The 56,676-nt window shown below is 69.6% G+C and carries 50 protein-coding genes (2 of these 50 only partly in view); 19 read left to right on the top strand and 31 right to left on the bottom strand.

The window, feature by feature from the left end; translation table 11 throughout:
* Nucleotides 1–850, top strand: the 3' portion of a protein-coding gene (locus EV147_RS22735; RefSeq protein ID WP_130393475.1) for a polysaccharide deacetylase family protein. It extends 41 nt beyond the left edge of the window; only the last 850 of its 891 coding nucleotides appear in the window; its start codon lies beyond the left edge, outside the window; it ends in the stop codon at nt 848–850.
* A gap of 40 nt (nt 851–890) precedes the next feature.
* On the opposite strand, the gene EV147_RS22730 is transcribed toward EV147_RS22735, so the two are convergent.
* From EV147_RS22730 to EV147_RS22720, 3 genes are all read right to left on the bottom strand, one after another.
* The gene (locus EV147_RS22730; RefSeq protein ID WP_130393474.1) at nt 891–3,194 is read right to left on the bottom strand and encodes a heavy metal translocating P-type ATPase; all 2,304 of its coding nucleotides are present in this window, start codon (nt 3,192–3,194) and stop codon (nt 891–893) included.
* Nucleotides 3,195–3,270: 76 nt separating this feature from the next.
* Nucleotides 3,271–4,725 carry a heavy metal sensor histidine kinase gene (locus EV147_RS22725; RefSeq protein WP_235844930.1) on the bottom strand — a complete coding sequence of 485 codons (1,455 nt, stop codon included), beginning with the start codon at nt 4,723–4,725 and terminating at the stop codon, nt 3,271–3,273.
* Between the two features lie 10 nt (nt 4,726–4,735).
* Nucleotides 4,736–5,413, bottom strand: a complete 678-nt coding sequence (locus tag EV147_RS22720; protein ID WP_130393473.1) for a heavy metal response regulator transcription factor — start codon at nt 5,411–5,413, stop codon at nt 4,736–4,738.
* Nucleotides 5,414–5,638: 225 nt separating this feature from the next.
* Here EV147_RS22720 and EV147_RS22715 point away from each other — a divergent pair, with 225 nt between their 5' ends.
* The 4 genes from EV147_RS22715 (at nt 5,639) to EV147_RS22700 (ending at nt 9,326) form a co-directional block, all read left to right on the top strand.
* The gene (locus EV147_RS22715; protein WP_130393472.1) at nt 5,639–6,094 is read left to right on the top strand and encodes a hypothetical protein; all 456 of its coding nucleotides are present in this window, start codon (nt 5,639–5,641) and stop codon (nt 6,092–6,094) included.
* Between the two features lie 153 nt (nt 6,095–6,247).
* A complete protein-coding gene (locus EV147_RS22710; RefSeq protein ID WP_130393471.1) occupies nt 6,248–6,598 on the top strand; it encodes a hypothetical protein in 351 nt (116 codons plus the stop codon).
* Nucleotides 6,599–6,606: 8 nt separating this feature from the next.
* Nucleotides 6,607–8,010 carry a TolC family protein gene (locus EV147_RS22705; RefSeq protein ID WP_130393470.1) on the top strand — a complete coding sequence of 468 codons (1,404 nt, stop codon included), beginning with the start codon at nt 6,607–6,609 and terminating at the stop codon, nt 8,008–8,010.
* A complete protein-coding gene (locus EV147_RS22700) occupies nt 8,007–9,326 on the top strand; it encodes a multicopper oxidase family protein (protein ID WP_198680333.1) in 1,320 nt (439 codons plus the stop codon). The genes EV147_RS22705 and EV147_RS22700 overlap by 4 nt, the downstream gene beginning before the upstream one ends.
* Before the next feature lie 6 nt (nt 9,327–9,332).
* Here the strand turns inward: EV147_RS22700 and EV147_RS22695 are convergent, their stop codons facing one another.
* Nucleotides 9,333–9,632 carry an H-NS family nucleoid-associated regulatory protein gene (locus EV147_RS22695; protein ID WP_130393468.1) on the bottom strand — a complete coding sequence of 100 codons (300 nt, stop codon included), beginning with the start codon at nt 9,630–9,632 and terminating at the stop codon, nt 9,333–9,335.
* Nucleotides 9,633–9,882: 250 nt separating this feature from the next.
* Between EV147_RS22695 and EV147_RS22690 the strand changes: the two genes are divergently transcribed.
* The gene (locus EV147_RS22690; RefSeq protein WP_130393467.1) at nt 9,883–10,146 is read left to right on the top strand and encodes a copper resistance protein CopQ; all 264 of its coding nucleotides are present in this window, start codon (nt 9,883–9,885) and stop codon (nt 10,144–10,146) included.
* 14 nt (nt 10,147–10,160) lie between these two features.
* Here the strand turns inward: EV147_RS22690 and EV147_RS22685 are convergent, their stop codons facing one another.
* Nucleotides 10,161–12,239 carry a putative bifunctional diguanylate cyclase/phosphodiesterase gene (locus EV147_RS22685; RefSeq protein ID WP_130393466.1) on the bottom strand — a complete coding sequence of 693 codons (2,079 nt, stop codon included), beginning with the start codon at nt 12,237–12,239 and terminating at the stop codon, nt 10,161–10,163.
* Nucleotides 12,240–12,577: 338 nt separating this feature from the next.
* On the opposite strand from EV147_RS22685, the gene EV147_RS22680 reads away from it, so the two are divergent.
* Nucleotides 12,578–12,760 (top strand): glycine zipper 2TM domain-containing protein, encoded by a 183-nt coding sequence (locus EV147_RS22680; RefSeq protein WP_130393465.1) that lies wholly within the window; start codon nt 12,578–12,580, stop codon nt 12,758–12,760.
* Between the two features lie 324 nt (nt 12,761–13,084).
* On the opposite strand, the gene EV147_RS22675 is transcribed toward EV147_RS22680, so the two are convergent.
* The 6 genes from EV147_RS22675 to clsB all read right to left on the bottom strand — a co-directional run bounded on the left by EV147_RS22675 (nt 13,085) and on the right by clsB (nt 23,375).
* Nucleotides 13,085–18,286 carry a trifunctional serine/threonine-protein kinase/ATP-binding protein/sensor histidine kinase gene (locus tag EV147_RS22675; RefSeq protein ID WP_130393464.1) on the bottom strand — a complete coding sequence of 1,734 codons (5,202 nt, stop codon included), beginning with the start codon at nt 18,284–18,286 and terminating at the stop codon, nt 13,085–13,087.
* A 126-nt stretch (nt 18,287–18,412) separates the two neighbouring features.
* On the bottom strand, nt 18,413–19,585 hold the full coding sequence (locus tag EV147_RS22670; protein ID WP_130393463.1) for an acyl-CoA dehydrogenase family protein: 1,173 nt from the start codon (nt 19,583–19,585) through the stop codon (nt 18,413–18,415).
* A 9-nt stretch (nt 19,586–19,594) separates the two neighbouring features.
* The gene (locus EV147_RS22665; protein ID WP_130393462.1) at nt 19,595–20,578 is read right to left on the bottom strand and encodes a Bug family tripartite tricarboxylate transporter substrate binding protein; all 984 of its coding nucleotides are present in this window, start codon (nt 20,576–20,578) and stop codon (nt 19,595–19,597) included.
* Nucleotides 20,579–20,623: 45 nt separating this feature from the next.
* Nucleotides 20,624–21,034, bottom strand: coding sequence for a cupin domain-containing protein (locus EV147_RS22660; RefSeq protein WP_130393461.1), 411 nt, complete (start codon nt 21,032–21,034; stop codon nt 20,624–20,626).
* 137 nt (nt 21,035–21,171) lie between these two features.
* Nucleotides 21,172–22,137, bottom strand: coding sequence for a lysylphosphatidylglycerol synthase transmembrane domain-containing protein (locus EV147_RS22655; RefSeq protein ID WP_130393460.1), 966 nt, complete (start codon nt 22,135–22,137; stop codon nt 21,172–21,174).
* Nucleotides 22,134–23,375: a cardiolipin synthase ClsB gene (gene clsB, locus EV147_RS22650; RefSeq protein WP_130393459.1), complete on the bottom strand. Its 1,242-nt coding sequence runs from the start codon at nt 23,373–23,375 to the stop codon at nt 22,134–22,136. Before clsB ends, EV147_RS22655 begins: the two co-directional genes overlap by 4 nt.
* A gap of 222 nt (nt 23,376–23,597) precedes the next feature.
* Between clsB and EV147_RS22645 the strand changes: the two genes are divergently transcribed.
* On the top strand, nt 23,598–24,845 hold the full coding sequence (locus EV147_RS22645; RefSeq protein WP_130393458.1) for an acyl-CoA dehydrogenase family protein: 1,248 nt from the start codon (nt 23,598–23,600) through the stop codon (nt 24,843–24,845).
* Nucleotides 24,846–24,882: 37 nt separating this feature from the next.
* Here EV147_RS22645 and EV147_RS22640 read toward each other — a convergent pair whose 3' ends face one another.
* The 5 genes from EV147_RS22640 to EV147_RS22620 form a co-directional block, all read right to left on the bottom strand.
* Complete coding sequence (locus tag EV147_RS22640) at nt 24,883–26,046, bottom strand: CaiB/BaiF CoA transferase family protein (RefSeq protein WP_157994718.1); 1,164 nt, start codon at nt 26,044–26,046, stop codon at nt 24,883–24,885.
* Between the two features lie 100 nt (nt 26,047–26,146).
* Entirely contained in the window at nt 26,147–27,235 is a 1,089-nt protein-coding gene (locus EV147_RS22635) for a VWA domain-containing protein (RefSeq protein ID WP_130393456.1), read from the bottom strand.
* Entirely contained in the window at nt 27,232–28,239 is a 1,008-nt protein-coding gene (locus EV147_RS22630) for a DUF58 domain-containing protein (protein WP_130393455.1), read from the bottom strand. The genes EV147_RS22635 and EV147_RS22630 overlap by 4 nt, the downstream gene beginning before the upstream one ends.
* The gene (locus EV147_RS22625) at nt 28,217–29,230 is read right to left on the bottom strand and encodes an AAA family ATPase (RefSeq protein WP_130393454.1); all 1,014 of its coding nucleotides are present in this window, start codon (nt 29,228–29,230) and stop codon (nt 28,217–28,219) included. The genes EV147_RS22630 and EV147_RS22625 overlap by 23 nt, the downstream gene beginning before the upstream one ends.
* A gap of 14 nt (nt 29,231–29,244) precedes the next feature.
* The gene (locus tag EV147_RS22620; protein WP_130393453.1) at nt 29,245–30,252 is read right to left on the bottom strand and encodes a S1C family serine protease; all 1,008 of its coding nucleotides are present in this window, start codon (nt 30,250–30,252) and stop codon (nt 29,245–29,247) included.
* 68 nt (nt 30,253–30,320) lie between these two features.
* On the opposite strand from EV147_RS22620, the gene EV147_RS22615 reads away from it, so the two are divergent.
* Entirely contained in the window at nt 30,321–31,385 is a 1,065-nt protein-coding gene (locus EV147_RS22615) for a VWA domain-containing protein (RefSeq protein WP_130393452.1), read from the top strand.
* 14 nt (nt 31,386–31,399) lie between these two features.
* Here EV147_RS22615 and EV147_RS22610 read toward each other — a convergent pair whose 3' ends face one another.
* Nucleotides 31,400–32,851 carry an HdeD family acid-resistance protein gene (locus EV147_RS22610; RefSeq protein ID WP_130393451.1) on the bottom strand — a complete coding sequence of 484 codons (1,452 nt, stop codon included), beginning with the start codon at nt 32,849–32,851 and terminating at the stop codon, nt 31,400–31,402.
* 118 nt (nt 32,852–32,969) lie between these two features.
* Between EV147_RS22610 and EV147_RS22605 the strand changes: the two genes are divergently transcribed.
* From EV147_RS22605 to EV147_RS22595, 3 genes are all read left to right on the top strand, one after another.
* The gene (locus EV147_RS22605) at nt 32,970–34,280 is read left to right on the top strand and encodes an MASE1 domain-containing protein (RefSeq protein WP_130393450.1); all 1,311 of its coding nucleotides are present in this window, start codon (nt 32,970–32,972) and stop codon (nt 34,278–34,280) included.
* A complete protein-coding gene (locus EV147_RS22600; protein WP_130393449.1) occupies nt 34,273–35,757 on the top strand; it encodes an acyl-CoA-binding protein in 1,485 nt (494 codons plus the stop codon). Before EV147_RS22605 ends, EV147_RS22600 begins: the two co-directional genes overlap by 8 nt.
* 119 nt (nt 35,758–35,876) lie before the next feature.
* Nucleotides 35,877–36,779, top strand: a complete 903-nt coding sequence (locus tag EV147_RS22595; RefSeq protein ID WP_130393448.1) for a DMT family transporter — start codon at nt 35,877–35,879, stop codon at nt 36,777–36,779.
* Nucleotides 36,780–36,804: 25 nt separating this feature from the next.
* Here the strand turns inward: EV147_RS22595 and EV147_RS22590 are convergent, their stop codons facing one another.
* Nucleotides 36,805–38,064, bottom strand: coding sequence for a glutamate carboxypeptidase (locus EV147_RS22590; RefSeq protein ID WP_130393447.1), 1,260 nt, complete (start codon nt 38,062–38,064; stop codon nt 36,805–36,807).
* A gap of 197 nt (nt 38,065–38,261) precedes the next feature.
* A complete protein-coding gene (locus tag EV147_RS22585) occupies nt 38,262–40,259 on the bottom strand; it encodes an arylsulfatase (RefSeq protein WP_130393446.1) in 1,998 nt (665 codons plus the stop codon).
* Nucleotides 40,260–40,486: 227 nt separating this feature from the next.
* Here EV147_RS22585 and EV147_RS22580 point away from each other — a divergent pair, with 227 nt between their 5' ends.
* Entirely contained in the window at nt 40,487–42,706 is a 2,220-nt protein-coding gene (locus EV147_RS22580) for a catalase (protein ID WP_130393445.1), read from the top strand.
* Between the two features lie 62 nt (nt 42,707–42,768).
* A complete protein-coding gene (locus EV147_RS22575; RefSeq protein ID WP_235844929.1) occupies nt 42,769–43,314 on the top strand; it encodes a CinA family protein in 546 nt (181 codons plus the stop codon).
* A gap of 6 nt (nt 43,315–43,320) precedes the next feature.
* Here EV147_RS22575 and EV147_RS22570 read toward each other — a convergent pair whose 3' ends face one another.
* Nucleotides 43,321–45,120, bottom strand: coding sequence for a thiamine pyrophosphate-requiring protein (locus tag EV147_RS22570; RefSeq protein ID WP_130393444.1), 1,800 nt, complete (start codon nt 45,118–45,120; stop codon nt 43,321–43,323).
* 195 nt (nt 45,121–45,315) lie between these two features.
* On the opposite strand from EV147_RS22570, the gene EV147_RS22565 reads away from it, so the two are divergent.
* Genes EV147_RS22565 through EV147_RS22555 form a run of 3 tightly spaced genes read left to right on the top strand, consistent with a single transcriptional unit; the run spans nt 45,316 to nt 47,596 of the window.
* Nucleotides 45,316–46,326, top strand: a complete 1,011-nt coding sequence (locus EV147_RS22565; RefSeq protein WP_130393443.1) for an acyl-CoA dehydrogenase family protein — start codon at nt 45,316–45,318, stop codon at nt 46,324–46,326.
* On the top strand, nt 46,323–46,916 hold the full coding sequence (locus EV147_RS22560; protein ID WP_130393442.1) for a class I SAM-dependent DNA methyltransferase: 594 nt from the start codon (nt 46,323–46,325) through the stop codon (nt 46,914–46,916). Before EV147_RS22565 ends, EV147_RS22560 begins: the two co-directional genes overlap by 4 nt.
* A complete protein-coding gene (locus EV147_RS22555) occupies nt 46,913–47,596 on the top strand; it encodes a glycosyltransferase (protein ID WP_130393441.1) in 684 nt (227 codons plus the stop codon). Before EV147_RS22560 ends, EV147_RS22555 begins: the two co-directional genes overlap by 4 nt.
* Here EV147_RS22555 and EV147_RS22550 read toward each other — a convergent pair.
* Nucleotides 47,565–48,125, bottom strand: coding sequence for a diguanylate cyclase (locus EV147_RS22550; protein WP_130393440.1), 561 nt, complete (start codon nt 48,123–48,125; stop codon nt 47,565–47,567). The two genes, EV147_RS22555 and EV147_RS22550, sit on opposite strands and share 32 nt — an antisense overlap.
* 202 nt (nt 48,126–48,327) lie before the next feature.
* Between EV147_RS22550 and EV147_RS22545 the strand changes: the two genes are divergently transcribed.
* The gene (locus EV147_RS22545; RefSeq protein ID WP_130393439.1) at nt 48,328–49,083 is read left to right on the top strand and encodes a PIG-L family deacetylase; all 756 of its coding nucleotides are present in this window, start codon (nt 48,328–48,330) and stop codon (nt 49,081–49,083) included.
* Between the two features lie 22 nt (nt 49,084–49,105).
* On the opposite strand, the gene EV147_RS22540 is transcribed toward EV147_RS22545, so the two are convergent.
* The 3 genes from EV147_RS22540 to EV147_RS22530 all read right to left on the bottom strand — a co-directional run bounded on the left by EV147_RS22540 (nt 49,106) and on the right by EV147_RS22530 (nt 51,665).
* Complete coding sequence (locus EV147_RS22540; RefSeq protein ID WP_130393438.1) at nt 49,106–49,720, bottom strand: BON domain-containing protein; 615 nt, start codon at nt 49,718–49,720, stop codon at nt 49,106–49,108.
* 63 nt (nt 49,721–49,783) lie between these two features.
* Entirely contained in the window at nt 49,784–50,887 is a 1,104-nt protein-coding gene (locus tag EV147_RS22535) for a flavodoxin family protein (protein WP_130393437.1), read from the bottom strand.
* Nucleotides 50,888–50,903: 16 nt separating this feature from the next.
* Complete coding sequence (locus tag EV147_RS22530) at nt 50,904–51,665, bottom strand: SDR family NAD(P)-dependent oxidoreductase (protein WP_130393436.1); 762 nt, start codon at nt 51,663–51,665, stop codon at nt 50,904–50,906.
* A gap of 121 nt (nt 51,666–51,786) precedes the next feature.
* Between EV147_RS22530 and EV147_RS22525 the strand changes: the two genes are divergently transcribed.
* Nucleotides 51,787–52,236: a PRC-barrel domain-containing protein gene (locus tag EV147_RS22525; protein WP_130393435.1), complete on the top strand. Its 450-nt coding sequence runs from the start codon at nt 51,787–51,789 to the stop codon at nt 52,234–52,236.
* A 61-nt stretch (nt 52,237–52,297) separates the two neighbouring features.
* Here EV147_RS22525 and pcaD read toward each other — a convergent pair whose 3' ends face one another.
* From pcaD to EV147_RS22490, 7 genes are all read right to left on the bottom strand, one after another.
* On the bottom strand, nt 52,298–53,089 hold the full coding sequence (gene pcaD, locus EV147_RS22520) for a 3-oxoadipate enol-lactonase (RefSeq protein ID WP_130393434.1): 792 nt from the start codon (nt 53,087–53,089) through the stop codon (nt 52,298–52,300).
* Nucleotides 53,090–53,103: 14 nt separating this feature from the next.
* A complete protein-coding gene (gene catC, locus EV147_RS22515) occupies nt 53,104–53,388 on the bottom strand; it encodes a muconolactone Delta-isomerase (protein ID WP_130393433.1) in 285 nt (94 codons plus the stop codon).
* 59 nt (nt 53,389–53,447) lie between these two features.
* Entirely contained in the window at nt 53,448–53,744 is a 297-nt protein-coding gene (locus EV147_RS22510) for a YciI family protein (protein ID WP_130393432.1), read from the bottom strand.
* A 33-nt stretch (nt 53,745–53,777) separates the two neighbouring features.
* The gene (locus tag EV147_RS22505) at nt 53,778–55,115 is read right to left on the bottom strand and encodes a short-chain fatty acid transporter (RefSeq protein ID WP_130393431.1); all 1,338 of its coding nucleotides are present in this window, start codon (nt 55,113–55,115) and stop codon (nt 53,778–53,780) included.
* Nucleotides 55,116–55,428: 313 nt separating this feature from the next.
* Nucleotides 55,429–56,034 carry a BON domain-containing protein gene (locus EV147_RS22500; protein ID WP_130393430.1) on the bottom strand — a complete coding sequence of 202 codons (606 nt, stop codon included), beginning with the start codon at nt 56,032–56,034 and terminating at the stop codon, nt 55,429–55,431.
* Nucleotides 56,035–56,189: 155 nt separating this feature from the next.
* Nucleotides 56,190–56,459: a Txe/YoeB family addiction module toxin gene (locus tag EV147_RS22495; RefSeq protein WP_130393429.1), complete on the bottom strand. Its 270-nt coding sequence runs from the start codon at nt 56,457–56,459 to the stop codon at nt 56,190–56,192.
* Nucleotides 56,456–56,676: the 3' portion of a type II toxin-antitoxin system Phd/YefM family antitoxin gene (locus tag EV147_RS22490; protein ID WP_130393428.1), read on the bottom strand. It continues 49 nt past the right edge of the window; the window shows 221 of its 270 coding nt (coding positions 50–270); the start codon falls outside the window, past its right edge; its stop codon occupies nt 56,456–56,458. Before EV147_RS22490 ends, EV147_RS22495 begins: the two co-directional genes overlap by 4 nt.

Here is a 56,676-nt window from a genome sequence, read left to right as displayed (position 1 = left end):
CGGCACGCGCGAGGGCGTGCCGGCGCTGCTCTCGATGCTGTCGGCCGTGCAGGCCGACGCCACGTTCCTGTTCAGCCTGGGCCCGGACCACACGGGCTGGGCGCTGCGCCGGGTGTTCCGGCCGGGCTTCCTGAAAAAGGTGTCGCGGACCTCGGTGGTTGCCAACTACGGGCTGCGCACGCTGATGAACGGCGTGCTGCTGCCGGGCCCCGACATCGGCCGCAAGGCTGCCGCCGAGATGCGCGCGGCGGCCGCGGCCGGGCACGAGTGCGGCATTCATACCTGGGACCACGTGTACTGGCAGGACAACGTGCGCGGCCGCGACGCCGCCTGGACGCGCCGCCAGATGCAACAGGCATTCGACCGCTACACCGAGATCTTCGGCGCCCCGCCGCCCACCCACGGCGCGGCCGGCTGGCAGATGAACGACGAGGCATTCCGCCAGATCGACGCCTGGGGCATGGCCTACGCCTCGGACGGGCGTGGCACGGGGCCTTACATCCCCACCGTGGACGGCCAGCCCTGCCGCCACGTGCAGATGCCCACCACGCTGCCGACGCTCGACGAACTGATCGGCGTGGACGACCTGACCGAGGAGAACGTCCACGCGCACGTCCTGCAGCTGACCGAAGGCAGCCGCGACCACGTGTTCACGCTGCACACCGAGATCGAGGGAGGCAAGCTGGCACCGGTGTTCCGGCGGCTGCTGGCCGGCTGGCGCGCCCAGGGGCATGAACTGGTGTCGATGGGGACGTTCTACCGGGCCATCGATGTCGGCACGCTGCCGCAGATGCCGGTGATGTGGGGAGAAATCGCCGGACGCAGCGGGGAGTTGATCCTGCAGCCGTGAGGAAGGTTTGCTCCCTCTCCCGCAAGCGGGAGAGGGGAATCTACCCCCGCCGCGTCAGCCGCAGCCCGTTGAACACCACCAGCAGGCTCGCCCCCATATCCGCGAACACGGCCATCCACATCGTGCCCATGCCCATCACGGTCAGCGCCAGGAACACCGCCTTGATGCCGAGCGCCAGGGCAATGTTCTGCCGCAGGATCGATGCGGTACGCCGCGACAGCCGCACGAACGTGGGAATCTTGCGCAGGTCGTCGTCCATCAGCGCCACGTCGGCGGTTTCGATGGCCGTGTCGGTGCCCGCGGCGCCCATGGCAAACCCGATATCGGCGCGGGCCAGCGCGGGGGCGTCGTTGATGCCGTCGCCCACCATCCCCACCTTGCCGCCCCGCGCGTGCGCCTGACCGGCCAGCGACGCCAGCGCATCGGCCTTGTCCTGCGGCAGTTGATTGCCACGCGCCTCGTCGATGCCCACGGCCTGCCCGATGGCCGCCGCCGTATGGCTGTTGTCGCCTGACAGCATCAGCGTCCTGACACCGAGCGCGTGGAGTTGCGCAATGGCTTGCCGGCTCGATTCGCGCACTGTGTCGGCCACGCCGAACAGCGCCAGCGCCCGGGCCGAGTGTCCGTCGCCGGGCAGCGCGGCAAGCAGCACGATCGTCTTGCCCTGCCGTTCGATGGCTTCGAGCCGCGCTTCAAGCGCCGGCGAGCACGCGCCCAACTCGTGGATCATGCGGTGATTGCCAAGGCTGTAGGCCACGCCGCCCACCGTGCCGCGCACGCCCTGCCCCGGTACCGCCTCGAAATCGCGCACGTCGAGCGCGGCCACGCCATCGGCCTGCGCCGCGGTGGCCACCGCACGCGACACCGGATGATCCGAGCGGGCCGCCAGGCTGGCGGCAATGGCGCGCGCCTGCGGTACGTCCTCGGCCAGCAGCGCCATGTCGGTCTGCGCGGGCTTGCCGTGGGTCAGCGTGCCGGTCTTGTCGAGCGCCAGCCAGGTCAGGCGGTGGCCCTGCTCCAGATAGACGCCGCCCTTGACCAGGATGCCCCGGCGCGCCGCCGCCGCCAGTCCGCTGACGATGGTCACCGGCGTCGAGATCACCAGCGCGCACGGGCAGGCGATCACCAGCAGCACCAGCGCCTTGTAGATCCAGGCCAGCCAGTCGCCGCCCATGGCCAGCGGCGGCACCACGGCCACCGCCACGGCGATCGCAAACACCGCCGGGGTGTAGATCCGGGCGAACTGGTCGACAAAGCGCTGCGTCGGCGCCCGGCTGCCCTGGGCGGCCTCCACGGCGTGGATGATGCGCGCCAGCGTGGAATCGTCGGCCGGCGCCGTGACCGTGTACTCAAGTTCGCCGGACTGGTTGATCGAGCCCGCGTAGAGCGGATCGCCGGGGCCCTTGTCGAGCGGCACGCTCTCGCCAGTGATCGGCGCCTGGTCGAGCGCCGACTGCCCGCGCGTGACGCGGCCATCGAGCGCCACGCGCTCGCCGGGGCGCAGCCGCACCGTGGCACCCACCGGCACCGTACGGGCCGCCACGGCTTGCCAGCCGCCGTCTGGCTGCAGCACCGTGGCCTGTTCGGGCGTCATCGCCATCAGGCCGCGCACCGCGTTGCGGGCGCGGTCCAGCGAGGCGGCCTCGATGCGTTCGGCCAGCGCGAACAGCGCCATCACCATGGCCGCCTCGGGCCACTGTCCGATCAGCATCGCGCCGGTCACGGCGATGCTCATCAGCGCGTTGATATTGAGATTGCCGTTGCGCAGCGCGATCCAGCCCTTGCGGTACACGCCCAGCCCGGCGATCAGCACCGTGGCCAGCGCCAGCGCCGCTGGCAGGTACGGCGTGCCCAGCGCGAACCATTCGGCCACTTCGGCGGCCACCGCCGCCGCCCCGGCCAGCGCCAACGGCCACCACGGCTTCGGCGGTTCCGCCACGGCCGCCGCGCCGTCGTCAGACAACGGCTCGGCTTTCATCCCGAGCGAGGCGATGGCCTCGATCACCGGTGCGGTGGAGGCCAGCGTATGGTGGACCGTCAGCACCCGCTGCATCAGGTTGAAATCTAGCGCCGCCACGCCGTCCATGCCGGCCAGCTTGCCCCGGATCAGCGTTTCCTCGGTCGGGCAGTCCATGGCGTCGATGCGGAAGCCGGACGCACGCGTGCCCGGCGGCGCGGCCACCGGGGGCGCCCCGGCCGGGGCGGCATGGGCGTGCGGATGCTCGTGGCCGTGCGAGTGGTCGTGGGAGTGGTCGGGGGAGGGATCGTGGCGGTGTTGCGAGTGCCCTTGGCAGCACGCGTCGACCGTGGGCGGCAGGGCGTGATCCGGGGTGGAGCGGGCCATAACGGAATCCTCGTAGCGTAATGCCTGCCATTGAAGACCCTGTAGCCGCTCCAGGGTCAAGCCGATGGCAGGTGCCTCACGCCGCCTCTGCGGTCCCCACCCAGTCCGGGAAGGCCAGTTCGAAGCGGGTGTCGTCTTCCACGCTCTGCACCGAAACGCTGCCGCCGTGCAGCCGCATGATGGTGTCGACGATCGCCAGGCCAAGCCCGGTGGAGCCCGCCGAATTGCGCCGCGACGGGTCTGCCCGGTAAAAACGTCCGAACAGGTGCGGCAGCGCGTCGGCGTCGATCGCCGGGCCGCCGTTGGAAACCGTGATCGCCGTCTGCCCCGCCTGGGGCCGCGACACCACCATCCGGACCGTGCTGCCGGCCGGCGCGTGGCGCATGGCATTGTCGAGCAGGTTGATCACGGCGCGCCGCAGCAGCGTCTGGTCGGCCGTCACCGTGGCGGTGCCCGACACCGCGACCGTCAGGTTGCGGTCGGCCGCCACGGCCTCGAAATACTCGGCCACCTTGTCCAGTTCGGCCCGCGCGTCGAGCGACCGCGCGCCGAGCGCCACCTGGGCGTTGTCCGCCCGGGCCAGGAACAGCATGTTCTCGATCATGCGCGACAGCCGCTCGTACTCCTCCAGGTTCGATTCGAGCACCGCCTCGTACTCGGCTGGCGTGCGGCGCTGGGCCAGCGTGACCTGGGTCTGGCCGACGAGGTTGCTGATCGGCGTGCGGAAATCGTGTGCCAGGTCGGCGGAAAACTGCGAGAGCCGCGTGAAGCTGTCCTGCAGGCGCGCCAGCATGGCGTTGAGCGCGCCGGCCAGTTCGCGCAGTTCCTCGGGGGCGCCGCCCACATCGAGCCGCGTCGCCAGCCGGCTGGTGGTCACCGCCGCCGCGTCGCTGGCCATCCGGCGCAGCATCCGCAGCCCGCGCCGCGCCAGCAGGTAGCCCAGCGCCGCCGCCACGATCGCGCCGCACAGCACGGCGCCCAGCAGCTCGCTCCGGTACTCGCGCATCAGCGCCACGCGGTAGCCGGCATCGCTGAGCACGATGATCTCCACGGTACGCCTGGAATCGCCCACCTGCCCCAGCGCCGCAATGCCGCGCGAGGGCACGCCGTTGCGCGGATGCCAGGTCTGCAGCGCGGCCTTGTCGGGCATCGTGCCGACCGGCAGCACGGATAGCGGCGGCAGGGTCTCGTTGTGGGGATTGAGCGTGATCAGCGGATCGCCGTCACGGGTGCGCACCACCAGGATCAGGCCCTCGTGGCCCATGGCGATGTCGGCGAAGCGGTGCGTGTCGGTGCGGATCTCGTTCTCGTCGGCCACCTCCCGCAGCAGGTGGCGCACCAGCAGCACCTCGCCCACGAGTTCGCTCTCGTCGCGCGACTGCAGCTGGTTGCCGAGCGCGGTGGCCAGATAGGTGGCCACGCCCACGAGAATGGCCGCCGTGGTCAGCCCGTAGGCCAGCGCCAGACGCGTGGTCAGCGAAGCGGGCATCCACGCGTCGATCGCGCGACGCACGCGCGCAAGGTGTTTCATGCCCACCGGCTCACGCTTCGTCCGATTCGTCGAGCACGTAGCCCATGCCGCGCCGGGTATGGATCAGCTTCTTCGGGAACGGGTCGTCCACCTTGGCGCGCAGCCGGCGGATCGAGACATCCACCACGTTGGTGTTGCTGTCGAAGTTCATGTCCCACACCTGCGAGGCAATCAGCGAGCGCGACAGCACCTCGCCCCGGCGCCGCGCCAGCAGTTGCAGCAACGCGAATTCCTTCGAGGTCAGGTCGATCTTCTGGCCGGCACGCGTGACACGGCGGCGGATGGTGTCGATCTGGAGGTCGGCCATCTCCATGAACTCGCTTTCGCGCAGCGGGCCGCGCCGCAGGATGGTGCGGATCCGCGCCACCAGTTCGGCAAACGCGAACGGCTTGACCATATAGTCATCGGCGCCCAGTTCCAGGCCCTTGAGGCGGTCAGACAGCTCGTCGCGGGCGGTCAGGCAGAGTACCGGCGTGTCCTTGTCGCGGCGCAGCTCGCGCAGCACCTGCCAGCCGTCCATGCCGGGCAGCATCACGTCGAGCACGATCAGGTCGTAGTGCTGCTCCCGGGCGTGCGCCAGGCCGTCCACGCCGTCGCGGGCCAGGTCGGCGACGAAGCCGGACTCCGTCAGCCCCTTCAGCAGATAGTCACCGGCCTTCGGTTCGTCTTCGACAATCAGGATGCGCATGGTGTGTCACTTCGGGCGCCCGGCACTGCGCCGGCGCCCCCTCTCTCGGTTTATTGCAGAACCCCGACACTATCCGAGGTTGGCGTCATTTGGGCGATCATTGCACGATTGTCATGATGCATGGGCAATATCTGCCTGGCAAACACAGTACAATGCCGGCTGCCCCGCCCTGGGGCAATTGCCCATGCTCCCGCCTGTCCCGCGACAGGCCGCCTTCCGGTCTCGATGAAACGCCTGCTTTCCAGCTTCCTGTTGTGTCTTGCCATGTTCGCGCTGCCCGTCCAGGGCGCCGCCGCGGCAGTCATGATGGTCTGCAAGGCGTCCGAGGCTGCCGGGCTGTCGATGTCCGAGCGCCACGCCGCCATCAAGGCCGAAGCGGAGGCCGAGATCGGCCAGGACGTCCACGCACATTGCCATGAAGCGGCCGTCGAGAACATGGACACGCCGGTCTGGCACGATGCCACGCCGTCCGGCGACGCGCCCGGGCCGATGAGCGACCACTCTCACCATGCCGGCGTCTGCAGCGCCTGTGCCGCGTGCGCGGCCAGTGCCATGCTGCTGCCGGAGATCCCCCTCGTGGTGTTGCAACACCACCGCCACGCGCTGCCTCTGGCCATGCCGGCCAGCTTTGCCAGCCAGCCGGTCCTGCCGGCAGACCGGCCGCCCGCCCGCCACTGCTGACACCCGACGTGCGCCCAGCGCACGCTCGCCCTCCCCAGGATTCGCCCCGCCGTCGCGCGGCTGCGCGCTTTCCTGATCGCGACTGATTGCCGCCTGCTGCTTGTTGACGCCCGCCGTGTCTGCCGGGCGATGGCGGCGTCTCGGAGAAATACCATGCTCGCCAAGCGTTGCATCGTGCTGGCATCGCTGCTGATGCTGGCCCCGGCGCTCGCCGCCGCCCAGGTGCCGGCACCCGCCCTGCCCGATCCGATGAACCCCCACGCTGCCGTGCCGGCCCTGCCCGACGTGGCGCCGCTGGCCGGCTACCAGCGCTACGAAACCCCGCAGCGCCAGCCCTGGCGCGCCGCAAATGCCAGCGTCGCACCCGCTGCCGGGGCCGCCGCCGATCCGCACGCGGGGCACGCCATGCACCATGCCAGCCCGCCCCCGGCATCGACGCCGGCAGGGATGCCAGCCTCCCCGGCACCCGCCGACGGCGGGCACCAGCACCACCACGCGCACTGAGCCCGGTCATGTTCCTGAATCTGGCTTTTTTACGATGTGGCGCGGTACCGCTCGCGGCCCTGCTGCTGGCCGGCTGTGCCGGCTTCTCTGCCGATGGCGGCTTTGGCCCGGTGGCGGACGCTACCCGCGGCCGGCTCGGGCAGCCGGCGCTCTGGGTCCGTTCCGACGCCGACCGCACTGCCGTGCGCGAACGCACCCGCGAACTGCTGGCGCAGCCGCTCGACGCAGCCAGCGCGGTCCAGGTGGCGCTGCTCAACCATCGCGGGCTGCAGGCCCAGTACGCGGACCTTGGCATTGCCGAGGCCGATTACGTGCAGGCCACGCGCCTGCCCAACCCCGGCTTCTCGTTCAGCCGCAAGACCTCGGGCGACGAACTCAAGATCGAACGCGCCGTCACGGTGGGTTTCATGAACCTGCTGGCGCTGCCGTTCGCGGCGCGCATCGAGCAAGGCCGCTTCGCCCAGACCCGGCTGTCCGTGGCAGACGCCACGCTGCGCCGCGCCGAAGCGGCCCGCCGCGCCTGGGTGCGCGCCGTGGCCGCCGAACAGGCCGCGCGCTATGCCGAACAAGTCAGGCGGGCCGCCGAAACCGGAGCGCTGTTCGCCCGCGACCTGGCCCGCACCGGCAACGTCAGCGTGCTCGACCACGCCCGGGAACAGGCGTTCTACGCCGATGCCGCCGCGCAACTGGCGCGGGCCCGGGAACGCGCGCTGACCGCCCGCGAGCAACTGACGCGCGAACTCGGCCTGTGGGGCGACGATCTCGCCTTCCGTCTGCCCGAGCGCCTGCCCGATCTGCCGCCCAGCCGGCCATCGCTTCAGGATCTTGAAGGTTATGCGATCTCGAACCGGCTGGACCTGCAGGCCGGGCGCGCGCAACTCGACAGCCTGTCGCGCTCGCTCGGACTCACGCGGGCCACGGGCTTCATCAGCGTGCTCGACGCGAGCTACCTGTTCAATTCGGAGACCGGCCGTCCACGCGAGACCGGCTACGGCATCGACATCGAGGTGCCGCTGTTCGACTGGGGCGGCGCCCGCGTGGCCCGCGCCGAATATGTATACATGCAGGCCGCGTCGCGGCTGGCCGAACAGGCCATCAATGCGCGCTCGCTGGTGCGCGAGACCTACGCGGGCTATCAGGCGCGCTACGACATCGCCCAGCACTATCGGGATGAAGTGGTGCCGCTGCGCAAGCGTATCGGCGACGAGAACCTGCTGCGCTACAACGGCATGCTGGTCAGCGTCTTCGAACTGCTGGCCGATGCCCGCGAACAGATCAACGCCGTGAACGCCTACCTCGACGCCCAGCGCGATTTCTGGCTGGCCGAGTCGGAGCTGCGCAGCGCGCTCGGCGGCCGGCTGCCCGATACGGCCACCGCTTCCGCTGCTTCCGACGCTCCCCAAGGACAATGACCATGGTCACCCGACGCAATTTCCTCGGCGGCTCGGCCGCCGCCATGCTGGGTTCGGCGATGGTGTCGCGCGCCGGCGCCGCCGCGCTGCCCGAAGCCGCGCTGCAATCGAGCGCCGCCACGCAACCGCCCGCCGCGCCGCCGAACGGCCGCCCCTACCAGCCCGTGGTCACGCTGAACGGCTGGACGCTGCCGTGGCGCATGCGCAATGGCTGGAAGGAATTCCACCTCGTGGCGGAGCCGGTCGAGCGCGAACTGGCGCCCGGCATGACCGCGCACCTGTGGGGCTACAACGGCCAGAGCCCCGGCCCCACGCTCGAATGCGTCGAGGGCGACCGCGTGCGCATCTTCGTCACGAACAAGCTGCCCGAGCACACCACCGTGCACTGGCACGGCATGATCCTGCCGGCCGGCATGGACGGCGTGGGCGGCCTGTCCCAGCCCCATATCCCGCCGGGCAAGACCTTCGTCTACGAATTCGAGATGCGCCACGCGGGCACGTTCATGTACCACCCGCATTCCGACGAGATGGTGCAGATGGCCATGGGCATGATGGGGTTCATCGTGGTACACCCGCGCAACCCGGCGGCCATGCGCGTGGACCGCGACTTCGTGTTCCTGATCGCCGCCTACGACATCGATCCCGGCTCCTACACGCCGCGCGTGGCCGAGATGACCGATTTCAACATGTGGACGTGGAACAGCCGCGTGTTTCCGGGCATCGACCCGCTGCCGGTGCGCCTGGGAGACCGCGTGCGCATCCGCTTCGGCAACCTGACCATGACCAACCATCCAATGCACCTGCACGGGCACCGCTTCGAGGTCACGGGCACGGACGGCGGCTGGGTGCCGCCATCCGCGCGCTGGCCCGAGGTCACCACCGACGTGGCCGTGGGCCAGATGCGCGCGATCGAGTTCGTTGCCGACAATCCCGGCGACTGGGCGTTTCATTGCCACAAGTCGCACCACACGATGAACGCAATGGGCCACGATGTGCCAACGATGATCGGGGTGAAGCAGAAGGACCTGGCCAGCCGCATGAACGCGCTGGTGCCCGACTACATGGCGATGGGAGAAGCCGGCATGGCCGACATGGGCAGCATGGCCATGCCGCTGCCCGCCAACACGCTGCCGATGATGAGCGGACAAGGGCCGTTTGGCCCGATCGAGATGGGCGGCATGTTCACCACGCTCAAGGTGCGGGCGGGGCTGGCGCCGGGCGACTACCGCGACCCGGGCTGGTACCGGCATCCGAAGGGCACGGTCGCCTTCGAATACACCGGGGCAGAAGCGGCGCCGCCGGCCACGCGCCGCTGAGACGCGTCAGTCGACGCGGTAGAAATCGATCGATTGTCCCGCGTTGACCGCGCGCTGCAGCCAGTCGGGATACTCGCCGGTGCCGTCCCAGGTCTGGCCCATGGCGTTGCGATACACCACGCGCGGCGCGGCGGCTACAGGGGGCGCCTCCGGGGCGGCCGGCTCGGCCGGTTCGGCATCGGTGCTTTCTTCGCTTTCGGCAAAGCAGCCTGCTTCGACAAGATGGTCGAACGTCAGGCCAAGGCGGTCTATCTGCTCGCGGATCCACGCCACCGCGGCGGTTTTGGCTGCTTCAGACTCGGACATGACTTATCGTGCGCGCCCGCCACCATCGGGGCGGGCTGGAGAATGGATTTCGGGGGAGCGGCCCGGGTGCAATAACCGTTGGGCCAGACGGCATTCTACAGGGTGTTTCGCCATGACATCGATGTCATGGGCAGGTCATGTTTGCGTCGGCGGCCCGTTCTTAGACTGCTTGCAAGGTCGCGTGACGACCGTTCCAACCAACTGTCTCGATTTTCCTATCCTCGAATCTTCGACTGCAAGGAGTCTCACCATGCTGAAGAAAGCCCTGCTCTGCACTGCCATCACCGCCACCCTCGCCGGCGCTGCCGGCCTGGCCAACGCCGCGCCGCGCTCGGTTGATCCGTACACCGATGGTGCCCGCGTGACGGCACCGCGCGATGTCTACAGCGATGGCGCGCGCATCACCGGCCCCCGCGACGTCTATACCGATGGCGCCCGCATGGGCACGCGTGACGTCTACACGGACGGCGCGCGTGTCCGCAGCCCGCGCGATTCGTTCACCGACGGCGCGTAATCCTGCGTTTCACGTCATGACATGGCGGCGGCATCGGCACCCGATGCCGCCGCCAATGCCGTAAACTGCGCGGCGGGCACGGGCCGGCCCAGCAGGTAGCCTTGCAGCGCATCGCACCCCAGGCCCGCCAGGAAGGTCTGCTGCGCAGCGGTTTCCACGCCTTCGGCCACCACCTGCAGCTTCAACGTCCGGCCCAGCGCCACGATGGCCGAGACAATCGCGGCATCCTCCGAATCCTCCACCAGTTCCCGCACGAAGCCCCGGTCGATCTTGAGTTCGCTGGCCGGAATCCGCTTCAGGTGCAGCAGGCTCGAATAGCCGGTACCGAAATCGTCGATCGCGATGCGCACGCCCATCGCGTCGAGATGCGTCATGATATCGAGCGTCTCTTCCACGTCACGCATGGCCGTGCTTTCGGTAATTTCGAGCGTCAGGTGCGTGGCCGGCACGCCATGGCGCTCCAGCGCGCCGGCCACGGCCTCGACCATGCCCGCGTGGCAGAACTGCAGCGCCGACAGGTTGACCGCCACCGACCAGTCCAGGTGTCCCAGGCCGCGCCACTCGGCCAACTGGCGGCAGGCCTCGTCGAGCACCCAGTCGCCAATTGGCACGATGGCGCCGGTCTTCTCGGCCAGCGCGATGAACTGGTCCGGCATCAGCAGCCCGCGCGCCGGGTGATTCCAGCGCAGCAGCGCCTCGGCACCGACCACGCGGTTGTCCAGTGCCGAGAATTTCGGCTGGTAGTGCAATTGCAACTGGCCCTTGCGCATGGCGGCGCGCAGGTCCTGGATCAGCGTCTGCTGCGCGCGCGCCTGCTGGTTCATCGAGCGCTCGAAGAAGCAGTAGGCATTGCGGCCCGACGCCTTGGCGTGATACATCGCCGCGTCGGCATTGGTCATCAGCCCGTCCTGGTCCGAGCCATCCGCTGGATAAACGGCGATGCCGATGCTGCCGGACACGTGTAGCGCATGGCCGCTGACGTAGGCGGTTTCGCGCAGCGCCTCGATCAGCCGGGCCGCCACGACGCCCGCGTCGGCCGGCTCCTCCACCCGCACCAGCATCACGAATTCGTCGCCGCCCACGCGCGAGATCGTGTCCTCGGACCGCGCGGCGCCGCGCAGCCGGCGGCCAATCTCCACCAGCAGGTTGTCGCCCACCTGGTGGCCGTATGTGTCGTTGATGCCCTTGAAACCATCGAGATCGACGAACAGCACGGCGAACGTGTCGTACTGGCGCATGGCCTGCTGGAAGCGGTCTTCCAGCAGCACGCGGTTGGGCAGGTGCGTGAGCTTGTCATGCAGGGCCAGGAACTCCAGCTCGCGGTTGGCCACGCTCAGCGCGTCGGCCAGCACGGCGGTGCGCATTTCCAGGCGCATGTCGAGCACCGACGTGACCAGCGCCACGGCAATCACGCAGACCGTGATGACGATGATCGGCAGCGCCAGCGCGTGGCTGTCCACGCCGGTGCGGGCCGCGCCGCAGACGCTGCCCAGCGGAAAGCGCGCGGCGGCCATGCCCGTATAGTGCATCGCCGCGATGGCGCCGCCCATGACCAGCGCCGCGCCAAGGCGCAACTGGTGCACGCGCGGCATGTTCCGGCGCAGCCGGAAGGCGATCCACAGTGCCGCGCCCGACGCACTGACCGCGATGGCCACCGACAGCACGAACAGCCACGGATCGTAGTCGATACCGGGCTGCATGCGCAGCGCGGCCATGCCGGTGTAGTGCATGCTGGCGATGGCGGCGCCAAGCACCGTGGCGCCCAGCGCCAGCCGGGCCGGCGGCAGCCTGGCCCCGCTGACCAGCTTCAGCGCGAAGGCCGACGCGCCCACCGCGATCAGCAGCGAGGCGGCCGTGATGCCCGCGTCGTAGCCGAGCGGTATCGGCAGGCTGAACGCCAGCATGCCGATGAAGTGCATCGACCAGATGCCGAGCCCCATCGCCACGGCGCCGCCGGCCAGCCACATGCGGGCGTAGCGCCCGCGCCCGGCGGTGGAGATGCGCCCCGCCATGTCGAGCGCCGTATAGGACGCCAGCACGGCAACAAGCACGGAGAACAGAACCAGCGATGCGTCGTAACTCGGGGAAATCATGGCAGGCGTGACGGTGCGGTGGCTTGCGGGCCGCCGCGGTGACTGATGGCACTCGGGGCCGGAGTGAAGATTCCCGCCTTCCACCAGGGATAACGGCGCCTGCAGCCCAGACTGAAGCGGGATTGTGCATCAGCGCCGCTGGTGCCGTGCTGGAATCCACCTTCTAGCGGCTTGACATGCCGCGGCCACGCAACACTCTGTCCGTCCGATAAATTCCTACAGGGCAATCAGCGCGCGCCGGAATGTCGGGTAGCCTGCGCCCCCCCTACTATTGAACCATCACGAACGACGCCGGACGCCCGGTTGCAACGGCGGCGGCGCACGCAGGAGAGTCGACCATGTGGAAGCGAATTGCAGGCGCGCTCGCAATCGGCGCATGTTGCTGGAGTTTCGCGGGCTGCACGGCCACCGGCGCGGTGGCGGGTGGCGTGGTGGGCCATGAGGTCAGCGATGGCAGCGCCCTGGGTACCGTGGGCGGTGCCGTGGTTGGCGGCGTCATCGGCCACGAACTCGGCAAGTAACACTCGGCAAGCAAGCCAACAAGTAAACAGCTATTGAATACCGGGTGGCCCGCTGACTCCAGCTATGCCACCCACGATTTCCGCGGTTCGGACGGCGGGCAGGGTCGTCCGGATTAGCGCGGCATGGTTTCTTTGATGGGAAGACCATGCCGCCGCGCGCCGCGCCATGAGCGTCGGCTGTTGTGTCCTTCAACGATGATTCGGACGTTTTCATCGCTGAAAGGCATCACGGCATTCAACGATGAAAGATCTTCGGATCGTCATGGCGCGGCAGCGGGAAACCTGCAGCGAAGGAAGCCCCGGACTCACCCTCCGGGGCTTTTTTCATGCTTTTGGCGTTTCGGCGATGGTTTCGGCTCCTTCTACGTCCATTGGCGGCAGGGCAAAGCCGAACACCGCGCCGGCGGGCCAGTTCGGCCACGCATGCAGATCGCCGCCGTGGGTCTCCAGGATCGATCGGCAGATCGCCAGCCCCATTCCCATGCCTTCGGGCTTGGTCGTGTAGAACGCCTCGAACATCTGCGCCGGGTCGCCGGGCAGCCCCACGCCCACATCGTGCACGCTCAGCAGCACTTCGCCGCCCGCACCCACGGCCGTGCGGACGGTCAGGTCGCGTGCGTGGTCCACCACGTCACGCATCGCCTCGATCGCGTTGATCGCGAGGTTCAGGAACACCTGCTGCAACTGGACTTTGTCGCCCCTGACCTGTGGCAAGTCCCCGGCAAGGTCTGTTTTAAGCGAAATACGATGCCGCGTGAGTTCGCCGCCAAACAGCGGCACCGATTCGTCGACCAGCGCGTTGAGGTCGAGCGGCTGGGCCTGCGGCGCCGCATTGCGGAGCATGGCCCGCATGCCGGCGATCACGCTGCGCGCCCGCTGGCCCTGCCTGACGATGCCCGACAGGGACTCGATGGCCTCGTCCACATTGGGCCGTTCGCGGCGCAGCCAGCGCAGTGCCGCGTTGGCCTCGATCGTCATCGCGGCAATCGGCTGGCTCACCTCGTGGGCGATCGACGTGGTCAGCGCGCTGAGCGTCATCACGCGGCCCACGTGGGCCAGGTCCGACTGCGCCTGGCGCAGTGCCTCGTCGGCCTGGCGCCGCGCCTCGAACAGGCGGCTGTTTTCGAGCGCGCTGGCTGCCTGGAACGCGAGCAGCTTGATCACCTCGGTGCGCGCCGGCCCGAATACGCCGGGAGCCAGCGCATTGTCGAGGTAGAGCACGCCGGCCAGCTTGCCCTGGTTCAGCAGCGGCAGGCACAGCATCGAGCGCGCCCGCCTTTGCCGGATATACGGGTCAGCCGTGAACGGCCGCTGCGCGGCCACGTCATCGAACACCATGTGCTCGCGCGCCTGCAGCACATGGTTGATCACCGAGAGCGGCAGGTCCGACGCGTCGAGCGGCCGGTCGGCCAGCGCCATCGTCACGGCATGGTCGCGGATGCCGGCCTCGGCCGCCACGCGGTAGTGGCCGCCGGAGGGGAGGATCAGCAGCCCGCGCGTGGCGCCGGCCTGTTCGAGCGCGGTACGCAGCAGCATCTCCATGAGCCGGTCCAGCCGCACCTCGCCCGACACCGCCTCGGAGACCGCCATCACCGTGGCCAGGTCCAGATGCTGGAGCGGCGCGCCGATGGTGCCCATGGCGGGCGCCGCGGCGGAACGCCCCCCTGCCCCGGCCACCAGTTGCGGATAGCGCGCATCGAGCTGCCAGACCTTGGCGTCGGCGCCCCAGTGCAGGTAGCAGTGGCGCGCTTCGCGCAGGTACATCGCGGCCGGATGCTCGATGCCGCGCTCCATGTAGAAGCGCCCGGCCAGTTCGTTGGCCAGCGCCTGCATGTGGATGAGGTCGCTGTCGCGCGCCGAGGCGATGGCCGCCTCGTAGCCGCGCATGGCCTCCACGTCGCGGCCTTCGAGCCGGGCAATTTCGGCGGCCACCAGCGCCGCACGGTTGCCGAACGTCGCCGGGCAGTGGCGCGCCCACCGGGCAAGCTGGCGGTGGTGCCCGGCCAGCGCGGGCAGATGCAGCGCCAGGTCGTCGTCGAGCGCCGGATTGCAGCATGCCGCGCGGGCCAGCGCCGCGTAGAAGTGGTACTCCGCCTGTTCGAAATACGCGGGCGACGTCCACAGCAGTTCCGCGGCCCGCTCCGCCGCCGCGCAGGCCGCCGCGCCATCGCCGGCCAGGTAGCGCGCCTGCAGCTTGCGGATCCAGTACCAGCACGCCGCCAGCCGCAGTCCCACGTCGCCGGGCAGCCGTGCCTCGAAGGCCCGCTCGTCGAAATCATCGTCGTCGAAGCGGCCGAACACCGGTGTCAGGCCGCGCAGCGTGCGCACCAGCTGGCGCTGCGGCGCGAGCCGGTCTGCCACCAGCGCGAAGCGCGGCCCCCAGGTATAGACGCTGCCGGACTCGGCATCGCGCAGCACGCGGCCAAGCGGGTCGCCGATGGCCAGCGCGTGCGTGATCAGGTTGCTGCGCAGGTAGGCCGCGTAGGTCAGGTCCCCGATCTGCTGCGTCAGCGCCAGCCCTTCCCGGGCCACGCCGCGTGCCACGCGCAACGGCTGGGTCCAGTGCAGCAGGTTGCCGCCGACGACCTGGCAGACGCGGGCCCGGAAGCGGTCCACGCCATGACGCTCGGCCAGCGCCTGTGCCAGCCGGGCCAACGCGGCGCCGTCCGGATTGTCGGGCGACGCCGCCACGCGCAGCATCGCCAGCCAGGCGTAGCCGAGGCACGACTCGTCGCTGTTGCCGCGTGCCACGCTCAGGTTGACCATGCGCAGGATCACCAGGCCACGCAGGTGCTCGTCGCTGTACCAGGCCGGTTGCAGCAGCGCGGTCAGCACGCGCATCGTGGCCAGCGCGCCGGGGTCCGACATCGCCGGCAATGCCTCCAGCGAGGCAATCTCGCGCCCGGCCAGCTGGCGCGTCAGCAGCGCCTCTTCCTCGGCCACCGCCTCGGCCAGTGGCTCGGCGGTCCAGGCGATGCCGGCGCGGGCCAGGTAGTCCAGCCCCACCGCCACGGCCTCGGCGCGCCGCCCGCTGGTCAGCAGCAGGCCGAGCTTGACCTGGGTAACCACGGCCAGTTCGGTCAGTGCGTCGATGCGGGCCGCCAGCGCGTCCAGCCGTTGCTCGGCGCGGGCCACGTCGCCGGTCAGGAACTCGCACTCCGCCAGATGCAGCGTGAGCGAGAACGCCAGCGCGTGGCAGCGCCCGAAGGCATCCGCGGACAGCATCGCCACGCCCGCCGACAGGTAGTGCAGCGCGGCGGCATTGGCGCACGCCGTGCGGGCACGCAGGGCTGCGGCAAGGTTCAGCTCGGCCAGCCGGTCGCGCTCGGCCGCCGACTCGATCAGCCCCGCAGCGCGGTTGAGCTGGCCCGCCACGGTGAACACGTTCGCGTCGATCTCTTCTTCGGACAGCCGCGCCAGCAGTTGCCGCCCGATGCGCAGGTGCACGCCCGGCCGGTCCGGCTCCGGAAGGCGCGCGTAGGCGGCTGCGAGCATGCGGTCGTGGCAGAAGCGCAGCAGGCGGTCCTGCCGCGTGATCAGCCCCATCTGCACGGCCGCCGCCAGCGCGGCATCGAGTGCGGCGGCATCGCCGTCCCACGCCTGGCGCAGCAGCGTGTCCGGGATGTCGTTGCCGAGGCAAGCCAGCAACTCCAGCGCGGCCCGCGTGCTGGCCGGCAGCCGGCCGATCCGGTCCACCATCAGCGATACCACGTTGTCGGTGAAACCCCGGGCTTCGATCGGGCCGATCTCCCAGGTCCAGCGCGCGGCCACGTGGTCGAAGCGCAGCAGGCCGCCGTCGGCCAGTTCGGCCAGGAAGTGGGTCACGAAGAACGGGTTGCCGGCGGTCTTCTCCATCACCACCCGGGCCAGCGGCGCGCTGGATCCGGGGCTGCAGTGGAGGGTGTCGGCCACGAGCTGGTGCAGGTCGGGCGCGTCCAGATTGCCGAGCGCGACATGCGTGACCGCCGCGCCGCGCTCGCGCCACGCGGCGATACCGCGCGGCAGCGCCTGCGCGTCGTCGATCGCATCCGTACGGTAGGCGCTGACCAGCAGCAGGTGTCCCTCGCCGGGCGCGGTCAGCAGATGCCGCAGCAGCACGGCGGTTCCGGCGTCCAGCCACTGCGCGTCATCAAGGCACAGCGTCAGCGGCCGGGCCACTCCGGCCAGCGCGCCCACCAGGCTCTGCAGCGCCAGCCGCAGCCGCGCCTCCACCTCGCGCGAAGGTGCCTCGCGCGTCCACGGCGCCGGGCCGAGCCACTGGTCCAGTTCGGGCAGCAGCGGCACCAGCAGGCCGGCGTTGGGCCCCAGCGCCTCGGCGATGGCGCCGCGCCACGGCGCCTGCTCCGCCTCGCCCAGCGCCAGCAACTCGCGCAGCAGGCCGCGCAGCGCCTGCGCCAGCGTGCTGTACGGCAGGCGATCCTGCCCGCGGCCGGCGAGGTCCGCCTTGGCGGCCGCATAGAGCCCGCGCCGCTGCAGGATCGTGCGCTGCAGTTCCTGCACGACGGCGGTCTTGCCGGCGCCGGACGGGCCAGACACCACCACGCTCTCGCTGCGGCCCGTGGCGGCCACCCGGTCGAGCGTGCCCGCCAGCGTCGCCAGTTGCGGCGCGCGGCCGTACAGGAATTCCGGGATGACCAGCGTATCGGAGATATCGTGCTCGCCGGGCTGGAACGGCTCGATCCGCGCCTCGGCGGCCAGGCCACGCTGGCACCGCTGGAGGTCGCGCAACAGCCCGGCCGTGGTCTGGTAGCGGTCTTCGGCGGGCTTGGCCAGCAGCTTCATGACCATCGCCGACAGCATGGCCGGCACCGAGCCCAGTTGTTCGGCGGGGGGAACGGCCTCGCGCGCAAGGTGCCAATGCACCCAGTCCAGCGGGTCGGTGGCGCTGAACGGCAGCGTGCCGGTCAGCATCCGGTAGAACAGCACGCCGAGCGCGTAGAGATCGGTGCGCGTATCGATCGCGCGATGCATGCGCCCGGTCTGCTCGGGCGCCATGTAGGCCAGCGTGCCGGCAATCTCGCCCGCCTCGGCCATCGGCACGGCGCCGCGCCCCATGCGTGACGCGATGCCGAAGCCGGTCAGCCACACGCGGCTGCGGTCCGGCGCCACGAGCACGTGGGCCGGCTTCAGGTCCTTGTGGATCAGGCCGCGCTGATGCAACTGGCACACGGCCATCACGGTGGCGATGGCGATATCGAGGAAGGCTGCGGCCGGCAGGGGCGCATCGATCAGCCGGCTCAGCGGTTCGCCGCCGGGATCGGCGAGCAGCAGCACGACCTGCCCGCGCTCGCGCAGCAGGTCCTGCGGCACGGCGGCCCACGCGGGGTCGAGATCGTCGCGCAGCGCATGTTCGTGCGCCAGCCGTTCGAAGGTTTCGGGAAGCCGGTGATCGTCGGCGGCCCAGACGCCGAGCACCGGCGATGTGCTGTCGTCGCCACGCAGCGCGCGTCCCCGGCCGAACATGCGGTCGCCCGCCTCCCATGTGGAGTCGAAACCGAGTTCGATCTCGGCCTTGGGAAACGGCATGGAAAGCATGGGTAACCGGAGAAGGATGGCGCGAGGGCCGGGGGCCGGGGGGCGATACGGGACGGACAGCCCCCATCCTAATCGGTTACGGCCGGCGTGTCCCGCAAAGCGGCACGCCGGCGAGGGTCAATACGACTTCGGCAGGCCCAGCACGCGCTCGGCGATATGGCACATGATCAACTGGGCGCTGACCGGGGCGATGCGCGGGATATACGATTCGCGCAGGTAGCGCTCCACGTGGTACTCGCGGGCATAGCCCATGCCGCCCAGCGTCAGCACGGCGGTCTGGCAGGCCTGGTGCGCGGCTTCGGCGGCCAGGTACTTGGCGGCGTTGGCCTCGGCGCCGCACGGCTTGCCGTTGTCGTAGAGCCAGGCGGCTTTCCAGACCATCATGTCGGCGGCTTCGAGCGCCATCCACGCCTGGGCCAGCGGATGCTGGATGCCCTGGTTCTGGCCAATGGGCCGGCCGAACACGGTGCGCTCGCGCGCATAGCGCGTGGCGGCATCGAGCGCGGCGCGGCCCAGGCCCACGGCTTCGGCGGCAATCAGGATGCGCTCCGGATTCAGCCCGTGCAGGATGTACTCGAAGCCCCTGCCCTCCTCGCCAATGCGGTCGCTGGCGGGCACCATCAGGCCGTCGATGAACAGCATGTTCGAATCCACCGCGCCGCGCCCCATCTTGTCGATCTCGCGCACCTCGATGTGGTTGCGGTCCAGCGCCGTGTAGAACAGGCTCAACCCCTGCGTGGGCCTGGCCACCGCGTCGAGCGGCGTGGTGCGCGCCAGCAGCAGCATGCGCGTGGCCACCTGCGCCGTGGAGATCCAGATCTTGCGGCCGTCCACGCGGTAGGCGCTGCCATCGGCGGTGCGCACCGCCTGCGTCTTCAGGTGCGTGGTATCGAGCCCGGCGTCGGGCTCGGTCACGGCGAAGCAAGCCTTCTCGTGGCCGGCGATCAGCGGCGGCAGCGCGGCGGCCTGCTGCGCCTCGGTGCCGAACACCACCACCGGGTTCAGCCCGAACACGTTCATGTGGATGGCCGACGCGCCCGAGAACCCTGCCCCGGACGCCGCCACGGTCTGCATGATCAGCGCCGCCTCGGTGATGCCGAGCCCCGCGCCGCCGTACTGCTCCGGCATGGCGATGCCAAGCCAGCCCGCGCCGGCCATGGCCTGGTGGAACGCCTCGGGGAACCTGTGCTCACGGTCCAGTCCGGCCCAGTACTCGGGGCCGAAATCGCTGCACAGCTGGCTGACCGCCTCGACGATGGCGTTCTGCTCCGGTGTCCGCTCGAAATTCATGTGGAGTCCTTATTCGGGCTGGATGCCGGCGTCCTTGACGAGCTTGTTCCACTTCACCAGCTCGCTGTTCACGAACGCTGCGAACTGCTGCGGCGTCTGGCCGAACGCCTCGAAACCCAGCGCCTCGAACTTCGGCGCCACGTCCTTGCTGCCGGCAATCCGCGACAGCTCCTTGTTGAGCCGATCGACAATCGGCTGCGGCAGTTTTGCCGGGCCGAAGACGCCGTTCCAGGATGTGATGTCAAAGCCCTTCAATTCGGGCGTGTCGCCGATCGGAGGCAGGTCCGGCAGCAGCCGGCTGCGCTGTGCCGTGGTCACGGCCAGCGCGCGCATCTTGCCGGCCTTGACGTTGGCGGAGCCCGCGGCCACGTCGACGAACATCATCGGCACCTGGCCGGCAATCACGTCGGTCATGGCCGGCGGCGTGCTCTTGTAGGGCACGTGGAGCAGATCGATCTTCGCCATGCGGCCCAGCGTGGCGCCGGACACGATGCCGGTACTGTTGCCGCTGGCGTACGACATGCCCGGATGGGCCTTCGCGTGGGCAATCAGTTCGCCCACGGTCTTGACCGGCAGCTTCGGGTTGATGACCAGCATGAACGGCAGGTTGCCCATGCGCGCCACCGGCGTGAAGTCCTTGATCGGGTCGTAGGGCAGCTTCTTCATCAGCGAGGGGTTCGCCGAATGCGTCGTGTTGGTGGTCATGAACAGCGTGTAGCCGTCAGGCGCCGCCTGGGCGACGATTTCAGCGGCAATCGCGCCGTTGGCGCCGGGCCGGTTGTCGACCACGACGTTCTGGCCCAGTGCATCGCCCAGTTCCTTGGCCGTGATGCGCGCCACGGCATCGGTACCGCTGCCGGCCGCAAATGGCACCACGAGCTTGATCGGCCGGCTTGGCCACGCGTCGGCGGCGTGGGCCGACAGCGGCAAGGCAACGGTGGGAAGTGCCAGGATGGCGGCGGCAAGCGTGCGCCGCACGCGGAAATTCGGCATGGTCGCTCCTGTTTCGGATGCGAGGTGGCAGGGCTGCGGGTCGGGTCAGGCCGGGCGGATCACCCGGTCCGGCGATTCCTCGTACGGCGGGGCGTAGACCACGAGCAGCTTCACGGGCTCGTCGCTGATCACCGTGAACACATGCATCGCCTCGGCCGGGAAGAAGCAGCAGTCACCGGGGCCAAGCTCCTGCGACTGGCCGTTGACCTCGGCGCGGGCGCGGCCTTCCAGCACGTAGCAGACCTGCTCGATGCCGGGGTGGGCGTGCGGCAAGGCGCCCTTGCCGCGCTCGATGGTGCCGTGGATGACTTCGAGCTGGGTGGCGCCGACGTTCTCGCGCCCGATGATGCGGCGGTTCAGCGTGCCGACGTGGTTGGCGGGGTGGTACCCCTCCACGTCTTCGGTGCGGACGAAATAGGTGGGAGCCGCCTTGGGGGCGGCGGACGATGAAGTCATAAGCGGGCTGTCTCCAACATTCGGCGCCTGACCGGATGGCCGGCGCATGTTTTCATGTTTGTGAAACAGATTTTATGCCTATGAAAATTCTCGTCAACTAGGGGTTGCTCCCGATGGCGGCCGGCGCGGCCGGGCCATCAGGCGCGCCCGACCCGCGCCGCCCGCGCGCCGCGCAGTTCCATCCAGCCGTAGAGCGCCGTGGCGATCACCATCGGCAGCAGGTAATAGATGGCGCGGTAGCAGATCAGCGCCGCCACCACGGTGGATTCGGGCACCAGGTGGCCCAGCATCACTACGAACACGGTTTCCAGCACGCCGATGCCGGCCGGGATATGGGCCACGGCGCCCGCCACGGCCGCCACCAGCAGCGCCGTCAGCGCCATGGGCAGCGACACTTCGGGCGGCAGCAGCAGGTTGATGATGGCGCCAAGCGTGATCCAGTTGACCACCGAGATCACGGTCTGGCCGATGGCGAAGCGCAGCGTCGGCAACTGGAACGAGCGCCCCCGCACCTTGAGGCTGCGCTGGCGCAGCAGGCCGCACGCCACCAGGTAGCCAACTCCGGCCAGCAGCATCACGGCGCCCAGCACCTGCAGCAGCCAGCCGCTGATACCCCAGGACGCGGGCAGCGTGGGCGGCTGCCACAGGAACATCGCGCCGGCCAGCAGCATGTAGCCGGTCCAGTTGGTGACCACGGCGATCGTGTAGATGCCGGCCACCTGCGACGCGCTGATGCCGAAGCGCGTGTAGAGCCGCAGCCGCATGCCGATGCCGCCGATCATCGCCCCGACGTTGAGGTTGAAGATATAGGCCAGCCAGGCAATCAGCATCACGCGCCACGCGCCCAGGTGGTGTCCGGTGTAGCGGCGGCCCAGCAGGTCGAATGACGCGTGCAGCGTGAAGCTCAGGCACGCCAGCCCCATGGCCGGCAGCAGCGTGATGAACCGGTACGATTTCAGCGCGCCGAGCACTTCGTTCCAGTCGATGCCGCTCAGGCTGCGCCAGATCAGCACCACCACGATGGCGACGAACGCCAGCCCCGCCACGCGTTTGACGAGGGACCAGCGCACCAGGCGCTTGCGGGAGTGGGCGGTGGTGGTCATGGGCAATCCTGTCGGGCGCCGGGCGGGACCGGCCGGGGCCGCTCCCACTCCGCCGGGGTCTCGACCGTCGAGACCACGAGTCTGGGGGTGTGCGCGGGCAGCCAGCCGGCCCACGACGGAAACTTGCGCAGGAAGTGGAAGATCACCGCCGTGCGCAGCGCCTGCCAGGGGGTCTGGTCGGCGTCCGATGGGCCAGCCACCTCGGTGCAGCAGTTGGCCATCAGCGTGCCGAGCCGCTGGTCGAGTTCGGCAACGAAGGCCGGGTCGCGGATGACGAGGTTGGCTTCGAGGTTCAGCGACAGGCTGAGCGGGTCGAGGTTGCTCGACCCGACCGTGGCCCAGTCGTCGTCCACGAGCGCCACCTTGCCGTGCAGGGGGCGCTCGCAGTACTCGAAGATCCGCACGCCGGCCTCGCGCAGGTGGGCATAGAGCACGTCGACGGCGCGCTTGACCCAGAGCATGTCGGGCCGGCCCTGCACCACGAGCCGCACGTCCACGCCGCGCCGCGACGCGTTGCAGATCGCCTGCAGCAGCTGGTAGCCGGGCAGGAAATACGCATTGGCGATGACCACCTTGCGCCGCGCCGCGCGGATCGCCATCAGGTAGTGCCGCTCGATGTCGCGCCGGTGCTGGTCGTTGTCGCGCGTCACCAGCAGCGCGGCGCCCTCGCCCACCGGGTGGGCCGCGCGCGGCACGGGCGGCGGACGCACGCGGCGCTGCCGGCCATGCGGGAGCTGCGCGGCGGCCTCCATGAACGCCTGGATCTCGCGCACGATCGGCCCCTGCACCTCCACGGCATAGTCCTGCTTGGCCAGCGGGCCCGAGGCGATCAGGTGCTGGTCTGACAGGTTGATCCCGCCGACAAAGGCCGTGGTGCCGTCCACGGCCACCAGCTTGCGATGCAGGCGCCGGAACAGGTTCGTGCGCATGCCCACCAGCCGGCGGCGCGGGGCGAACACGTTCAGGGTCACGCCCGCCTCGACCAGCGCCGCCACGAACGGCTGGGACAGGTCGGCCGAGCCGAAGCCGTCCACGGTCATGACCACCCGCACGCCCCGGCGCGCGGCGTCGATCAGCGCCCGGCTCAGCGACTGCCCGACCGAGTCCTCGAAGATGATGAACGTTTCCAGCAGCACGCTCTCGCGCGCGGCCTCCACGGCGGCAATCAGGCGCGGGAAATACTCCTCGCCGTTCTCCAGCAGATGCAGGCGGTTGCCTGTGGTCCAGTTCTGTCGCATCCCGGGAGCCAAGCAGAATCGATGCCTGCCCGCCGGGGCGCGATGTGCGGCTTGCGCGGCCCCGTGATTGCCGGCGGGGCGGCGCCGCAAACGCCCGCCGTTGTCATTTTTACAGGCGCGGGCGGACCAGCAACCCAAACCGCATATCTACCCGCCGAATCGTTCGTTCCCTTTGTTCGGACTGCCGCGTAGTGTCTTTCGGACTTTCACGGATACAAGACCATGGCAGAAGACGATCTGGCCGCGCGCACTGCGCCAACCAACGCCCACCCGGCCCCGCCCGGCCAGCCGCTGCCGCCGGCGCCCGACGTCGCCACGCTGCGCGTCCGGGCGGCCGCACTGTTGCCCGACATCGCCCGCGAAGCCGCCGACCGCGAACTGCGGCGCGAACTGCCCTACGCGCTGGCGCGCCAGGTGGCCAACGCCGGCCTGCTGACGTTCCGGATTCCCCGGGCCTACGGCGGCCCGGGCGGCAGCGTGCGCGAGGCGTTCGCCTTCGTGATCGACCTGGCCGCCGCCGACGCCAATCTTGCGCAGGCCCTGCGGCCCAATTTCGCGCTGGTGGAAGGGCTGCTGGCCGGCCAGGACAACGAGGCCGAGCGCCGGCGCTGGTTCGACCGGCTGCTGGCGGGCCAGATCCTCGGCAACGGCGGCATGGAGCGTGGCGGCAAGCATGGGGACGTCAAGACCACGATCGTGCCGCGCGACGGCCATTTTGTGGTGCACGGCACCAAGTACTACAGCACCGGGGCACTCTACGCGGACTGGGTCACGTCGATCGCGGTCGACGAGGCCGGCGAGGAAACCCATTTCGCCGTGCCGCGCGACCGCGCCGGCATGGCGCTGGTGGACGATTTCGACACCATCGGCCAGCGCCTCACCGCCAGCGGCTCCACCCACTTCGACCAGACCCGGGTCGAGGCGGACGAACTGCGCCCCAGCCCGTTCTCGCGCGGCCGCCGCAACGCCGTGACGCCCGTGCTGCAGCTGTTCCTGGCGGCCACCGAGGCCGGCATCGCCCGCAACGCGCTGACCGACGCCACCTGGTACGCGCGCCACAAGGCCCGGCCGATCAAGCACAGCAGCGCCGCACGCTCGGTGGACGACCCCTACGTGCAGGAAACCATCGGCCAGATCGCCGCCCAGGCGTTCGCCGCCGAAGCGGCGGTGCTGCGCGCAGCCGAGGCCATCGATGCAGCGTGGGCAGACGGCCTCGGCGACGCCGCGCTGACGCGCGCCTCGGTGGAGGTGGCCCAGGCCCAGTACTTCGCCGTGGCGGCGGCGCTCAGGAGCGCGGAACTGGTATTCGACGTGGGCGGCGCCTCGACATGCGACCGCCAGTACAACCTCGACCGGCACTGGCGCAACGCCCGCACGGTGGCCAACCACAATCCAAGGCAGTGGAAGGCGGCCGCCGTGGGGGCGTGGCTGCTGAAGGACGAGCCGCCGCCGACGACGGGGTTGTTTTGAGGGTGCTCCGTTCTGCGACTGTTTTCGGCAGCGCTGCCTACGCCAACTCCCCCAGCACCTCCCTCGTATGCTCCCCGATCCCCGGCAGTGCGCCAGCGCGCACGGGCAGGTCGTCGATCGAAATCGGCAGGGCCGGCATGCGCAGCGAGCGCGGGCCCGGTGACGGGACGTCTATCACGCGTTCGGGCATGGTGGCAGCCGCATGCGCCACGGCGTCGCCCAGATCGCGCACCACACCGCAGACCACGCCAGCCTCGGTCAGCCGGGCGCAGACCTGATCGGCGGTCAGGCCGTGGAACGCCTCGGCCAGCGCCTCGCGCAGCGCAGCGCGGTTCGCCACGCGTGCCGCGTTGTCGTGGAAGCGTGCGTCGCTCGTCAGTTCGGGGCGCCCGATGCACTGGCACAGCCGCGCGAAGTGGTCCTGCAGATAGGCGGAGACCACCACCTGCCCGGCGCCGGTGGCAATCACGTCTGCCGCCGGCGCCAGCGTGGCCTGCCCGTTGCCGCAGCGCGAGGGCGGTGTGCCGTGCAGTTGGAATTCGGCCCACTGCTGGCTCAGCATGTCGAGCGCCACGTCGATCAGCGAGACCCGCACGTGCGCCCCCTGCCCCGCGATGCCCCGGCGCACCAGCGCCGCCAGCACGCCCGTCGCCAGCGTGCGGCCGGCCATTACGTCTACCACCGTGAAGCCGATGCGGGTGGGGTCGGCGTGCGCGTCGCCGTTGATGCTCATCATGCCGCTTTCGGCCTGTGCGGCGATGTCGAGTCCGGGGCGCGCCGCGGCCGGGCCGGTGTTGCCGAAGCCGTCGACCGAACCGTAGACCAGCCGGGGATGGTTCGCGCGCAGCGTCGCGGCGCCCAGCCCGTACTTCTCCATCACGCCGGGGCGCGCGTTCTGCAGCACCACGTCCGCGCCGTCGATCAGCGCCCGCGCCGCACGGCGGTCCGCCTCCTGCCGCAGGTCCAGCACGATCGAGCGCTTGCCGCGGTTGTAGGCCGAGAACATCGGCCCGCAGTCGTCGGCCTGCCAGCCGGAGCGACGGCTGGCATCGCCGCCGGGCGGTTCCACCTTGATGACGTCGGCGCCCAGATCGGCCAGGATCTGCCCGGCCGAGGGCGCAGCGATGAACTGCCCGAAATCGATCACACGCAGCCCGCTCAGGGGCGCATCGGTCTGGCTGGCGTCGGGAGATACGGTCACGGGCGGCTTCCTTTCTGGCTTTCTGGATGCCTGCACTGTAGCCAGAACCGCCCGGAAGCTGCGACGAATGTTTCGATATCCTGAACCGCCGCCCGCCCGGCTACATGACCCGACCGAACCACCAGAGCGACAGCATGCCGGCGCACGCCGCCAGCAGCGCGCCGAATGCTGCGAAAAATGCCGTAATCTCCACCTGATCGCGCTTGTCGAAGGCCAGCCGGGTGCCCAGCGTGCGGTAGACCTTCTTCATGCCCGAGGCATCCTCGATACGGAAATACTCGGCGCCGGTGGCATCGGCCACCTGCTTCAGCACGGCCTCGTCGAGCTTGACGCGCGCCGACCAGCCATCCACGGACAGCACCACCCCCTCGGGCGTGCCCACCCCCACGGTGTAAACCCGCACGCCGTGCGCGGCGGCCAGTTGCGCGGCCTGCAACGTGGTCGGGCCCGCGTTGCTTTCGCCATCCGAGAACAGCACGATGGCACCGGGCGCGTACGAGCCCGGCGCCACTGCCTCGGTATCGGCATCGGGGCTGACGCCCGCGCCCTGCCCCTTGCGCGACGGTTCCTCGTCGTTCATCAGCCGCTGGGCGTCGCCCGCGGCCTGCGGCAGCAGCGTGGTCAACGCCACCAGCATGCCGTTGCCAAGCGCGGTGCCGCCCTGCGGCTGCAGCCGTTCGATGGCGGCGGTGGCTTCCTCCTTGCTGCGCGTGGGCGGCTGCGCCACGGCGGCGGTGCCAGCCATCGCCACGATGGCCACCTTGACGCCGGCCGGCTGGGCATCCACGAGGCTGCGCGCGGCCAGTTGGGCGGCGCGGATGCGGGTTGGCGCCACATCGCGGGCCCGCATGCTGCCGGACAGATCCACCACCAGCACTACCGTATCGAGCCGCGACGGCAGCGTCAGCACCGCCTGGGGCCGGGCGATGGCGAACGTCAGCGCGGCCAGCGCCACGAGGATCAGCAGCGGCGCCACGTGGCGCCGCCAGCCGGCGCGGCCCGGCGTGGCCAGCCCCACCGTGCGCAGCGCGGGATACGCCACGGCCGTGCGGCGGCGCCGGCGGTCCAGCCAGACATAGGCGGCCGCCAGCACCAGCAGCAGCGCCATCAGCCACAGCATGCCGGGCCACAGGAAGCTGACCGCCGGCAGCCGGTTGATGGCCGCGAGGGCCTGCGTGGCATCGATCATGCCGCTCCCCTGGCAGTGGCGGCGTTACGAGCCCCCGGGGCGCCCTGCCGGTGGCGCCGCTCACGCGCGAACTGCAGCAGCGCCATGTCGAGCCGGGCGTACGTGGACAGCGTCAGGCAATCCACGCCCGCCCGCGCGAAGCCCTCGCGCAACTCGTTCTCGCGTGCCGCCGCCGCGTCGGCAAAGCGCTTGCGGAAGGCCGGGTCATGCGTATCGACGAACAACTGCTCGCCGGTCTCGGCGTCCTGCAGCACCACCAGGCCAAGGTCGGGCAGCGCCATTTCAAGCGGATCGACCAGCCGCACCGCCACCACCTCGTGGCGCCGCGCCAGCATGGCCAGCGGCGCCTGCCAGCCCGGCGCACTGATGAAATCGGATACGACGAACAGCACCGAGCGGCGCCGGGCCATGGCGCGGGCGTGGTCTAGCAGGTCGCCGAGCCGCGTTTCGCCGGGCGAGGCGGCCGGCGTGGCCTGCATGCGGTCGATCAGGTGCAGCAGATGGCGGCGCCCGGCGCGGGCGGGCACCACCGACGCGGCCGCCTGCCCGGCGCCGCCGTACAGCACGGCGCCCACGCGGTTGCCGTAGCGCGTCAGCAGCATCGCCATGACCGTGGTGAAATCGCCGAGCAGGTCGCGCTTGCGCACCGTGCCGGAGCCGAAGTCGATCGAGCCGCTGAGGTCGAGCAGGAACCAGGCGGCCACCTCGCGGTCTTCCTGGAACTCGCGCACGTGCGGCTGCTGCAGCCGCGCGGTGACGTTCCAGTCGATATGGCGCACGTCGTCGCCGGGCCGGTACTCGCGCAGATCGGCCAGGTCCAGCCCGAAGCCCCGGAACAGCGTGCGGTAGTCGCCTTGCAGCAGGCCGTCGAGCCGGCGCACGACGGTCCATTCCAGCCGGCGCAGCAGCGCGTCGGCCTGGCGGCCCGCCGGCACCGTTGGTGCCGGTGGCGGCACAGGGGCGTCCGGCGCGCGCCGGCGCTTATCGAACAGCCGCCTGAACATGGGATTCCAGCGGCCGTTCGGGCATCGGCAGCGCCTGCAGGATGCGGTGCACCAGCTGGTCGGCGGTCACGCCGTCGGACATCGCCTCGTACGACAGCACCAGCCGGTGGCGCAGCACGTCGGGCACGAGGTCGATCACGTCCTCGGGCAGCGCGTAGTGCCGCGCGCGCAGGAAGGCCAGCGCGCGGGCGCCCTCGATCAGGCCGATGGTGGCGCGCGGGCTGGCGCCGAACGTCACGTAGCGGTCCAGGTCGTCGAGCCCGTAGCCGCCGGGCTTGCGCGTGGCGGCCACCACGCGCACCGCGTACTGGATCAGCCCCGGATCGACATAGACCTTGCGGCACGCCTCCTGCAGCCCGGCCAGCTGCTCCGGCGTGGCGATGGCGCCCACCCCGATGCGCGGCCCGGTCACCCGGTTCACGATGACCACTTCCTCCTCCTCGCTCGGGTAGCCCACCAGCACCTTCATCATGAAGCGGTCCACCTGGGCCTCGGGCAGCGGGTACGTGCCCTCGGTCTCGATCGGGTTCTGCGTGGCCATGACCAGGAACGGGGTGGGCACGCGGTGGCTTTCGCCGGCGATCGTCACCTGTTTCTCCTGCATCACTTCCAGCAGCGCGCTCTGCACCTTGGCGGGCGCCCGGTTGATTTCATCGGCCAGCAGCAGGTTGGCGAACACCGGGCCGCGCACCGTCGAGAACTCGCCCGTGCCCTGGTTGTACATGCGCGTGCCGACGAGGTCGGCCGGCAGCAGGTCTGGCGTGAACTGGATGCGCTTGAACGTGCCGCTCATGGTGCGCGCCAGCGTGTTGACCGTCAGCGTCTTGGCCAGCCCGGGCACGCCCTCCACCAGCAGGTGGCCGCCGGACAGCATCGCCACCAGCACCCGTTCGAGGAAATGATCCTGCCCCACCACCACGCGCTTCACCTCGAACAGCAGGCGCTCCATCAGGTTGGCGCTGTCCACAGCGTCCCGTGCTTGGTCGTTCATAAGCCCCCGCGTGTCTAGAAAGGTGAAGATCCGATGGCGGCGCCGGCGCTCTCGATGGTGATCGCGAAGCCGATGCCGATGAAGGTGCCGCTCTGGTTGGGATTCAGGATGGCGGTGACGATGCCCACCACTTCGCCGTCCATGTTGACGAGCGGGCCGCCCGAGTTGCCGGGGTTGGCCGCGGCGTCGAACTGGATCAGGCGGTCGAGCTTCTGGCGGCGGTCCGGCGAGACGAACTCGCGGTCCAGCCCCGACACCACGCCGGCCGAGATCGACGGGCCGATGCCGAACGGAAAGCCCACCGCCACCACCTCGCTGCCGGGCGCCAGGTCCTGGCTCGACCCCAGCACGGCGGCCGGCAGGTCGTCCGGGATCGAACGGGGACGCAGGATGGCCAGGTCCTTCTCGGGGATGGCCTGCGCCAGCGTGGCCTCGGCGGTCTGGCCGTTGTGGAACCTGACTTCGATGCGGTGCGCGTCGGCCACCACGTGGTAGCTGGTGATGATCATGCCGCTTTCGGTGACCACCACGCCCGAGCCGATATGGCCGGCCTCGTCCCGCTCGCCGCCACCCTCCTTGTGCGGGTCGGCCTGCGCCGATTCCTCGCGCGGTGCCGGCGCCGGAGCCGGTGCCGGGGTGGGCGCGGCCTTCTTCGACGGGCCGGGGGCGGCCTTGGGCGAGGGCTTGTGCTGGGGATAGGTGTGGGCGCGCTTGCGCGAGGAGTCGCCGGGCGAGCCATCGGGCTTCACGTCGGGAATGGGCGCGGCTTTCGCCACTTTGGCGGGCTTGTCCTTGGGCGAATAGCTCATGACTTCGACCACCGACTCCCGCACCGCCTCGGCCGCGCGGGCCGGGCGCGACGGCAGCGTCCTGGTCTGCAGGGTGTGCAGCACGGCCTTGTCGATATCTGCCTGGGTCAGCGCGCGGCGGGCCGGCGGCGCCATCGACGTGGCGAGGAAGCCGCCCGCGACGACCAGCACGATGACTGCCGCGACACATCCGTAGATCGTCTTCCGCTTCATCGCAGCCCTCCCTTCGCGCCTTGGAAAATACAGTACCATCCTCTTAACCACGCGCCAAGGAGCAGGGCATGCAGTTTCTCTGGCCACAAGTGCTCTGGCTGCTGCTGGCGCTCCCGTTGCTGGCAGCCGCCTACCTGTATCTGATCGCACGGCGCAAGAAGGGCGCGGTTCTCTATGCAAGCCTTTCATTGCCGCGCGCCGCGCTGGGCCCCCGCCAGCGTGTGCGCCGCCATGTTCCCCCGTTTCTGTGCCTGCTCGGCCTGGCCGCTGCACTGATTGCGTGCGCGCGGCCGGTGGCTACCGTGACGCTGCCGTCCGACGTCATCACGCTGGTGCTGGCGATGGATGTCTCGCGCAGCATGGAAGCCACCGATGTGGCACCCACCCGGATGACCGCGGCGCAGCAGGCCGCGCGCGACCTGATCGTGGGGCTGCCCGCCAGCGTGCGGCTCGGCATCGTTTCCTTTGCCACCACGGCGACCGTGGTGCTGCCCCCCACGTCGAACCGCCAGGACATGCTCGATGCGATCGACCGCTTCCAGCTGCAGCGCGGCACCGCCACCGGCAGCGGACTGATCCAGTCGCTGGCCGTGCTGTTTCCCGACGACGGGATCGACCTGGAAACCATCCTGTTCAGCACCGAGGCGTCGCGCTTTGGCGCCCGCACGGCCCCGCTCGACGAGGCCGCCGCCGCCGATGCGGCCCGCAAGCGCGAGCAGGAGCGGCCGCCGGTGCAACCGGGGTCGTACCGGCACGGGGCGGTGATCCTGCTCAGCGACGGCCGGCGCACCACGGGCCCCGACCCGCTCGACGCGGCGCGCATGGCCGCCCAGCGCGGCGTGCGGGTCTATACGGTGGGATTCGGCTCGCCGCAGGGCGGCGTGGCCGGAGAGCCGAGCCTGTCGTACTTCATGCAGCTCGACGAGCCGTCCTTGCGCGCGGTGGCGACGATGACCGGCGGGGAGTACTTCCAGGCCGGCTCGGCAGCCGACCTGTCGCAGGTGTATCGCCAGTTGAGTGCCCGCTTTGCGCTGGAACGCAAGGAAACCGAGGTCAGCGCGCTGCTGGCGGCCACGGCGGCGGTGTTGCTGCTGCTGGCGGGCACGCTGTCGATGCTGTGGTTCCGGCGCTGAAGCGCCCCCGCCGGTCAGCCCGCCTGCCCTTCCCCGTCGTCGCGCCGCCATTGCCGGCGCTGCGCGCGCAGCCGCTTCAGCACGGGCAGGTGCAAGCGCCAGCGTGACTTTGCCTGGCCATGGGAATCCACCAGCAGGCTCAGCGCGCGGGCATAGTCGCGCACCAGCCCCGGCGTCCACGCCATGGTCTTGCCGCGTTTGCGGATCTGGGCGGCCAGCCACAGTTCGGGCGTCAGCATGACCTGCAGCAGGATGCCCCAGGTGTGCCGGTTGCCGCGCCGGCGCAGCAGCGCCCCCTCCACGGCGGCTTCGAGCGCACGCGCCACGCTGACGGCGCAGTTCCGGTAGGTCAGGTTGTAGGTGGTATCGGCGCGCCAGGCATGCCAGAAGCGCTCCAGCCGCGCCGCGTCATAGTTGCGCAGATAGACGCGCGCCGTGGATTCGCCGCGCCGCGCCGCCTCGGACGGGTAATCGGGCTCGAAGATGCCGGCCACGTCGTTATCGACCGACGCACGCAACGCCTGCGTCACGCTCTCGGGCGTGCGGCTCAGCGGCTCGGCCGGATCGAAGCTGATGTAGATGCCTTCAGGCGACTGCAGCGCCGCATGGCCGGTCCAGATCGCGCCGCTGGCGTCCACCGCGGCGATATAGCGGTCGATCAGCGGGCGCCGCCGCAACGGCTGGCCCGCGCCCGAGGGTGTCCAGACGTGCACGGTCAGCGCGGCGGCGTCAGCCCCGGTCTCGGGCGGCAGGTCGCGCGGCGGCGGGAACAGCAGCGTCTTGGTCATCTTGTGCACGGGCGCCTGCTCGGCGTCGGCCGTCCAGAGCGGCGGCGCGGTGCGCTGCTCGTGCGGCGCCACCCGGCCATGGCGCCGGCGCGGGCCGTGCATCAGGCTCTCGATGGTGGCCGTCTCGGGAATCCGCATGGCGCGGTAGGCCAGCATCACCATGCTCCAGCCGCCGAACAGCAGCCACATCGACAGCGCGTACGGCACGGTGCCGGCGTAATGCGTGGGCCACGGCTGGTAGAAGAAGATGGCGATCAGGATTTCGAGCACGCCCATGCCCACGGCCCAGCGCCAGCGCGGAAACCGCACCACGCTGGCAGAGATGCACTGCAGCAAGCCGTCGACCAGAAACAGCGTGCCGAAGATCATCGACAGCCAGAAATTGCCGTGATGGTGGCCCGCCAGCACCAGCGATGCCGCCACGCACAGCGACAGCGCCTTGAAGATGCGCATCGCGCGCATGCCCCCGGCGCCGACGATGGCCACCACGAACGTGCCCACCCCGGCCGCCAGCAGCAGCATGGCGAACAGTTCCAGCGGAAAGAAGCGCGCGCTGTCCAGGCCGTCGACGAACAGCGCGACGCCGGCCGCCAGGAAGGCGATGCCGAGCCAGAACATTCCGCGCGCGCGCTCGCGCAGATAGTCGAATCCCAACAGGATCAGCACGAGGCGGATCATCGTTTCCCCAGGCGACGGTCTCCCCGCGGATTCTAGCCACAACGTTGCGCCCGCGCGACCTTGTATTACTATCGTCACATCGCCGCCCCCGGCCCTTCCCGCTTCAGGAGACCTTCCCATGCAATCCGCAGGCACACGCTTTGTCGTGGTGGCGACGCTCGTCGCCGTGGCCTACCTGGCCATCGCGGTACTGTCCGGTGCCATGGCGGCCAGCGAGACCCAGGCCGTGGCGGTGTGGCTGGCCTCGGGCGTCAGCTTCGGGGCCTGGCTGGTGTGCGCACCGGGCCGCCGACTGGCCGTGCTGGCGGGCACCGCCGTGGCGTCGCTGCTCTGGGGGCTGGCCGCGCACGATCTGGATGCCGGCGCCTCGCTGGCCTTCGCGGCGATCGAAACCGGCAGCATCGCGCTGGGCGCGGCCATCGCCGCACGCGGGCAGCGCGAGCCGCCCCAGCCGCTGTTGCAGGCGGCGCTGATGGTGGTGGGCGCCATGGTGACCGGCGCGGTGGGCGCCACGCTGGCCAACGAGTTCTGGCGCTGGCTGCGGCCCGGCAACATCGCCTTCGCCGCCGAGTGGCGCGCGTGGGCGTTCTCCACCGTGGTGGGCATCCTGCTGGTGGCGCCGGTCATTACCGGCTTCCGGGGCTTCGCGGTCAAGCGCTCGGGCGGCATGCCGATGAAGCAGTTCGGCGCCGGCGCGGGCATGTTCGGGCTGTTCCTGCTGACCACGCTGGTGGTGTTTCATCCCAGCATGCACGAGCGCTTCGACGCCGTGGCGCCCACGCTGACGTACCTGCCGATGCCGTTCCTGCTGCTGGCGTCGATGTTCTGGGGCCCGCGCGGCGGCTCGGTGGCCACGCTGCTGGGCGCGGTGCTGATCATCTGGCTGACCGCCAATGGCGGCGGCCCGTTCACGATCAACGAAGGGTTCCAGGGCGAGGCCGTGATCGAGGTGCAGGCCTACGTCTGGGTCTGGGCGGTGCTGCTGCTCGTGGGCCGCGCGCTCAACGAGGCGCGGCGGCTGGCGCTGACCACGGCGCGCGAGTGGCAGTTGCGCTACGAGCGCACGCTGCACGCCACCGGCGTGGCCAGCGTGGAGTTCGACGCGGTGACCGGCGCTGCCGTCTGGGGGGAATCGGCCGAGGCCGTGCTGGGCGCGGAGGCCACCCAGCTGCGCAATATCCGCGACTGGCTCGACCGCGTGGACATTGCCAACCGGCCGTTCGCGCAGGCCGGCTGGGACGCGGTGGCCAGCGGCCAGCGCGACACCAGCAGCGACGCCTACGAGGTGCATCTGGACGGCCGCGACGTGCATATCCAGGCGCGCCTGGCGCCCGTGCGCGGGCCGGACGGCGCCGTCGAGCGTGTGGCCTGCCTGCTGCGGATGGCCGCGCCCGCCGGTGCGGGCGTGGCCGGAGCGCGCCATGCGTGAGCCCGGCGTGTTCCTGATCCACGGGCTCGGCGGCACGCAGTACGACCTCGGCTCGATGCACAAGCGGCTCAAGAACGCCGGCTTCGTCACGCACTCGCTGACGCTGCCGGGACACGGCACCCGCCCCGAGGATCTGGTCGATGTGCGCGTGGAAGACTGGCTGGCCGCCGTGCGCGAGAAATACCTCGAAGTCCGCGCGCAGCACGACGTGCTGCACCTGATGGGCATGTGCATGGGGTCGCTGCTGGCCGTGGAAACCGCCAAGCGCGAGCGCCACGACAAGGGCAAGCTCGTGGTGCTGGCGCCGCCGGTCTACATCGACGGCTGGGCCACGCCGTGGTATCGCGGTGCGCGCGGCCTGCTCTACCGCGTGCCGGGGGTGCCCGCGCGCATGAAGGTGATGGAGGAAGACCCGTACGGCATCAAGAACGAGCAGCTGCGCGCCATCGTCAAGGCCAAGTTCGAGCGCGGCGAGAATTTTCACTACGGCTGGGTACCGCTGGCCTGCATCCGCGAGGTGGACCGCCTGCGCGGGTTCGTGATGACCGGGCTCGACCAGATCGTCTGCCCGACGCTGGTGGTGCATGCGCGCGAGGACGAACTGACCAGCCTGCGCTCGGCCAGCTATCTCGTGGAGCATATCGGGGGCAAGACCCGCGCCGGGCTGGCGCGGATGGTGGTGCTGGAAGACAGCTACCACATGGTCTGCGTCGACAACGACCGCGAGATCGTGGCGCGCAACGTGCTGGAGTTCCTCGACGCCAGCACGGCAGCGTCGCTGGGCATGGGACCGGTGGATGCCGCGATGCCGCCGGCCGAGGTGCTCGCCCTGCTTGGCAGCGTGCGACAGTGGCTGGAGATGGGCGACTTTGCCGCGCTGTTCGGCGCCGGCATCCCCGATTTCGCCTGGCTGCAACCCGGTCACAACCGCAGTTCGGGCGTCTGGCGGGGCACGAAGGGGCTGGCGCGGCTCAAGGGGTGGGCGCAGGGCGATGCGCCGGTGCACTTCGGCGCGTTCGGCATGCCGAGCCTCAATGCGGGCGTGGCGGTGCTGCCGGCCACGCTGCAGGCCGGCACGTTCGCCTCGCCCGGCGTGCTGGCCGTGGCGCTGCGCGCGGGCAGGCTGCTGGAAGTGCGGTGGTTCCCCGATGACGTGGCGATCGAAGACGCCTATTTTGGCGGACAGCCTGCCGCCGCCGGACCCTCGGCACTGGAGAAGGCATTCGCCGAGGCCGCCGCCGTGTCGAAAACCCTGCGCCAGGCACCGGACAACGACACGCTGCTGGCGCTCTACTCGCTCTACAAGCAGGGCAGCGCCGGCGACGTGACCGGCGAGCGGCCGGGGATGATGGATATGGTCGGGCGCGCCAAATGGGATGCATGGGCCGCGCGCCGTGGCACCGGGGCGGCCGAGGCCATGCAGGGCTATGTGACGCTGGTGGCCGAACTGAAGGGGCGGGAGACGGTGGCGGCCTGAGCCAGTGCTTGGCCGGCTCCCCTCTCCTGCATGCGGGAGAGGGGAGCGCATAGCGACCGCCGACGTATCTGCCCGCAATGACCGATAATGCGCCTCCTCCCCCCAACCCTCCCCCGCTCATGTCCAGCACCGCCGGCCGACGCATCGATCTCACCACGCTGTTCCTGCTGACCTTCCCGCCGCTGGCCTGGGCGGGCAACGCCATCGTGGGACGCCTGGCGGCGGGCACCATTCCGCCGATCACGCTCAATTTCGTGCGCTGGGTGCTGGCCGGGCTGCTGCTGGCGCCCTATGCCTGGCGCGGCGTGCTGGCCCACCGGGCAGCGCTGCGCCAGCACGCGGGCGTGCTCGCGGCGATGGGCGCGCTCTCGATCGCCAGCTACAACGCGTTCCAGTATCTGGCGCTGACCACCTCCACGCCGATCAACGTCACGCTGATCGGGGCGTCCACGCCGCTGTTCCTGCTGATCATCGGTGCGCTGTTCTTCGGCGAGCGGGTCAAGGGCTGGCACGTGGCCGGCGCGCTGCTGTGCCTGGTGGGGGTGTCGTTCGTGCTGCTGCGGGGCGACGTGGCGCGGCTGGCACAGCTCGATTTCGTGGCGGGTGACCTGTTCATGCTGGCCGCCACGGTCACGTGGAGCGCCTACACCTGGCTGCTGCGCAAGCAGCGCCCCGACCTGCCGCTGCCAGTGCTGCTGTTCGCGCAGATCGTCACCGGCGTCATCGTCAGCCTGCCGTTCACCGCCTGGGAGCTGGCCACGCTCGACCATGCGCTGCAGTGGAACCCCAAGGTGGCCGGCATCCTGCTCTACGTGGCGACGATCCCCTCGCTGATGGCCTACTTCGTCTGGGACCGCGCCATCGCGCGGGCCGGCGCCCAGCTGCCGGTGTTCTTCATCACGCTGACGCCGCTGTTCGCGGCGCTGCTCTCCACGCTGCTGCTGGGCGACTGGCCGCGCTGGTACCACGCGGCCGGGCTCGCTTTCATCGCGGCCGGCATCGTCCTGGCCCAGCGGCGCTGAGCGCCAGGGCGACGCCGGGCGCCGTTCAGCGGCCCAGGCTCAGGTCCATGATCATGCGCGCGCCCAGGTAGAGGCGGCGCGGAATGGCGTCGATCATGATGTACTCGTCGGCGTTGGTATGGTAGCCGGCGCCCGGCAGCCCCATGCCTTCGAGCACGGGCTTGCCCGACAGCGCCGCGTAGGCGGCGTCGCTGCCCCCGCCGATCCGCACGTTCGAGATCTCGATCCTGCCGCCCACTTCGTTGTAGATCGACTGGCCCCTGGCCGCCAGCGCCTGGCCGCCCTCCGAGGCATTGAAGGCCGGGCGTCCGCGCAGCACGTCGATCGTGATCTCCGCCTCGGGCAGGCGCTTCTGCTGGGCGCGTTCGTTGAGCATGGCCGTGATCGCGTCGAGATCCTGGTTCCTGCCGTAGCGCATGTCGGCGGTCAGCGTGGCCACGGCCGGAATCGCGTTCGAGGCCGAGCCGGCCGACGCCAGCGTCCAGTTGAAGCGGATTTCGCGGTCCTTGTTGTCGATATCCTGCGTGCGCAGGATCAGCGCGGCCGCCTCGGTCAGCGCGTTGACGCCGAGTTCGGGCGCCACGCCGGCGTGCGACGCGCGGCCCCTGATCGTGGCCGTGGCATGCGCGATGCCCGACGTGGCAAGGCCAAAGCTCTCCTGCGATGCCGCCGAGGGTTCGTGCGAGAGCACATAGTCATGGCTGGCCGACAGCGACTGGATCAGCTCGCGCGAGCCGAACGAGCCGGTTTCCTCGTCGGTATTGAACAGCACGGTCAGCGTGCCGTACTCGCGGAAGCTGCGCGCGTTGAGCAGCGCCAGCGTGTTCAGGATCACCGCGATGCCGCCCTTGTCGTCGGCGATGCCCGGCCCGTAGGCGCGGTTGCCGTCGACCCGGAACGGCGCGTCCTTCAGGAAGCCGCGCGGGTAGACCGTATCCATGTGCGCCATCAGCAGGATATGGCGGGTGCCGGTGCCGCGCAGCGTGCCGACGATGTTGTCGCCGGGGGTGCCGTCGGCAGCCTTGTGCCGCGTGACGGTGGCGCCCAGCGCCACGAGCTGGCCGGCCAGGTAATCGCCCATCTGCGCCAGTCCGACCGCGTCGCCCGGCCCGCTCTCGATATTGACCAGCGCCTCCAGCATGGCCACGGTGGGCGCCTGCTGGCTTCTCGACGCGGTGTCGAGCGCGCTGTCATAGGTGGCCGGCGCCGCCGCGCTGTCGCCACAACCGCTGGAAACCAGCACCGCCGCGCCCAGCGCCGCCGCGGTCAATATAAGTCTTCGCATCGCGTTTCACTCCTTGGTCTACGGGAATGCCCGCGCCGGCGGCGCGCGGGACGTGCGATGCGCAAACTCTGCAAGCCATCGGCGTCATGCCGCGCCGGGACGGGCGCGGGCATTTGGCCAGCAAAGCGAGATTCGGAAATTGACCAGAGACAAGGGATGTGTCGCCAGCGCCGGGCCCGCCGCAGCGGGCCCGCCCTTCAGTAGTACCCGCGCGGCCGGGCGGGCTCCACGCCGCCCACGCTGGTCATGTAAGCCTTCCACTGGGCGATCAGCGCATCCAGAATCGTCTGATTGGCGGCCGACACATCGGTGGTCTCGCCGCGGTCCGCCCTGAGGTCGAACAGCTCCCAGTGGCCATCCGCCGGACCGCTCGGCGGCTCGGTCCAGAGCGCCTTCCAGCGGCCATCGGCGCTGCGCAATTGGGCGCGGCCGTACGATTCCTCGCCGAACGGGGTGGTGCGCACCTCGCCGGTGGCCTCGCCGGTCAGCAGCGGCAGCAGCGAGTGGCCCGTGACCGGCCAGACATTGCGGCCGTTGTAGACCACCTTGCCCCGGTTCGCATCGATGCCGGTCACGCTGTCCACCGCCGCCGGTGCCGCCTGCGTGGGCAGCGCCACGCCCGCCACGGCCAGGAAGGTGGCGGTGTTGTCGGTCACGTGGGTGAAGGCGTCGAGCGTGGGCTGCTGCGCGGTCTGGCCCGGCAGCCTGACCACGGCCGGCGTGGAGATGCCGCCCTCGCCCATGTAGCCCTTGAGCTGGCGGAACGGCGCGGCGCTGACCTCGGCCCAGCGCAGCCCGTACTGGAGCTTGGGCACAGCCTGCAGGCCGTTGTCCTTGCCCAGTGCCGAGAACGCCGGCTCCTGCGCATTGGCGGTGTCGTAGGCGGTGGGGTCGGCGCTGTTCGGCCAGCCCTCGGCGCCGTTGTCCGACTGGAACATGATGAACGTGTTGTCGTACTCGCCGATGTCCTTCAGGTGCTGCACCAGCAGGCCGATGTTGTGGTCGAGGTTCTCGACCATGCCCGCGTAGATCTCCATGTAGCGCGCCTGCACCTTGCGCTCGTCGGCCGACAGGCTGGCCCAGGTCTTGTTGACGTAGCCGGGGCCGTAGTCGGTGTAGCCCTGCGCGGGGCCGTTCAGCGCGTTGATGTACTTCGCACCGGCCGTGCCGTTGTTGGCGCTGGCGGGCGAGGCGGCCAGCGCCTCCGGTGCGCCGGCGTACGGGTCGAAGCCGGCCGGCAGGATGCCCAGCGCCTTCTGGCGCGCGATGCGCGCGGCGCGGATGGCCTCGTAGCCCGCGTCGTAGCGGCCCTTGTACTTGCTGAGCCAGGGTTCGGGCACCTGCAGCGGCCAGTGCGGCGACGTGTAGGCGGCGTAGGCGAAGAACGGCTTGCCGTCGGCCTTGTTCGCGTCGATGTACTGGATCAGTTTCTGCGTGTAGAAATCCGTGGAATAGAACACGGCCGGCGATCCGCCCGCGCCACCGGGCTGCCCCGGCTGGCCCGGCTGCACGTACTGGCCGTCTTCGGTGTAGTTCTTCGAGCCGGCTGACTCGTGGGCGAAGTGGTTCGACGCCGCGCCGCCCAGCAGCGCGTAGCTGCGCTCGAAGCCCCACTGGTCGGGCGTCTTGCCGCTGGAGGCCGCCGAGCCGGCGATGCCGGAACCCAGGTGCCACTTGCCAGCCATGTAGGTGTGGTAGCCGGCATCCCGCAGCAGCTGCGCCACGGACAGCGAGCTGTCGTTCAGGTAGCCCTCGTAGCCGGGCAGGCCCTTGCGTTCGTCGTTGGGTGCGCCCATCGTGCCCTCGCCCACCAGGTGGTGGTCGGTGCCCGAAATCAGCATCGAGCGCGTGATCGCGCAGACCGTGCCCGTGTGGTGGTTGGTCAGGATGCGGCCCGAGGCCACCAGCGCGTCGAGGTTGGGCGTGGCAATCTCGCCCCCGAAGGCGCCGATGTCCGAATAGCCGAGATCGTCGGCCATGATGTAGAGGATGTTGGGCCGCTTCTGCGCCGGGGCCGGCGTGGTCGGCGCCGGGGTGCCCGGGGTACCGCCCGAGGCGAGCGGCGTGTTGTTGTCGGACCCGCAGGCCACCAGGCCCACGAGCGCGGCGGCGCCGGCGGCCGCCAGCGCGAGACGGGTAACGGGCACCGCGCGGCGGCTCGGCCGCGCGGACGGGGATGCGTGATGGAGTGTCATTGTTGTTGTCACGACCGTGGAAAGAGCAGCGATGCTATGCCCGCGTGCGCCGTTGACGAAGCAACATTTCCGCATGCCGATCCTCGAAAAACGTGCTTGGGCGCGGGGCCCGGAGCGCGCTATGCTGGCTGCCCTCTTCGGCGCTTTCGGCCCGGGCCGGGACGGATGGCACGCAATCTGCTGCGCGGTGACTCTCTACCCCTATCCCGAGAAGAGGAGATCCCCCCATGGCAAAGAAGCCAGTGCAGCAAGGCAGCGACCCGGCGAACGGCAGCGGCCAGACCCCGAATCCGTCGCACGGCACGGGTAATAACAACGACGGCACCTACGAAAAAGCCGTGGCGGACCGCCTGGCGGCCAAGCCGGGCCAGTTGGGCTCGCCCAGCGTGGGCAATCTCGTCTCCAACGCGGGCAAGACGCTGACGACCAACTCCGGCCTGCAGATCCCCGAGGACGACAACTCGCTGAAGCTCGGCCTGCGTGGCCCCACGCTGCTGGAAGATTTCCACCTCCGTGAAAAGATTACGCACTTCGATCACGAACGCATTCCGGAACGCGTGGTCCATGCGCGGGGTGCGGCCGCCCACGGCTATTTCGAACTGACCGAGTCGCTGGAGGACTACACCACCGCCGAACTGCTGACCCGCGTGGGCGAGAAGACGCCGGTCTTCGTGCGCTTTTCCACGGTGGCAGGCTCGCGCGGCTCGGCCGACCTGGCGCGCGACGTGCGCGGCTTCGCCACCAAGTTCTACACCCGCCAGGGCAATTTCGACCTCGTGGGCAACAATATCCCGGTGTTCTTCATCCAGGACGGCATCAAGTTTCCGGACTTCGTGCATTCGGTGAAGCCGGAGCCGCACAACGAGATCCCGCAGGCCGCCTCGGCGCACGACACGTTCTGGGATTTCGTGTCGCTGCAGCCCGAATCGATGCACATGGTGCTCTGGACCATGTCGGGCCGCGCCATTCCGCGCAGCTTCCGCACCATGGAGGGCTTCGGCGTCCACACGTTCCGGCTGATCAACGCCCGGGGCGAATCGACGCTGGTCAAGTACCACTGGAAACCGGTGGCCGGCGCCCACTCGCTGATCTGGGACGAGGCGCTCAAGATCAACGGCAAGGACCCCGACTTCCACCGCCGCGACATGTGGGATGCCATCGAGGCCGGGCAGTTCTTCGAGTACGACCTTGGCGTGCAGCTGGTGCCCGAGGCCGACATGCTCAAGTTCGGCTTCGACCTGCAGGACCCGACCAAGATCATCCCAGAGGAACTGGTGCCGGTTCGCCGCATCGGCCGCATGGTGCTGAACCGCAACCCGGACAACTTCTTCGCCGAGACCGAGCAGGTGGCGTTCCACCCCGGCCATATCCTGCCTGGCATGGACTTCACCAACGACCCGCTGCTGCACGCGCGGCTGTTCTCGTACATCGACACGCAGATCACGCGGCTGGGCGGCCCGAACTTCCACGAGCTGCCGATCAACCGCCCGCTGTGCCCGGTGCACAACAACCAGCGCGACGGCTTCATGCGCCAGACCATCGTGCAGGGCAAGGAGAGCTACCAGCCAAACTCGGTCAGCGGTGGCTGCCCGTTCCTGGCTGGCGATGCCGACGCCTACCGCCACTTCCCGGCCCCGGCCGAGGACGGCGCCGTGAAGAACCGCATCCGCGCGCATACGTTCGCCGACCATTTCTCGCAGGCCAACCTGTTCTGGCGCAGCCAGTCAGACGTGGAGAAGAAGCAGATCATCGACGCCTACACGTTCGAGCTGTCGAAGGTGTTTTCGCCCGATATCCGCGCCCGCGTGGTCGGCCAGATCGTGCACATCGCGCCGGAACTGGCGCAGGGCGTGGCGGACAACCTCGGCATTGCCGTGGAACCGGTGGGCCAGCCGAAGCCGATCGACGACTACGGCGTTCCCCGGTCGCCGGCGCTGAGCCTCGACGCCCAGCCCAAGGGCGACATCACGGGCCGCAACATCGCCGTGCTGGTCAATGACGGGGTGGACGACAAGGCCGTGGCGTCGCTGCAGGCGCTGGGCACCGCCGCCCGCGCCAACATCAAGATCGTCGGGCCGCGCGCCATGGGCGTGACCACGGCCGGCGGCGCCATGCTGCCGGTGGACCACGCGCTGGCCTCGGTGGGCTCGGTGCTGTTCGACGCGGTGTACGTGCCGGACAACCCGACGCCGCCCGCCGAGCCCGATCCGAATGCGCTGCTGTTCATCGCCGAGTCCTACAAGCACTACAAGGCGGTGGGCGCGGGCGGCACGGGCGCGGCGCTGGTGGCCGAGGCGGCAAGCCGGGTGGGCCTGCCCGGCGGGTTCGCCGGGCCGGGGCTGGTCATGGCACCGGCCGAGGACCAGGCGAAGCACCAGGAATTCCTCGACGCCGTGGGGCAGCACCGCTGGTGGCAGCGCCCCGACGCGCTGAAGATCCCGGTCTGAGCGCCTGAGCCGGCCGGACGGGCCAGGGGCCCTCCGGCCGGCGTGCGAGGAGCGTCGTCGCCATGACCGATCCAGACAGCATTCCCTCCGACACTGCGCGGCACGCCGACACCGACATGCGCGCGATCGCCCATTTCCTGCAGCGCCAGTCGCTGACGCTGGCGACAGCCGAATCGTGCACGGCGGGCCTGATCGCCTCGCGCATCGCCGAAGTACCCGGCTGCGGCGCGGTCCTGCGGCTGGCCATCGTCACCTACGATCCCGGCGCCAAGACCGGCGTACTGCACGTGCCGCGGGAGACCATCGACCGGCATGGCCTGACCAGCGAAGCGGTGTCGCTGGCCATGGCGCGGGGCATGAGCGGGTACACGGACGCGAGCCTCGTCATCGCCAACACCGGCGTGGCCGATGATGGCGCCGACGACGGCACGCCGCCCGGGACCCAGTGCTTTGCCTGGCGCTTCCGTCGCGGCGGCGCGGTCCCGGACGATATCGAATTCAGCGAGACGCGCCGCTTTCCCGGCGACCGCAACGAGATCCGCATGGCGGCGGCCAGCTATGCGCTGTCGCGCGTGCAGCATTACCACACGCTGGCTGCCCGGCGCTGAGCCGCCTCAGCCAGGCACGTTGCGCGCCGGCACCGCCTCGGCCCACATCTCCCTTGCCGTGGCGCGCAGCACCTCGCGCGCCTGCGAATCGCCGCTGCGCAACGCCTTCATGTAGTGGCGCACGGCTTCCACGGGCATGTGTGGCGGCACGGGCGGAACCGCCGGGTTGGTCAGCACGTCGAGCACGACCGGCCGCTTCGCCTGCAACGCCTGCTCCCACATCGGGCCAACCGCGTCGGGGGTCTCTACCCGGATGCCGTCGAGCCCCAGCATGCGCGCGTAGGCCGCGTAGTCGAACGGTGGCACGGTCTGCGAGGTGTCAAACCGGCGATCGCCGCCGAGCGAGCGCTGCTCCCACGTCACCATGTTCAGGTCGCCGTTGTTGAGCACGAGCACGATCAGCCGCGGGTCGGTCCACTCGTGCCAGCGTGCCGCCACGGTGATCAGTTCGTTGATGCCGTTCATCTGCATCGCGCCGTCGCCTTCGAGCGCAATGGCCAGCCGCCCCGGATGGCAGCACTTGGCGGCGATGGCGTAGGGCAGCGCCGGCGCCATGGTGGCCAGCCCGCCAGACAGCGTTCCCATCATGCCGCGTTGCATGCGGATATCGCGCGCGTACCAGCTGGCGGCGGTGCCGGAATCCGCGCACAGGATGGCATCGGCGGGCAGCCGCGAAGACAGCTCCCAGAACACGCGCTGGGGGTTGATCGGTACCGCGTCGTCCATGGCGCGCTTTTCGAGTACGCGCCACCAGCGCTCGGTGTTGGCCTCCACCTGCTCGCGCCAGCCGAAGTCGGTGCGCGCGTCGAGCCGGGGCAGCAATGCCGTGAGCGTCTCGCGTGCGTCGCCCACCATCGGCACCTCCATCGGGTAGCGCAGGCTGAGCTTGCGGCCGTCCAGGTCGATCTGCACGCCGCGCGCCTGCCCTTCCTGCGGCAGGAACTCCGAGTACGGGAACGACGAGCCGACCATCAGCAGCGTGTCGCAGTCGCTCATCAACTGCCAGCTTGCCTTCGTGCCGAGCAGGCCGATGCTACCCGTCACATACGGCAGGCTGTCCGGCAGCACGGCCTTGCCGAGCAACGCCTTGGCCACGCCAGCCCCGAGCCGCTCGGCCACGGCGATCACCTCGTCGGTGGCGCCCAGCGCTCCCGCGCCAACCAGCATCGCCACCTTCTTCCCGGCGTTGAGCACTTCGGCGGCACGGTCGAGCGTGGCCTCGTCGGGCACCACGCGGGGCCGCACGTAGCCCACGCCACTGTGTACCGTGCCATGCTCGGCCGGCGGCACCGGCACGGCGTCCATCTCCTGGATGTCATTGGGCAGGATCACGCAGGTCACCGTGCGCTGGTCCAGCGCGATGCGGGCCGCGCGGTCGATCAGGTGCCGCACCTGTCCCGGCGTGACGGCCATCTGCACGTATTCGTGGGCAACGTCCTTGAACAGCGAGAGCAGGTCGACTTCCTGCTGGTAGTCTCCGCCCAGTGCCGCACGGCGCTGCTGGCCGACCAGGCACAGCACGGGCTGGTGGTCGGCCTTGGCGTCGTAAAGGCCGTTCAGCAGATGGATGGCGCCCGGACCTGACGTGGCCAGGCACACCCCCATCTCGCCGGTGAACTTGGCGTGCGCGCAGGCCATCATGGCGGCACTCTCCTCGTGCCGCACCTGGATCAGGCGCGGGCCCTGGGCCTCGGCGCGGTCCAGCGCACCCAGCATGCCGTTGATGCCATCGCCGGGGTAGCCGTAGATGCGCGCCACGCCCCAGGCGCGCAGGCGTTCGAGTATGAAATCGGCAACGGTAGCCATGTGCTTGAAGTCCCTGTAGTGCCAGGCAATGTGGATAAAAGCAGTAAAGATTGCATTCCCATGACAGCCGGGATGCCGGGGCCGGCGCGGGCCGGCATGGCGCGCCACGCCATACAGGGCCGGGTGCGAAACGCATGCCAGCCGCTGGCAAGGAACTTGCGGACAAGGGCCATCTTCGCAACATATGGCACACCGATGAATCCGCGAGACACGCTCGACAGCATTGCCGCCCGGTACGTGGGGCCCGAAGGCATCCCGCTGCCCGGCCACGGCCGGACGCTGGCCCGCTGGCAGTTGCTGGCGGACATCGGCACCGGGTTCGGCGCGGTAGGCATCAAGCTGTTCGAGGCCCATGCCGACGCGTTGGCGATTCTGGCGGAAGTGGCCGATGCCACGCCGCCGGCAGGCTCGCGCTGGGCGGTCTGGGCCGCCGAGCCTCCCGATGCCCGCGTCGGCCTGAGCCCGGCCATCGATACCGATACCCGGGCGCTGGCCGCCGCCACCGGCATCCGCCACGGCGAGCCGGTGCTGCTGAACGGCCGCAAGGCATGGTGCTCGGGCGCCAACGGCGTCACGCACGCGCTGGTGACGTGCCATGGCGGCGACGGCTCGGCGCGGCTGGCCGCGGTGGACCTGCACGGCCCCGGCGTCACGATCACTACCGATGGCTGGCTTGCGGTAGGCATGGCAGCCACCTGCAGCGGCGATGTCCTGTTCGAGAACTGCCCTGCCCTCTGCATCGGCGGCGACCGCGCCTATCTGGACCGGCCGGGCTTCTGGCACGGCGGCGCGGGCATTGCGGCCTGCTGGTACGGCGCGGCACTGCCGCTGGCCGATGCCGTGCGCCACGCCGTGCGCCAGCGCAAGGACCCGCACGCGGCCGCGCATCTGGGCGCGATCGAGGGCGCGCTCGAAGCCGCCGCCGCGCTCCTGCGCGAGACGGCGGCATGGATCGACGCCCACCCCGCCGAGGACGCCTTCGTCCCGGCCATGCGCCTGCGCACGGTGGTCGAGGCGGCGGCCCAGACGGTGCTGCAGCGCGCCGGCCACGTATTGGGCGCCGGCCCGCTGTGCCGCAACGGCCGACTGGCTGCGCTCTACGCCGATCTGCCCGTCTTCCTGCGCCAGAGCCATGCCGAGCGCGACCTCGCGGCGCTCGGGCTGGCGGTGGCCGAAGAGGAAGACGCCGGGAGGTACCGGCCATGAGCGCAGCCACGAATTTCGACGCCATCTTCGAGCAGGCCGACCCTTGGGGCTTCGAGACCCTCTGGTACGAGGCCCGCAAGCGCGATGTGCTGATGGCCGCGCTGCCCGAGAAACGCTATGGCCGCGCGCTTGAAGCCGGTTGCGCCACGGGCCTGCTGACCGCCGAGCTGGCCACGCGCTGCGACACCCTGCTGGCCGTGGACCTGGCCGAGCGCGCGGTGCGGCGCACGCAGGCACGCATGGCGGCGCTGCCCCATGTGGATGTGCGCCGCGCCACGCTGCCCGCCGACTGGCCCGCGGGAACGTTCGACCTGATCGTGCTGAGCGAGATCGGCTACTACTTCGAGCGCGATGACTGGCGCGACACCGCGCGCCACGCCGGCGCCGCGCTGAATCCGAACGGCACGATCGTGGCCTGCCACTGGCTGCGCCCGTTTGCCGAGCGGCGCCTCGCCACGCGCCACGTGCACGGCGACGTGGCGCACCAGCCGGGCCTGCACCGCCATGTCCGGCATGTGGAGCCCGATTTCGTAATCGAAGTCTGGTCGCGTAACCCGCAAGCGCTGCGTCTGAGGGAGGCCATGCAATGATCGGCGTCGTCGTTCCCGCTCACAACGAAGAGGTCTGCCTGCCGGCATGCCTGGCCGCGCTGGCGGTGGCCGCGCGGCATCCGGGGCTGCTCGGCGAGCCCGTGCGGATCGCGGTCGTGCTTGACGACTGCTCCGACGACTCGCGTGCCATCGTCGAGCGCCATGCGGCCGCCGAGGCCGTCTGCCTGCCGATTGCGGCGCGCAACGTGGGCATGGCGCGCCACCATGGCGCCGAGTACCTGATGCGCGCCGGCGCGCGCTGGCTGGCCTTCACCGATGCCGACACCTGCGTGGCCCCGGACTGGCTCGTCGCCCAGCTCTCGCTCGGCGCCGACGCCGTATGCGGGCTGGTGACCGTGGACGACTGGAGCCAGCAGCCCGACCACGTACCGGCCCGCTTTGCCGCGCGCTATTGCCGGCAGGACGACCACCGCCACATCCACGGCGCCAACCTCGGCATCTGCCCGGTGGCGTACGCCCGTGCCGGCGGCTTCCCGCCCCACGCCAGCAGCGAGGACGTGGCGCTGGTGCAGGCGCTGATCGCCATCAACGCGCAGATCGCGTGGAGCACCCAGCCCCAGGTGGTCACCAGCGCGCGCCGCCAGGGCCGCGCCACGGGCGGCTTTGCCGACCACCTGGCCATGCTCGCTACGCTTTCTGCCGACGCCACGCAGGCCTAGCCCGCGCACAGCGCAGCAGTTCCTCGGCGTACGGCGCCACCACGAACACGAGCAGCGTCGCCATCAGCCCGGCCAGGTAGCTGGCCGGCAGCGGCTCCTCCTTGAGGCGCAGCCGGTAGTCAGGCTCGCCGGCGCCGCCGAACAGCGCCAGCAGTTGATCCCAGTGGACGCTCGCCACGAGCAGGAACGCCGTGATCGGCAGCACTTCGAGCAGGCTGTGCATGTGCTGTTCGAACGGCACGATCTCGCGGAAGCGCGACGCATACCGGACGTCGATCCATGCCGTCACCGCGTGCACGGCGATGCCCGCGACCATTGCCGCCAGCAGCAGCGCGTTGATCTCGAAGAACAGCGCCAGCAGCACCGGAATGCCTACCTGGGCCATCATCAGGCTGTGCATGGCCGATTCCGCCAGCCCGGCGTTCCGCTCGATCTGCGTGCGGCGGTGGCTCCACCAGTCGCCCAGCCCGGCCAGGATCCAGACCGGGATGACCCCATACATCAGTATCGTGCGCACGGCCTCCTGCATGCGGCCTCCTTTCCACTTGTGGACGGAACGTTCCGGGCGATGTATTGCAAGCTTCGCGCCCGGTTCTACATCGCGCGGGTAGAAACGACGTTGCCGGAATTGCAATCGGGTGCGCGCCCGGCCAACCCGGCCCATTGGCACGCATCGTGCGGGACAGCGGCGTCCGACCGACCACTTGATTCCCTTCTCGCAGACCCACGCCATGCCACAGATTCCGGGGCCCCTGACCGTCATTTCTCCGCATCTCGACGATGCGGTCTTCAGTTGCGGCTGCCTGATCGCGGCGGCCACGGACCCGATCGTGGTCACCGTGCTGGCCGGCATTCCCGACGCCCGGCTCGACGTGCCCGACTGGGACCGCGCGGCCGGCTTCGACAGCGTGCTGCACGCCGTCATGCACCGCCGGCGCGAGGATGCCAACAGCCTGGCGGCGCTCGGCGCCCGCCCCGAATGGCTCGACTTCCTCGACGGCCAGTACGGCAAGACCTATACGCCGGACCAGTTGCTGGGCGGGCTGGCGCGGTCTGCGGCGCTGCATCGCGGCGGCACGGTGGCCGTGCCGATGGGGCTGTTCCATAGTGACCATATCCTCGTGGCCGCCGCCTGCCTGCGCATGCACGCGATGGCGCAGGCGATGCACGCCACGCATCCGGTCAGCACCATGGACGACAGCCGCGGCGAACCTGCCCCGCTGCCGCCCCTGCAATGGATCTTCTACGAGGACGCCATCTACCGGCGCCTGCCCGGCCTTGTGCAGCGCCGCCTTTGCGCCTGGCTGCAGCAGGGGCTGGTGGCCACGCCGGTCACGTTTGCGCTGGCGCGCCACCAGCCGGCCAAGGCCCGCGCGGTGGAATCGTATGAAAGCCAGCTGCCGCTGTTCAACGCCGAGCAACTGGCCGATATCGCGGCGCCCGAGCGCTACTGGGCGCTCGCGGCGGCAGACGGCAGGCCCGGCTGAGGCCCGCCCCCCGCCTGCCTCCTCAACTGCGGTTCAGCGTGCGCTCGGGTGAAGTGTCCCCTCCCGGCGCCGCCGCGCCGCGCGGCTGCAGGCGGATGCCATTCTCGACCTGCCGCACGCCCGAGACGGACTCGGCGATCTCCTCGACTAGCCGCCGTTCGTAGCGGTCCTCGACCGTGCCACCCAGCTTCACCACGCCCGATTGCACTTCGACGGTGACCTCGGCCACGTCCACGCCGGGATGCATGGCCAGCCGGTCGCACACGTCGCCGAGCACGCGGTCATCGGGCCGGTCATGGTGCCTGAACCCCCGGCCCACCACGTTCGAGGAATGCACAGGGCGGGTAGGATGTTCGCGGTAGCCCGGGTCGCCGGGGTAAAGCCGCTGGGCGCCGTTGAAGGACTGGCCGCCGCTGCCGCTGTTGCCGAAATAGCCGGCCCCGCCGTAGCCCGGCTCGCCATCGCGCTGGGCGCGGTCGCGCGACGACAGATCCCGCCACGACTCGCCGCTGCCGTCGCTGCGGCCCGGGTTGCGGCGCTCGCCGCGTTCATCGTCACGATACTCGCGCCGGGCGCGCTGGCGCGGCTCGTCGTCGCGCGGGCCCAGGTCCACCAGGTTCTTCAGGAATTCGAACACGGTCTGCTCCTTGCGATCGGAAAACGTTGCTCCTGTACCTGGCAATTCGCAAATTCCATGCCGCTACTTGGGCCGGGGTGGCGCCAGCGCATCGCCCACGGCCGGCAGGTCGCCCTTGCGCCGCAGCGTGACGGCCTGTGCCACGGCCGCCGCCACATTCTCCACTTCGCGCTGGAATGCGGTGTCGGCGTCGAGCGTCCGGTGCGAGGTAGCGTATGGCTCGTAGTACCCCACGTATCGGTCGAGCTGCGACACCGCGCCCGCCTCGATCAGCCCCATCCAGCGCAGCCAGTCGGCCAGCGAGCGGCGCAGGCCCTCGATGCCGGCCACATCGCCGTGCACGACAAGGCCGAACACGCGGCCATCCAGATGCTTGGGATAGTTCCAGCCATCGAGTTCGAGCTGCTTGGCCTCGGCCACGGTCTTGCCATGCGTGCTGCTGGGGTCGGGATTGCCGCCGTCCGCGCACACCAGCCGGTCGATCATCAGCTTCAGCGGGCTCGTGGCCTGGTACCAGTACGTAGGCGTCACGATCAACACGCCATGCGCGGCCACCCAGCGCGGGTAGATCTCGTTCATCCAGTCGTTGACCTGCCCGAGCGCGTGGTTCGGGTAGCAACTGCAGGGCCAGTGGCACAGCGGCATCGCCGTGGACACGCAGCCCTTGCACGGATGGATGGTCAGGTTCGGGTCCGATGTCAGCCGGCTCAGGTCGAGCACGTCGACCTGCATGCCTAGCCCTTCCATGCGGGCACGGGCCAGTTGCGCCATGCGCCACGATTTCGACATCTCGCCGGGGCAAGTGAAGTCATTGCGCGAGGCCGCCACCACCAGCAGTACGCGCGACGGGCTGCCGGCGTCCTCATGCCCGCGCTGGGCCTCGGCAATGGCGTCGCGCGCCTGCAGCCACTCGACGGCCACCTCGTAGCCGGGATCGGCGGCGCCGGGGCCCGCCCTGGCGGTGACCGGTGCCTTGCGGCTATCTGCGTAGGCGTCCCAGGCAATCTGTTCGAGGCGGTCGATGGCGGCATCCTCGGCGCGGAAGGCCGGATCGAAGAAGCGCGCCCGGAAGCGCTCGCGGAACAGCTCGCGCGAGCGCTTCCCGGTCACCTGGCCCTTGCGGATGTCGTGGGCGGCCGGGTTGTCCGGATTTTTGGTTGTCGTCATGGGGACCGCTCCGCGCCTACTGCGGCGGCTGCCCGTTCGAGGCGCTCAGCCCGCCATCGACCGGCAGGTTCACGCCGGTGACGAAGCGCGCGTCCTCGCTGGCCAGGAACGCAATGGCACCGGCGATATCCTCGGGCTCGGCCGTGCGGCCCAGCGCGATGCGCTCGCGGAACTTGTCGAGCAACGCCTCATCCCCGAACATGTCGGCGGTCAGCTCCGTCCGGGTCAGCGACGGACACACCGAGTTGATGCGCACCCCGTCACGGCCATAGTCGAGCGCCAGCGCCCGCGTAAGATTTACCACCCCGCCCTTCGCAGCGTTGTAGAAGCTCAGGTTCCAGTCGGCGCCGAGGCCGGACACCGAAGCGGTGTTCACGATGCATCCCTTCGAGCGGATCAGGTGCGGCAGCGCGGCGCGCGCCCCGTAGAACACACCGTCGAGATCGATCGACATCACCTTGCGCCAGTCTTCGACCGACGCCTCGGTGGCCCGCCCCTCGGACGCCACCCCGGCATTGTTGACCATCACGTCGAGACGGCCGAAACGGTCCACGGCGGCCTTGACCAGCGCCTCCACCTCGGACAGCTTGCTGACGTCGGCAGGGTGCACCAGCGTGCGGTCCTGCGGCATCTGCGCGGCCACTTTTTCCAGCTTCCCGCGTGTCCGCCCGGCCAGCACCACTGCCGCGCCCTCCTCGGAGAACCGTCGCGCGGCCGCTGCGCCGATGCCCGAACCCGCTCCCGTGACGATCACCACCTTGCCCTTGAATCGATCCATGTCTGGCTCCTTGCCTGCCGTTGTTCCTGGAACGTCACGCGCAAGGAGCTTGCCAGCCGCGGGCATGCCAGTTGCACGTCTGCGGTTTCCTCTTACCGCTTTTCAGCACAGGAGCAAGGCTATGCAACCGAACTCTCCCGGCCAGGGCGCCGGCATCGTCGGCACGGGCGTGGGCGAGGGCCCCGGTCCCGAGGTGATGGCCGCATCGAGCCTCGACGACACGAAGGTCTACTCGTCAGACGACGAACACGTGGGCGAAATCAAGGAGATCATGATCGACGTGCAGGCGGGCCGCGTGGCGTACGCGGTGCTGACCACGGGCGGTTTCCTCGGCATGGGCGACACGCTGCATGCCATTCCGTGGAGCGCGCTGGTGATGGATACCGACGCCAAATGCTTCCGCCTCGGCCTGACCGCCGAACGCATCAAGAATGCGCCGGGCTTCAACAAGGACAGTTGGCCGGCAATGGCCGATCCGCAATGGGCGGCATCGGTCTACAAGTACTATGAGCGGGACCCGTATTGGACCGGGACGTCGACGGGCGGGCCGCTGGGCGCCGGGCCGCTTTGAGCGGTGGTTCAATGATGGGTCGCTCCCCGCTCCCGCTTGCGGGAGGGGGGAGTCAGCCGCGTCAGGACTGTGTCAGAAACCCCAGCACCGCCTTGTTGAACCCCTCCACCTGCTGCAGGTTCGACAAATGCGCGGCGTACAGTTCGACGTACTGCGCGCCCGGAATCGTCTCCGCCAGGAATCGGCCGTCGGCAGGCGGCGTAGGCATATCGCCAGAGCCGGCGATGACCAGGGTCGGCGCCTTGATCCCGGCAATCTCCCCACGCAGGTCGGAATCGCGCACCGCACGGCAGTTCGCGGCGTAGCCCTGCGCGTCCGTGTCGCTCAGCATCGCGCGCAGTTCGGCCACCAGGGCCGGCTGCCCGGCCGCGAAATCGGGCGTCAGCCATTTGTCGACCACGGCGGCGGCGATCGAACCCACCCCGTCGCGCTCCACGGCGGCGGCGCGGTTGGTCCAGTTCTCGGGCGGGCCGATGTAGGCCGCCGTATTGCACAGAATCAGGCGCTCCAGGCGATCGGCGTGATGGATGCCGAGCCACATGCCCGTGATGCCGCCCATCGACAGCCCGCAAAAATGCACGCGCTCCAGCCCCAGGTGATCGAGCAGCGCAATCACGTCGGCGCCCAGCTGGGCAATCGTGTACGGGCCTTCGGTCACACCCGACTGGCCGTGGCCGCGCGTGTCGTAGCGCAGCACCCGGAAGTGGCGCGACAGCCCGGCGATCTGCGGATCCCACATGCGGAAGCTGGTCCCGAGCGAGTTCGACAGCACCAGCACCGGCAGGCTCTCGTCGCCATCGAACTGGTAGTGCAGCCTGACGCTGGCGGGGCCGGCAAGGTCGGCAAAAGGCATGGCGGGTCTCCGGTTCAGTTCTGGGCGATGGCCGAACCGTGCTGCGCCAGCGCGGTCACCTTCATTTCCATGTACGGGTAGAGCGGCAGGCCGGTCAGGATCGTGTGCAGTTCGTCGGCGTCCCTGACGTCGAAGATGCTCACATTGGCGTAGAGCCCGGCCACGCGCCACAGGTGGCGCCACTTGCCGTCACGCTGCAATTGCTGGGAGTACGCCTTTTCGTCGGCCTTGATCTTGTCGGCCACTTGCGGGTCGAGCGTCTGGGGAATGCGGACAGTCATTTCGACCATGAACAGCATGGGCGGTCTCCTGCGGATACGGGGGATTGGGAAGGGTTCGGGGGCGTGCCGGCCCGGCGTCAGATGTGGCGCACGCCGTCCAGGTAGGCCTTGCGCCAACGTACGATCTTCACCTCGGCAAACAGGCCCACCTGGTGGAACGGGTCGGCCTCGATGAACGCCTGGGCGGCTTCGCGGGTGTCGACATCGACGATGTAGAGCCCGCCGCCACCGTCGCTGCCATCATCGGCCAGCTTGGCGCCACAGGCCAGCAGCAGCGCCTTGTTGGCCTCCAGGAAGTCCAGGTGCGTGGGCCGGTTGGCCTGGCGCACGTGCTGGTGGTCGGGCTTGTCGAAGGTTTCGATCAGGTAGGGCATGCGGTCTCTCCAGTCGGTTGGGGTCGGTACGGCTCAGTGCGTCATGATGCCCCAGGCCAGCAGCGCCACGATATAGATCGCGCCCACCCAGAACATCATGATCACGGTGTAGCCCATCACGTCCTTGAGCTTGAGCTTCGAGAGCGCCAGCGCCGGCAGGATCCAGAACGGCTGCACCAGGTCGTTCCAGGCATTGCCGAGCATCACCGACATCGACGTCTGCGCCACCGAACTGCCGATGGCCTTGGCCGCATCGATCATGAACGGACCCTGGATTACCCAGTGGCCGCCACCCGAAGGCGCGAAGAAGTTGATCACGAAGCTGCTCACCAGACCCCAGAACGGCAGGGTCTGCGGCGTGGCGATGTCGACGAACACGCGCGAGATGGTATCCACCAGCCCCGAGCCCGCCATCACCGCCATGATGCCCGCGTAGAACGGGTACTGCAGGATGATGCCCGAAATCGTCTTGATGCCCTCGTTCAGCCGGGCCACGTAGTTGGCCGGCGTGCCCAGCAACAGCACGCCGATGAACAGGATCAGGAAGTTGATCAGGTTCAGGTCCAGCGTACCGCCCTGCATGAAGTACAGCACCGCATAGGCCATGCCGCACAGCCCGATCACCAGGCTCAGCAGGCGGCTGTTGTTCATGCGCGTGGCCAGCGTGTTCTCGATTCCCATGCTGTGCCCGCCCGCCGCGCTCTCGGCGGCCATGTTCTCCTCGCGGATCTCGACCACGTCCCTTGCGTCGCGCGGATGCAGCATGGCGTTGAGCAGCGGCAGCGTGACGATCACGGCCAGGCTGGTCAGCAGCATCGGCGCGGAGAAGATGGTGTCCTTGAGCGCGATGACGCCCATCAGCTTCTCCATCGGGTGTCCCGGCGTGGAGATCAGTACCGGAATGCTGGCCGACAAACCCAGCCCGTACATCGTGAAACCGCTATAGGCCGAGGCGATGATCAGCGGGTAGTGCACGCCCTTGACCTTGATCGCCAGCTTGCGCGCGATGATGCCGCCCACCACCAGGCCGAAGCCCCAGTTCAGGTAGCTGCCGATACCGCCCACCAGCGTGGCGACGATGATCGCGCCGCGCGGCGTGGCCACGCGCGCCACGATGCTGTTCAGGAACCGGTCCACCAGCGGCGCGGTGGCCAGCACATAGCCCATGGCCAGGATCACGGCCATCTGGGTGGTGAACGAGAGCAGGTTCCAGAAACCCTTGCCCCAGTTCAGGATCACGGCGCTGGCGCCCTGCCCCTCCACCAGCATCGCCATGACCATGCTGAGCAGCGTCAGGCCGATGGCGAATACAAACGGGTCCGGCAAATACCGGCGCATCAGTTCTGTGAAGAACCCGGCAACCTTGTTCAAGGCTTGTCTCCTGAAATCCGAAATGACCGCATATCGAACCAGCGTTCTACATGCGAACGTCTTCTCTACAAGCCGGCAGCGTATGCGGTCGCCAGAAGCAATGTCAAGGCAATGAAAGGTGGGATTCAGGCCATCAAACGCAATGGTTCGATGTTGCGGCGCAATGCGAAGATGACAGGGTTGTCATGTTGAAAGCCGAGCAAGCACAGGGCGGAAACGGGTTTTTGCATTGCACAAAAAGCACGCCCGGCCGGAAGATCGCTCCGGCCGGTATCCGCACACAATAGCTGCCGCTGAAAGGTTGGCGAAACGGCTATGTCTGGACGCGCAAATGGTTCTGCACATCCTTTACGCCGATCACGTGGTCAGCGATGTCTTCGATGCGATGTTTCTGGCCCCGGTCGCGTACGGTGCCGCGCAGGCTGACCACGCCGGCCGCCACATCCACCTCGACTTCGCTCAGGTCCAGATGCGCATCGTCGGCCAGCCGCTCGCAGACATCGTCGCGCACACGCTCGTCGGCACGCTGATAACCCTTGGGCCAGCGGGGCTCACCGCGCTGCAGCGGGTTGAAATCTGCGCCTTCCCGCTCGCGCGGCATGCCCGCCGCGCGCCCGCCGGCACCGGGCCGATGCCGCAGCGCGTCGTCGGTGTGCCGATCCTGCCAGTTCACATCGGCCGCGCGGTTCCAGGTGCCGCGCCCCGGCCCGGCACGCAGGCCATCGTTCTCGTCAATCCCATACGCGGCAGGATCGACCCGCGCGTCGGCACCAATACCCCGGCCATCGCGCGCCTGCCGCGCCCACGGACGCGGATAGGAATCCGGCTTGTTCCCGATATCCTCGGTCTGGTCATGAACGGCCCAGTCACTGCCTTCGTTCGGCACGCCGGCCTTGAACCATCGGTTCTGCTCTGTCATGGCGGTTCTCCGAAATTCTGGTGAATGCCATGTGATGCAAGACTTGTTCCGAGCCGCAACTGACGCAGACTGGGCCGTGGATCGCGCAATGCGCGGATAACTCCGCCGGCGAAGGCAAGAATTACACGGAGAGGGACGCCGGGTCTTCCCGGCGCTTACCGATCGTCGTAGTGATATCGGCAGCTGACAATCGACAGCGCGACGTCATCGGCCTTGTAGATCAGACGATTCGTATCGTCGATCCGTCTTGACCAGAATCCTGCAAGGTTACCCTTCAACGGCTCAGGTTTGCCGATGCCCTCGAAAGGCGAGCGTCGGGCGTCCTCGACCAGTTGATTGATTCGCTTCAGCGTCTTGCGATCCTGCCCCTGCCAGAACAAGTACTGCACCCATGCATCGTCAGTAAACAGGATGTTTCGGCTCATTCGGAGGGAGTCTCCGGATCGAGCAAGGTATGTTGCCGCGCCTCGCCCTTCCGTAACTGTTCGAGAGATCGAGCCAGGTGGGCGGCGTTGGCCGGCGAGTTCAGCAGATAGATCGTCTCGGCCCAACTATTGTATTGCTCTTGAGACATGATCACCGCGTTGGGCGCGTCGCGCCGCGTGATGAGAACCGCGTCGTGATCTTCAATGGCTTGGTCGA

This window comes from Cupriavidus agavae (assembly GCF_004217045.1).
Lineage (GTDB): Bacteria > Pseudomonadota > Gammaproteobacteria > Burkholderiales > Burkholderiaceae > Cupriavidus > Cupriavidus agavae.
The sequence above is the reverse complement of the archived record's forward strand: the minus strand, read 5'-3'. Positions and strand labels throughout refer to the sequence as shown.

Coding starts and splice junctions, on each gene's coding strand:
- EV147_RS22730 (WP_130393474.1), bottom strand. CDS start 3,194: ATGGCCCGCTCCACCCCGGATCACGCCCTGCCGCCCACGGTCGACGCG.
- EV147_RS22725 (WP_235844930.1), bottom strand. CDS start 4,725: ATGAAACACCTTGCGCGCGTGCGTCGCGCGATCGACGCGTGGATGCCC.
- EV147_RS22720 (WP_130393473.1), bottom strand. CDS start 5,413: ATGCGCATCCTGATTGTCGAAGACGAACCGAAGGCCGGTGACTATCTG.
- EV147_RS22715 (WP_130393472.1), top strand. CDS start 5,639: ATGAAACGCCTGCTTTCCAGCTTCCTGTTGTGTCTTGCCATGTTCGCG.
- EV147_RS22710 (WP_130393471.1), top strand. CDS start 6,248: ATGCTCGCCAAGCGTTGCATCGTGCTGGCATCGCTGCTGATGCTGGCC.
- EV147_RS22705 (WP_130393470.1), top strand. CDS start 6,607: ATGTTCCTGAATCTGGCTTTTTTACGATGTGGCGCGGTACCGCTCGCG.
- EV147_RS22700 (WP_198680333.1), top strand. CDS start 8,007: ATGACCATGGTCACCCGACGCAATTTCCTCGGCGGCTCGGCCGCCGCC.
- EV147_RS22695 (WP_130393468.1), bottom strand. CDS start 9,632: ATGTCCGAGTCTGAAGCAGCCAAAACCGCCGCGGTGGCGTGGATCCGC.
- EV147_RS22690 (WP_130393467.1), top strand. CDS start 9,883: ATGCTGAAGAAAGCCCTGCTCTGCACTGCCATCACCGCCACCCTCGCC.
- EV147_RS22685 (WP_130393466.1), bottom strand. CDS start 12,239: ATGATTTCCCCGAGTTACGACGCATCGCTGGTTCTGTTCTCCGTGCTT.
- EV147_RS22680 (WP_130393465.1), top strand. CDS start 12,578: ATGTGGAAGCGAATTGCAGGCGCGCTCGCAATCGGCGCATGTTGCTGG.
- EV147_RS22675 (WP_130393464.1), bottom strand. CDS start 18,286: ATGCCGTTTCCCAAGGCCGAGATCGAACTCGGTTTCGACTCCACATGG.
- EV147_RS22670 (WP_130393463.1), bottom strand. CDS start 19,585: ATGAATTTCGAGCGGACACCGGAGCAGAACGCCATCGTCGAGGCGGTC.
- EV147_RS22665 (WP_130393462.1), bottom strand. CDS start 20,578: ATGCCGAATTTCCGCGTGCGGCGCACGCTTGCCGCCGCCATCCTGGCA.
- EV147_RS22660 (WP_130393461.1), bottom strand. CDS start 21,034: ATGACTTCATCGTCCGCCGCCCCCAAGGCGGCTCCCACCTATTTCGTC.
- EV147_RS22655 (WP_130393460.1), bottom strand. CDS start 22,137: ATGACCACCACCGCCCACTCCCGCAAGCGCCTGGTGCGCTGGTCCCTC.
- clsB (WP_130393459.1), bottom strand. CDS start 23,375: ATGCGACAGAACTGGACCACAGGCAACCGCCTGCATCTGCTGGAGAAC.
- EV147_RS22645 (WP_130393458.1), top strand. CDS start 23,598: ATGGCAGAAGACGATCTGGCCGCGCGCACTGCGCCAACCAACGCCCAC.
- EV147_RS22635 (WP_130393456.1), bottom strand. CDS start 27,235: ATGATCGATGCCACGCAGGCCCTCGCGGCCATCAACCGGCTGCCGGCG.
- EV147_RS22630 (WP_130393455.1), bottom strand. CDS start 28,239: ATGTTCAGGCGGCTGTTCGATAAGCGCCGGCGCGCGCCGGACGCCCCT.
- EV147_RS22625 (WP_130393454.1), bottom strand. CDS start 29,230: ATGAACGACCAAGCACGGGACGCTGTGGACAGCGCCAACCTGATGGAG.
- EV147_RS22620 (WP_130393453.1), bottom strand. CDS start 30,252: ATGAAGCGGAAGACGATCTACGGATGTGTCGCGGCAGTCATCGTGCTG.
- EV147_RS22615 (WP_130393452.1), top strand. CDS start 30,321: ATGCAGTTTCTCTGGCCACAAGTGCTCTGGCTGCTGCTGGCGCTCCCG.
- EV147_RS22610 (WP_130393451.1), bottom strand. CDS start 32,851: ATGATCCGCCTCGTGCTGATCCTGTTGGGATTCGACTATCTGCGCGAG.
- EV147_RS22605 (WP_130393450.1), top strand. CDS start 32,970: ATGCAATCCGCAGGCACACGCTTTGTCGTGGTGGCGACGCTCGTCGCC.
- EV147_RS22600 (WP_130393449.1), top strand. CDS start 34,273: ATGCGTGAGCCCGGCGTGTTCCTGATCCACGGGCTCGGCGGCACGCAG.
- EV147_RS22595 (WP_130393448.1), top strand. CDS start 35,877: ATGTCCAGCACCGCCGGCCGACGCATCGATCTCACCACGCTGTTCCTG.
- EV147_RS22590 (WP_130393447.1), bottom strand. CDS start 38,064: ATGCGAAGACTTATATTGACCGCGGCGGCGCTGGGCGCGGCGGTGCTG.
- EV147_RS22585 (WP_130393446.1), bottom strand. CDS start 40,259: ATGACACTCCATCACGCATCCCCGTCCGCGCGGCCGAGCCGCCGCGCG.
- EV147_RS22580 (WP_130393445.1), top strand. CDS start 40,487: ATGGCAAAGAAGCCAGTGCAGCAAGGCAGCGACCCGGCGAACGGCAGC.
- EV147_RS22575 (WP_235844929.1), top strand. CDS start 42,769: ATGACCGATCCAGACAGCATTCCCTCCGACACTGCGCGGCACGCCGAC.
- EV147_RS22570 (WP_130393444.1), bottom strand. CDS start 45,120: ATGGCTACCGTTGCCGATTTCATACTCGAACGCCTGCGCGCCTGGGGC.
- EV147_RS22565 (WP_130393443.1), top strand. CDS start 45,316: ATGAATCCGCGAGACACGCTCGACAGCATTGCCGCCCGGTACGTGGGG.
- EV147_RS22560 (WP_130393442.1), top strand. CDS start 46,323: ATGAGCGCAGCCACGAATTTCGACGCCATCTTCGAGCAGGCCGACCCT.
- EV147_RS22555 (WP_130393441.1), top strand. CDS start 46,913: ATGATCGGCGTCGTCGTTCCCGCTCACAACGAAGAGGTCTGCCTGCCG.
- EV147_RS22550 (WP_130393440.1), bottom strand. CDS start 48,125: ATGCAGGAGGCCGTGCGCACGATACTGATGTATGGGGTCATCCCGGTC.
- EV147_RS22545 (WP_130393439.1), top strand. CDS start 48,328: ATGCCACAGATTCCGGGGCCCCTGACCGTCATTTCTCCGCATCTCGAC.
- EV147_RS22535 (WP_130393437.1), bottom strand. CDS start 50,887: ATGACGACAACCAAAAATCCGGACAACCCGGCCGCCCACGACATCCGC.
- EV147_RS22530 (WP_130393436.1), bottom strand. CDS start 51,665: ATGGATCGATTCAAGGGCAAGGTGGTGATCGTCACGGGAGCGGGTTCG.
- EV147_RS22525 (WP_130393435.1), top strand. CDS start 51,787: ATGCAACCGAACTCTCCCGGCCAGGGCGCCGGCATCGTCGGCACGGGC.
- pcaD (WP_130393434.1), bottom strand. CDS start 53,089: ATGCCTTTTGCCGACCTTGCCGGCCCCGCCAGCGTCAGGCTGCACTAC.
- catC (WP_130393433.1), bottom strand. CDS start 53,388: ATGCTGTTCATGGTCGAAATGACTGTCCGCATTCCCCAGACGCTCGAC.
- EV147_RS22510 (WP_130393432.1), bottom strand. CDS start 53,744: ATGCCCTACCTGATCGAAACCTTCGACAAGCCCGACCACCAGCACGTG.
- EV147_RS22500 (WP_130393430.1), bottom strand. CDS start 56,034: ATGACAGAGCAGAACCGATGGTTCAAGGCCGGCGTGCCGAACGAAGGC.
- EV147_RS22495 (WP_130393429.1), bottom strand. CDS start 56,459: ATGAGCCGAAACATCCTGTTTACTGACGATGCATGGGTGCAGTACTTG.